This window comes from Leifsonia sp. NPDC058248, assembly GCF_042881905.1.
Lineage (GTDB): Bacteria > Actinomycetota > Actinomycetes > Actinomycetales > Microbacteriaceae > Leifsonia.
On sequence record NZ_JBHVXB010000011.1, the window covers coordinates 1 to 43,964 of the forward strand.

Annotated in this window: 40 protein-coding genes; 19 read left to right on the forward strand and 21 right to left on the reverse strand. The window is 69.0% G+C overall.

Annotation, left to right across the window (positions count from 1 at the left end):
• Positions 1-90: 90 nt before the first annotated feature.
• From ACFVV5_RS16515 to ACFVV5_RS16560, 10 genes are all read right to left on the reverse strand, one after another.
• Positions 91-1,257, reverse strand: a complete 1,167-nt coding sequence (locus ACFVV5_RS16515; protein WP_387246495.1) for a UDP-N-acetylmuramate dehydrogenase — start codon at positions 1,255-1,257, stop codon at positions 91-93.
• Between the two features lie 71 nt (positions 1,258-1,328).
• Positions 1,329-1,748, reverse strand: a complete 420-nt coding sequence (locus tag ACFVV5_RS16520; protein ID WP_387246267.1) for a MaoC family dehydratase — start codon at positions 1,746-1,748, stop codon at positions 1,329-1,331.
• The gene (locus ACFVV5_RS16525) at positions 1,748-2,194 is read right to left on the reverse strand and encodes a MaoC family dehydratase N-terminal domain-containing protein (protein ID WP_387246269.1); all 447 of its coding nucleotides are present in this window, start codon (positions 2,192-2,194) and stop codon (positions 1,748-1,750) included. The genes ACFVV5_RS16520 and ACFVV5_RS16525 overlap by 1 nt, the downstream gene beginning before the upstream one ends.
• 1,313 nt (positions 2,195-3,507) lie before the next feature.
• Positions 3,508-4,212 (reverse strand): response regulator, encoded by a 705-nt coding sequence (locus ACFVV5_RS16530; protein ID WP_387246271.1) that lies wholly within the window; start codon positions 4,210-4,212, stop codon positions 3,508-3,510.
• A gap of 1 nt (position 4,213) precedes the next feature.
• Positions 4,214-6,697: an ATP-binding protein gene (locus ACFVV5_RS16535; protein WP_387246273.1), complete on the reverse strand. Its 2,484-nt coding sequence runs from the start codon at positions 6,695-6,697 to the stop codon at positions 4,214-4,216.
• 11 nt (positions 6,698-6,708) lie between these two features.
• A complete protein-coding gene (gene kdpC / locus ACFVV5_RS16540) occupies positions 6,709-7,332 on the reverse strand; it encodes a K(+)-transporting ATPase subunit C (protein ID WP_387246275.1) in 624 nt (207 codons plus the stop codon).
• Positions 7,333-7,353: 21 nt separating this feature from the next.
• Positions 7,354-9,504, reverse strand: a complete 2,151-nt coding sequence (gene kdpB / locus ACFVV5_RS16545) for a potassium-transporting ATPase subunit KdpB (RefSeq protein WP_387246277.1) — start codon at positions 9,502-9,504, stop codon at positions 7,354-7,356.
• A gap of 5 nt (positions 9,505-9,509) precedes the next feature.
• Positions 9,510-11,183 (reverse strand): potassium-transporting ATPase subunit KdpA, encoded by a 1,674-nt coding sequence (gene kdpA, locus ACFVV5_RS16550; RefSeq protein ID WP_387246279.1) that lies wholly within the window; start codon positions 11,181-11,183, stop codon positions 9,510-9,512.
• A 2-nt stretch (positions 11,184-11,185) separates the two neighbouring features.
• Positions 11,186-11,275, reverse strand: a complete 90-nt coding sequence (kdpF, locus tag ACFVV5_RS16555; RefSeq protein ID WP_064110145.1) for a K(+)-transporting ATPase subunit F — start codon at positions 11,273-11,275, stop codon at positions 11,186-11,188.
• Between the two features lie 436 nt (positions 11,276-11,711).
• Positions 11,712-12,473: a DeoR/GlpR family DNA-binding transcription regulator gene (locus ACFVV5_RS16560; RefSeq protein WP_387246281.1), complete on the reverse strand. Its 762-nt coding sequence runs from the start codon at positions 12,471-12,473 to the stop codon at positions 11,712-11,714.
• A 220-nt stretch (positions 12,474-12,693) separates the two neighbouring features.
• On the opposite strand from ACFVV5_RS16560, the gene ACFVV5_RS16565 reads away from it, so the two are divergent.
• Genes ACFVV5_RS16565 through ACFVV5_RS16590 form a run of 6 tightly spaced genes read left to right on the forward strand, consistent with a single transcriptional unit; the run spans position 12,694 to position 18,306 of the window.
• A complete protein-coding gene (locus ACFVV5_RS16565; RefSeq protein WP_387246283.1) occupies positions 12,694-13,827 on the forward strand; it encodes an extracellular solute-binding protein in 1,134 nt (377 codons plus the stop codon).
• Positions 13,827-14,774 (forward strand): ABC transporter permease, encoded by a 948-nt coding sequence (locus tag ACFVV5_RS16570; protein ID WP_387246285.1) that lies wholly within the window; start codon positions 13,827-13,829, stop codon positions 14,772-14,774. Before ACFVV5_RS16565 ends, ACFVV5_RS16570 begins: the two co-directional genes overlap by 1 nt.
• A complete protein-coding gene (locus ACFVV5_RS16575; protein WP_387246287.1) occupies positions 14,774-15,688 on the forward strand; it encodes an ABC transporter permease in 915 nt (304 codons plus the stop codon). The genes ACFVV5_RS16570 and ACFVV5_RS16575 overlap by 1 nt, the downstream gene beginning before the upstream one ends.
• Before the next feature lie 10 nt (positions 15,689-15,698).
• Positions 15,699-16,739, forward strand: a complete 1,041-nt coding sequence (locus ACFVV5_RS16580) for an ABC transporter ATP-binding protein (RefSeq protein ID WP_387246289.1) — start codon at positions 15,699-15,701, stop codon at positions 16,737-16,739.
• Positions 16,736-17,425 (forward strand): glycerophosphodiester phosphodiesterase, encoded by a 690-nt coding sequence (locus ACFVV5_RS16585; RefSeq protein ID WP_387246291.1) that lies wholly within the window; start codon positions 16,736-16,738, stop codon positions 17,423-17,425. Before ACFVV5_RS16580 ends, ACFVV5_RS16585 begins: the two co-directional genes overlap by 4 nt.
• Positions 17,422-18,306 (forward strand): inositol monophosphatase family protein, encoded by an 885-nt coding sequence (locus ACFVV5_RS16590; protein ID WP_387246293.1) that lies wholly within the window; start codon positions 17,422-17,424, stop codon positions 18,304-18,306. The genes ACFVV5_RS16585 and ACFVV5_RS16590 overlap by 4 nt, the downstream gene beginning before the upstream one ends.
• 91 nt (positions 18,307-18,397) lie before the next feature.
• Here ACFVV5_RS16590 and hpaB read toward each other — a convergent pair whose 3' ends face one another.
• Both hpaB and ACFVV5_RS16600 read right to left on the reverse strand, forming a co-directional pair.
• Positions 18,398-19,852 (reverse strand): 4-hydroxyphenylacetate 3-monooxygenase, oxygenase component, encoded by a 1,455-nt coding sequence (gene hpaB, locus ACFVV5_RS16595; protein ID WP_387246295.1) that lies wholly within the window; start codon positions 19,850-19,852, stop codon positions 18,398-18,400.
• Positions 19,853-19,899: 47 nt separating this feature from the next.
• Positions 19,900-20,454: a flavin reductase family protein gene (locus ACFVV5_RS16600; RefSeq protein ID WP_387246297.1), complete on the reverse strand. Its 555-nt coding sequence runs from the start codon at positions 20,452-20,454 to the stop codon at positions 19,900-19,902.
• 113 nt (positions 20,455-20,567) lie between these two features.
• On the opposite strand from ACFVV5_RS16600, the gene ACFVV5_RS16605 reads away from it, so the two are divergent.
• The 7 genes from ACFVV5_RS16605 to hpaD all read left to right on the forward strand — a co-directional run bounded on the left by ACFVV5_RS16605 (position 20,568) and on the right by hpaD (position 27,757).
• Positions 20,568-21,308: an IclR family transcriptional regulator gene (locus ACFVV5_RS16605; RefSeq protein ID WP_387246299.1), complete on the forward strand. Its 741-nt coding sequence runs from the start codon at positions 20,568-20,570 to the stop codon at positions 21,306-21,308.
• A gap of 96 nt (positions 21,309-21,404) precedes the next feature.
• Complete coding sequence (gene hpaH, locus ACFVV5_RS16610) at positions 21,405-22,190, forward strand: 2-oxo-hept-4-ene-1,7-dioate hydratase (protein ID WP_387246301.1); 786 nt, start codon at positions 21,405-21,407, stop codon at positions 22,188-22,190.
• Positions 22,175-22,975, forward strand: coding sequence for an aldolase/citrate lyase family protein (locus ACFVV5_RS16615; protein WP_387246303.1), 801 nt, complete (start codon positions 22,175-22,177; stop codon positions 22,973-22,975). The genes hpaH and ACFVV5_RS16615 overlap by 16 nt, the downstream gene beginning before the upstream one ends.
• Positions 22,972-24,411 carry a fumarylacetoacetate hydrolase family protein gene (locus tag ACFVV5_RS16620; protein ID WP_387246305.1) on the forward strand — a complete coding sequence of 480 codons (1,440 nt, stop codon included), beginning with the start codon at positions 22,972-22,974 and terminating at the stop codon, positions 24,409-24,411. The genes ACFVV5_RS16615 and ACFVV5_RS16620 overlap by 4 nt, the downstream gene beginning before the upstream one ends.
• The gene (locus tag ACFVV5_RS16625; RefSeq protein ID WP_387246307.1) at positions 24,393-25,088 is read left to right on the forward strand and encodes a GntR family transcriptional regulator; all 696 of its coding nucleotides are present in this window, start codon (positions 24,393-24,395) and stop codon (positions 25,086-25,088) included. Before ACFVV5_RS16620 ends, ACFVV5_RS16625 begins: the two co-directional genes overlap by 19 nt.
• Before the next feature lie 36 nt (positions 25,089-25,124).
• Complete coding sequence (hpaE, locus tag ACFVV5_RS16630) at positions 25,125-26,627, forward strand: 5-carboxymethyl-2-hydroxymuconate semialdehyde dehydrogenase (protein ID WP_387246309.1); 1,503 nt, start codon at positions 25,125-25,127, stop codon at positions 26,625-26,627.
• A gap of 59 nt (positions 26,628-26,686) precedes the next feature.
• Positions 26,687-27,757, forward strand: a complete 1,071-nt coding sequence (gene hpaD, locus ACFVV5_RS16635; RefSeq protein ID WP_387246311.1) for a 3,4-dihydroxyphenylacetate 2,3-dioxygenase — start codon at positions 26,687-26,689, stop codon at positions 27,755-27,757.
• Between the two features lie 15 nt (positions 27,758-27,772).
• Here hpaD and ACFVV5_RS16640 read toward each other — a convergent pair whose 3' ends face one another.
• Genes ACFVV5_RS16640 through ACFVV5_RS16670 form a run of 7 tightly spaced genes read right to left on the reverse strand, consistent with a single transcriptional unit; the run spans position 27,773 to position 35,128 of the window.
• On the reverse strand, positions 27,773-28,303 hold the full coding sequence (locus ACFVV5_RS16640) for a hypothetical protein (RefSeq protein ID WP_387246313.1): 531 nt from the start codon (positions 28,301-28,303) through the stop codon (positions 27,773-27,775).
• Positions 28,304-28,331: 28 nt separating this feature from the next.
• Complete coding sequence (locus ACFVV5_RS16645) at positions 28,332-29,801, reverse strand: aminopeptidase P family protein (RefSeq protein WP_387246315.1); 1,470 nt, start codon at positions 29,799-29,801, stop codon at positions 28,332-28,334.
• The gene (locus ACFVV5_RS16650) at positions 29,798-30,667 is read right to left on the reverse strand and encodes an ATP-binding cassette domain-containing protein (protein WP_387246317.1); all 870 of its coding nucleotides are present in this window, start codon (positions 30,665-30,667) and stop codon (positions 29,798-29,800) included. The genes ACFVV5_RS16645 and ACFVV5_RS16650 overlap by 4 nt, the downstream gene beginning before the upstream one ends.
• Complete coding sequence (locus tag ACFVV5_RS16655; RefSeq protein WP_387246319.1) at positions 30,664-31,545, reverse strand: ABC transporter ATP-binding protein; 882 nt, start codon at positions 31,543-31,545, stop codon at positions 30,664-30,666. Before ACFVV5_RS16655 ends, ACFVV5_RS16650 begins: the two co-directional genes overlap by 4 nt.
• Positions 31,542-32,447, reverse strand: a complete 906-nt coding sequence (locus ACFVV5_RS16660) for an ABC transporter permease (protein WP_387246321.1) — start codon at positions 32,445-32,447, stop codon at positions 31,542-31,544. The genes ACFVV5_RS16655 and ACFVV5_RS16660 overlap by 4 nt, the downstream gene beginning before the upstream one ends.
• Entirely contained in the window at positions 32,444-33,538 is a 1,095-nt protein-coding gene (locus tag ACFVV5_RS16665; RefSeq protein WP_387246323.1) for an ABC transporter permease, read from the reverse strand. The genes ACFVV5_RS16660 and ACFVV5_RS16665 overlap by 4 nt, the downstream gene beginning before the upstream one ends.
• Positions 33,539-33,547: 9 nt before the next feature.
• Positions 33,548-35,128 (reverse strand): ABC transporter substrate-binding protein, encoded by a 1,581-nt coding sequence (locus ACFVV5_RS16670; RefSeq protein WP_387246325.1) that lies wholly within the window; start codon positions 35,126-35,128, stop codon positions 33,548-33,550.
• Positions 35,129-35,342: 214 nt separating this feature from the next.
• On the opposite strand from ACFVV5_RS16670, the gene ACFVV5_RS16675 reads away from it, so the two are divergent.
• The gene (locus tag ACFVV5_RS16675) at positions 35,343-35,930 is read left to right on the forward strand and encodes an Lrp/AsnC family transcriptional regulator (RefSeq protein ID WP_387246327.1); all 588 of its coding nucleotides are present in this window, start codon (positions 35,343-35,345) and stop codon (positions 35,928-35,930) included.
• Here the strand turns inward: ACFVV5_RS16675 and ACFVV5_RS16680 are convergent.
• Entirely contained in the window at positions 35,927-36,310 is a 384-nt protein-coding gene (locus tag ACFVV5_RS16680) for a hypothetical protein (RefSeq protein WP_387246329.1), read from the reverse strand. The genes ACFVV5_RS16675 and ACFVV5_RS16680 overlap by 4 nt on opposite strands.
• Before the next feature lie 248 nt (positions 36,311-36,558).
• Between ACFVV5_RS16680 and ACFVV5_RS16685 the strand changes: the two genes are divergently transcribed.
• The 5 genes from ACFVV5_RS16685 to ACFVV5_RS16705 all read left to right on the forward strand — a co-directional run bounded on the left by ACFVV5_RS16685 (position 36,559) and on the right by ACFVV5_RS16705 (position 42,744).
• Positions 36,559-37,614: a LacI family DNA-binding transcriptional regulator gene (locus tag ACFVV5_RS16685; protein WP_387246331.1), complete on the forward strand. Its 1,056-nt coding sequence runs from the start codon at positions 36,559-36,561 to the stop codon at positions 37,612-37,614.
• Between the two features lie 190 nt (positions 37,615-37,804).
• The gene (locus ACFVV5_RS16690; protein ID WP_387246333.1) at positions 37,805-39,160 is read left to right on the forward strand and encodes an ABC transporter substrate-binding protein; all 1,356 of its coding nucleotides are present in this window, start codon (positions 37,805-37,807) and stop codon (positions 39,158-39,160) included.
• Positions 39,161-39,285: 125 nt separating this feature from the next.
• Positions 39,286-40,242, forward strand: a complete 957-nt coding sequence (locus ACFVV5_RS16695) for a carbohydrate ABC transporter permease (RefSeq protein ID WP_387246336.1) — start codon at positions 39,286-39,288, stop codon at positions 40,240-40,242.
• A complete protein-coding gene (locus ACFVV5_RS16700) occupies positions 40,239-41,180 on the forward strand; it encodes a carbohydrate ABC transporter permease (protein WP_387246338.1) in 942 nt (313 codons plus the stop codon). The genes ACFVV5_RS16695 and ACFVV5_RS16700 overlap by 4 nt, the downstream gene beginning before the upstream one ends.
• Before the next feature lie 52 nt (positions 41,181-41,232).
• On the forward strand, positions 41,233-42,744 hold the full coding sequence (locus ACFVV5_RS16705) for an alpha-N-arabinofuranosidase (protein WP_387246340.1): 1,512 nt from the start codon (positions 41,233-41,235) through the stop codon (positions 42,742-42,744).
• A 113-nt stretch (positions 42,745-42,857) separates the two neighbouring features.
• Here the strand turns inward: ACFVV5_RS16705 and ACFVV5_RS16710 are convergent, their stop codons facing one another.
• Complete coding sequence (locus ACFVV5_RS16710; protein WP_387246342.1) at positions 42,858-43,760, reverse strand: LysR family transcriptional regulator; 903 nt, start codon at positions 43,758-43,760, stop codon at positions 42,858-42,860.
• Between the last annotated feature and the right edge of the window lie 204 nt (positions 43,761-43,964).

A 43,964-nucleotide genomic window follows, 5' to 3' on the forward strand; every position in this document is an offset into this window, starting at 1 on the left:
GATTCGACCCAGCAACTCCGGACTCGACGGCGGAGCGCGTGGCGCGCGCGCGCGGCGCGCGAGCGCGGCGCGAGAGCGCGTGGCGCGTCGCTAGAGGGTGAGCCCGACCAGGATCGGCTCCGGATGCAGCACCACGCCGAACTCCGCCTGCACGCGCGCCTGCACATACGAGGCCAGCTGCACAATCTCGGCGGCGGTCGCTCCCCCGCGGTTGGTGAGCGCCAGGGTGTGCTTGCTGGAGATCGCCGCCCGCGAGCCCGGCAGACCGAAACCGCGCCGGATGCCCGCCTGTTCGATCAACCACGCAGCGCTCAGCTTCACTTCGTACGGGCCGCTTGCGAGCTGCGGGATGTCCTGCGGGTAGACGCCGCCGTCCTGGATGCCCAGCACGACGTCCGGCTCCGGCGGAGTCACCGGCCAGCGGGGCGCAGCCGACGGCAGCGAGCGGGCGAAGTTCTCCGACACGATCGGGTTGGTGAAGAACGATCCGGCGCTCACCGAGTCCTGGTCGTCCGGGTCGAGCACCATGCCTTTGGAGGCGCGGAGCGCGAGCACCGAGCGCCGCAGCTCCGCCACCGACACCCGGGAGCCGAGCGCGACACCGAGCGTGTCGGCCAGCTGGGCGTAGGCGATGGGCGCACTGACGGGGGCGCCGAGGCCCGACGGGTCGTTGCCGTCGGCCAGCTCGAGGTCGACGGAGAGAACGACGCCGCGCATCCCGCGCTTGAGCACGGACGTGCGGTAGCCGAGCCCGAGGTCGTCGCGTGAGAGCATCCGGAGGTCGCCGGTCGCGTAGTCGAGGAACTCGACACCGCGCAGGCTGGTCTCGAGCTCCTGGCCGTAGGCGCCGATGTTCTGCACCGGGGCGGCGCCGGTCGAGCCCGGGATGCCCGAGAGCGCTTCGATGCCCGACCAGCCGTTGCGGACGGTGTGCGCCACGAGGGCGTCCCACGGCTCGCCGGCCTGCACGCGCAACCTGACCCGGCCCGCCGGAGCATCCAGTCGCTCGATGCCGCGCGTGATAACCCGGATGACCGTGCCGTCGAAGCCCTCATCGGCCGCGACCGTGTTCGATCCGCCGCCGAGCAGCAGCCACTCGCTGCCGTCAGCCCAGGTGTCGAGGGCGACCTGGACGAGCTCGTCCCGGGTCGACGGATCGACGAGGTGGGCGGGGACGCCGCCGACCCGCATCGTGGTGAGGGTCGACAGAGCCGGCGTCGCGTCGGCGCCGGCACCTGTCGTGCCGCCGCCTGTCATGCCGCCGCCTGTCGTGCCGCCACCTGTCATGCCGTCGCTTGTCATGCCGTCGCCGGGCTGGCCGTCGGTCATCAGGCGAGGGTGACGCGGACCTGCGCCTTGCCCAGTACGGTCGCGCCGTCGTACGTCACCGTGAGGTCGATGCGTGCGACGCGCGCTTCGGCGTCGAGCTGGCCGACCTTGGCGCTGACCTGCACGGCTGCGCCGTCGGCGGGGTCGACGACCACCGGGCGCGTGAACCGCACCTGGTAGTCGGCCACCCGCGACGGGTCGCCGGCCCAGTCGACGACCGGCTGGACGGCGAGGCCCATGGTGAGCATCCCGTGCGCGATGACACCGGGCAGCCCGACCGACGTGGCCACGTCGTCGCGGTAGTGGATGGGGTTGAAGTCTCCGGATGCTCCCGCATAGCGGACGAGCGTGTCCCGGCTGAGCTCGAACGTGCGCTCGGCGACCACGTCACCGACCGTCAGGGCGTCGAATTCGGGCATCACTCGTCTCCTCGCACGACCAGGGTGGATGTCGCCGTGACGACGTGCTCGCCGGCAGCGTCGACGATCACCGATTCGGCCGTGACCATCGAGTGGCCGCCCAGCGATTTGACGCTCGCGACGATGAGCGTGGCGGTGAGCTCGTCGCCGGCCACGACGGGGCGCGTGTAGGTGAACCGCTGGTCGCCGTGGACGACGCGGGTGAAGTCGATGCCCGCATCCGGTTCGGCGAGCAGTTGCGCGAGCGTCTGCTCCTGCACAACGACGGGGAAGGTCGGCGGGGCGACGAGGTCGGCGTGCCCGGCGGCGCGGGCGGCTTCGACGTCGAAGCTGATCGGGTTGGTGGCGAGTACGGCCCGCGCGAACTCGCGGACCTTCTCCCGGCCGACGAGGTAGGGGCTGGTCGGCGGGAACTGCCGCCCCTGGAGTTCTGGGTTCACTGGCACCCGACCATTCTACGGATGCCCTCCCGACCGCCTGCCCTGCGCGTTTGCGCTCCCCGGGCCGCCGTTTGCCACTTGGTGTCGTCAGCCCGGGCGTGTTGGCGACATCTTCTGGCAAACGACGGCGGGACGTTGCAGCCGGGCCCGGACGCGGAGAACCCCGGCCGGCCTGATGGCCGCCGGGGTTCTCGTGCTCGGTGCTAGTGCCTTACTGGCAGCTGTCGCACTGCAGCATGTCCATGGGGTCGACGGGAACCGAGTAGCCGCCAACACTGTCGCTTTCGTAGTCCATGATTGCCTCCCCTAGAAGTCTCTTTTTTCGCCGCTTCGTGCGGCGTGTACCCACTATATAACCCTAATGACACTCGTGTCATTCCACTACATGTAGTGTTTTCGAACTTTTTTCGACCTGTCCCCAGGATAGGTCACACCACCGACATTCCGAGCTTCGGCGACCATCGGGACCCGCGATGTCCACCCCCTGATATCTCGCGGAATCGCGGGGATCTGCGCGGTCATTACTCGGTCGACACCGATCCGGTGGACAGCGTCCTCGGGTTCGACGACGCGGGGCGAACGGTCGGCGCCCGACCGCCCATCGGCGTGTCGCGGACCGAGTACCCCTCCCGACGGTCGTGCACGGTCGCCGCGTGGCCCGTCCGCGGACGAGGAATCCGCAGGGCTGTTCGCCGTCTCGTGCGTCGCGGCGTACGTCGGGGTCGTCGGGACCGCCCTTCTCGGCGGACCCGACATCGTCGGACCGCTGCTGCCCGAGGCATTCGCCCCGCAGACGCACGCCTCGACGCATCGGCCCGACGCACCGACGATCTCGCCCTCCGGCCGGCCCTCGTCCGTCCCCGTCCCCGGCCTTGGGACGAGCGCCCGCCAGCATCCGCCGACAGCCGCGCCCGCCGTGCCGGCGCCGCCGAGCTCGTCGACCGACCCTGCTTCCGTCACGACAGCGCCCGGCTCACAGCCTCAAGCACCGACCAGCAGCCCGACGGCCGGGCACGGCCGGAGCGCGAAGGCGCCCGGCCGGACCAAGCCGCCAAAACCCTGACAGCTGAGAACGGCCCTGACAGCCGCGACGGACCGATCCGGACCGGGTCGTCGGTCGACGAGGCGCCCAGGCCTTCGCCACGGAACGATGCGCCGGTCCAGTCGACCGCCGTCGCGGTCATCGTGGGTGGCGGCTGCGAACGCGTCTTCGAGCGCAGCAGAACTCACGCGAGGACGCGCGGGTGAAGGAGGCGATCGAGCGCGCGCTGGGCACGCCGGGCGCTTCGGCGCCGAGCGCCGGCTGAGACGCCTCCGCGCTACTGGTCCAGCTCGGTGTCCGGCTGGAAGCGGTAGCCCATGCCCGGTTCCGTGAGGATGTAGCGGGGATGCGTGGGATCCGGCTCGAGCTTCTTGCGAAGTTGCGCGATGTAGAGCCGCAGATAGCCGGTGTCGCCGACATGCTGGGGGCCCCGGATGTCCGTCAGCATCGTGCGCTGCGTGATCAGCTTTCGCGGGTTGCGGAGCAGGAGTTCGAGGATCTGCCACTCGGTGGGTGTGAGCCTCACGGGAGTGTCCTCGCCATCCCTGTGGACGAGCGCGATCTTGTCGCCGAGGTCGACGGAGACGTCGCCGAACCGCACGACCGGCTGGTCGTCCGCCGTGCCGCCGCTCCTGCGCGTCAGGGCCCGGATGCGCGCCAGGAGCTCGTCCGCCGAGAACGGTTTGATGACGTAGTCGTCGGCTCCGGCGTCGAGCGCCCCGACCTTGTCGGCCGAGTCGGTGCGGCCGGAGACGACGAGGATCGGCACGGTGTTCCAGCCGCGGATCGCTTCGATCACCTGAACGCCGCTGAGCTGGGGCATCCCGAGGTCGAGGACGACGAGATCCGGATGCGCGTTCACGACCGCCGTGAGGGCCTCCTTCCCGTTGCGGGCGAGTGTGACGTCGTAGCCGTGCGCGCCGAGGATGATCCGGAGGGCTCCGAGCATCTGCGGGTCGTCGTCGGCGACAACGATCTTCATGTCAGGCGTCCATGGGCAGGGACAGGACCATCGTGAGGCCGCCGCCCGGGGTGTCCTCCGGGGTGAGTGTGCCTCCCATGCCCTCCACGAACCCCTTGGTGAGGGCGAGCCCGAGGCCGATACCGGCACTGTTGTCGGTGTCGCCCGTCCGCTGGAAGGGATGGAAGATCTCCTCCTTGCGCTCGTCGGGGACTCCGGGCCCCGAGTCCGAGACGCGGATCTCGATCTTCCCGCCGAACGCGCTCGCGCTGACCCGCGGCGGTTCGCCTTTCGGCGAGTAGCGCAGCGCGTTCGACAGCAGGTTCACGATCGCGCGTTGCAGGAGGATCGCGTCGGCCCTGACCTCCGGGAGGTCCGTCGGGACGTCGATGACGATGTCTCCCGGCTTGACGGCGAGTTCGTCGATGATCGGCGGCAGGATGTCGTCCAGGTCGACGGGCTCCAGCGAGACCGCCAGGACGCCGGCCTGCACGCGGCTGACGTCGAGCAGGTTCGTGAGGAGGCCGGCGAGCGACTGCAGGCTGAGGTCCGCGGTCTCGAGCAGTTCCGCCCGGTCGCGCGCCGAGAGCTTGCCGTCGGTCGAGCGGAGGCTCGTCACGGCCGCTGTCGCGGTGGCGAGCGGACGGCGGAGATCGTGCCCGACCGCTGCGAGAAGCGCGGTTCGCACCCGATCCGTCGCCTCAAGCGGACCGACCTCTTTCGCGGCCGTGCTCAGGTCGGCGTGCTCGACCGCCGCGTCGAGCTGGCTCACGATGACGGAGAGCAGCCGCCGGTCGGCGGCCTGCAGGTCGTTGCCGTAGAGCTCCAGCGTTCCCCGGGTTCCGACCGGCACCCGGGTGGGGACGTCGCCGTCGTCGATCTCGCCGTCGGTGGTCTGGACGTGGTCGTCGTCGGCGGTGAACCGGACGGCTTTGAGCCCGAACGCCTCGCGGGTGCGGGAGACCAGCGATTGCACGGCGTCGTCCCCGCGGATCACGCCGCCGGCGACCGTTGCCAGCAGTTCGGACTCCGCCGAGGCGCGCGCGGCGGAGCGCGTCCGTCTCGCCGCCTGATCCACGACGACGCTCACGAGCACCGCGATCACGACGTAGAGGCCGAGCGCGATGAGGTGGGTCGGCCTGCCGATCGTGAGCGTGTTGTACGGACTGACGAAGACGAAGTCGAGCGTCAGCCCCGACAGGATCGCGGCGAAGAGCGCCGGCCAGATCCCTCCGACGAGGGCGACGACGACGACGAGGAGCTGATAGGCGAGCGCTTCAGCGGTGAGCGAGTCGGGACTGCGCACCTGCAGGAGCAGCAGCGTGAGGAGCGGCCCGGCGATCAGCGCGAGCAGGAAGCCGTAGATCCTGCGTCGGACGCTGAGTGCCCCGGTCCGGCGGAATCGCGGCAGGGTGCGTCCGCCGGCCGCCGCGTGCGAGACGATGTGCACATCGATGTCGCCGGACTCGCGGACGACCGTCGCTCCGACACCGGAGCCGGTCAGGAGCGCCGTCAGCCGGCTGCGCCGCGAGACGCCGATGACCAGCTGCGTGGCATTGCTCGCCCGCGCGAAGGTGACCAGCGCCTCCGGCGTGTCGGTTCCCACGACCTGGTGGTAGGTGCCGCCGAGCTCTTCGACCAGCTTGCGCTGCGCGGCGAGCGCTGCCGGGTCCGTCTCGCGCAGGCCGTCCTGGCTCGTGACGTGCACGGCGAGGAGGTCCCCGCTGCCGGACCGCGCCGCGACGCGCGCACCGCGCCGGATGAGGGTCTCCCCCTCAGGACCGCCGGTCAGGGCGACGACGACACGCTCGCGGGCCTCCCACTTCTGGTCGATCCCGTGCTCGGCACGGTAACGCTGGAGCGAGCTGTCGACTTCGTCGGCGAGCCACAGGAGCGTCAGCTCCCGGAGCGCGGTGAGGTTTCCGAGGCGGAAGTAGTTGGAGAGTGCCGCGTCGATGCGCGTGGCCGGATACACCTGGCCCTCCGCCAGACGGTCGCGCAGGCTCTGGGGCGTGAGGTCGACGACCTCGATCTGGGTCGCGCTGCGCACGACGGAGTCGGGGACGGTCTCGCGCTGAGGAACACCGGTGATCTGTTCCACGACATCGTTGAGCGACTCGATGTGCTGGACGTTGACGGTCGAGATGACGTCGATGCCGGCGTCGAGAATTGTCTCGACATCCTGCCACCGCTTCTCGTGGGCGGAGCCGGGCGCGTTGGTGTGCGCGAGCTCATCGACCAGGGCGATGTCGGGATGGCGCTGGAGCACCGCATCGAGGTCCATCTCGGTGAGGGTGACGCCGCGGTGCTCGACGGTCTTCCGCGGGATGACTTCGAGCCCCTCGAGAAGTGCGGCCGTGGCCGCGCGGTCGTGGGTTTCCACGACCGCGACGGCCACGTCTTTGCCGGTGTCTCGCAGACGACGCCCCTCTTCGAGCATCATGTAGGTCTTGCCCACTCCGGGTGCTGCGCCGAGGAGCACCCGGAGGCGGCCGCGAGCTGTCATCGACGTCCGGCCTACTTGTTCCCGGCCGGGTCCATCGCGGCCAGCGCGATGTTGAGCTGGACGACGTTGACGGTCGGCTCTCCCAGGTAGCCGAGGTCGCGCGCCTGGGTGTGCGACTCGACCAGCTTCTTGACGTCGTCGGTGCTGATTCCGCGGGCCTGCGCCACGGCGTCGACCTGGAGGAGGGCGTAGGCGGGCGAGATGTGCGGGTCCAGCCCGGATCCGGATGCCGTCAGCGCGTCAGCGGGGATCTGGCTCGCGGCGACCCCGTCCGTCTTCTCGATGACCGACTTGCGGCCCTCGATCGCCTTCACCAGGTCGGGGTTGTTCGGTCCGAGGTTGCTGCCGCTGGACGCACCGCCGTCGTAGCCGTCGCCGGCCGCGGAGGGCCGCGACTGGAACCACTGCTGAAGCGGGTTGCCCTTCTTATCGGTGAAGGTCTGCCCGATCAGGCTGGAGCCGACGACCTTCCCCTGGTAGCTGACGGTCGACCCGTTGGACTGCGCCGGCATGACCAGCTGCCCGATCCCGGTGACGACGAGCGGGTAGACGACCCCGAGGACGACGGTGAAGATGATCAGCGCCCGGATGGCGACCCAGTACTGGCGCCCTGTTCCACGTAGTGAAGCATTCATGATGTCTTCCGTTCTGGCTTTCTAGAATCCGGGGATCAGGCTGACGATCAGGTCGATCAGCTTGATTCCGATGAAGGGGGCGATGATTCCACCGAGGCCGTAGATCAGCAGGTTGCTGCGCAACAGCAGGGATGCCGATGACGGACGGTAGCGCACACCACGGAGGGCGAGCGGGATCAGGACCACGATGATGAGCGCGTTGAAGATGATCGCCGACAGGATGGCCGACGACGGCGAGTGCAGCTGCATGATGTTGATCGCCTGGAGCCCCGGGAACACTCCCACGAACATCGCCGGGATGATCGCGAAGTATTTCGCGACGTCGTTGGCGATGGAGAACGTCGTGAGCGCGCCGCGAGTGATCAGCAACTGTTTGCCGATGGTCACGATGTCGATCAGCTTCGTCGGATCGGAGTCGAGGTCGACCATGTTGCCGGCCTCTTTCGCCGCCGACGTTCCCGTGTTCATCGCGACGCCGACATCCGCCTGCGCGAGGGCCGGGGCATCGTTCGTCCCGTCACCGGTCATGGCGACCAGGCTGCCGCCCTCCTGCTGTTTGCGGATCAGCTCCAGCTTGTCCTCGGGGGTGGCCTCGGCGAGGAAGTCGTCGACGCCGGCCTCGGTGGCGATCGCCTTCGCCGTGATCGGGTTGTCACCCGTGATCATGACGGTGCGGATGCCCATCCTGCGCATGTCCGCGAAGCGCGCCGCGAGGCCCGTCTTCACGATGTCCTTGAGGTAGATCACACCGAGGATCGTGGCTGCTCCGGTCGAGGATTTCGTCGCGACGGCCAGCGGGGTGCCGCCTGCCCTCGAGATCTCGTCCACCTTCTCGTCGAGGTCGCTGAGGGTCGACGAGGCGATGGGGCCCGACTCCTGCGCCCACTCGATGACCTTGGATGCGGCACCCTTGCGGACCTGACTGCCGTCGGCGAAGTCGACGCCGCTCATGCGGGTCTGGGCCGTGAACGGCACGACCTCGCCATCCAGTTCTCCGACTTGCGTGAAACCGAGCGTTCCGGCGAGGGTGACGACCGACGACCCTTCGGGTGTCGGGTCGCTCAGCGATGCCTGCGCTGCAGCCTTGACCACATCGGCCTTTTCGACTCCGGAGACCGGGGTGATCTCGGCAGCCTGCCGGTTGCCGTAGGTGATCGTTCCGGTCTTGTCGAGCAGCAGTGTGGTCACGTCGCCCGCCGCCTCGACCGCGCGGCCCGACATCGCGAGCACGTTGTGCTGCACGAGCCGGTCCATGCCGGCGATGCCGATCGCGGAGAGGAGCGCGCCGATCGTGGTGGGGATGAGGCAGACCAGCAGCGCGACGAGAACGGTCACGCCCGGAGCTGCGTTCGCGAACCCGGCCGTCGGCCCGAGAACCAGCACGACGACCACGAAGATGATCGTGAGTGCGGCCAGCAGGATGTTCAGCGCGATCTCGTTCGGCGTCTTCTGACGTGAAGCACCCTCGACCAGCTTGATCATCCGGTCGACGAACGTCTCGCCCGGCTTGCTCGTGATCCGTACGACGATTCGGTCGGAGAGGACCCGGGTGCCGCCGGTGACGGCGCTGCGGTCGCCTCCTGACTCTCGGACGACCGGCGCGGACTCTCCGGTGATCGCCGACTCGTCGACGGAGGCGATGCCCCAGATGATGTCGCCGTCGCCCGGAATCAGTTCGCCTGCCGTGACGATGACGACATCGCCGAGGCGAAGGTCTGCCGAGGGGACCTGGGCCGCCTGCGCCTTCGTCGCGCCGGCATCCGTCTTCTCGTCGTAGTCGGCGACCCGGTTGGCGACCGTGGTGGTGCGCGTCTTGCGCAGGCTGGCGGCCTGCGCCTTGCCGCGTCCTTCGGCGACCGACTCGGCGAGGGTCGCGAAGAGCACGGTCAGCCACAGCCAGATGGCGATCGCCCAGGTGAAGGCGAGGGTGACCGGCGATCCGCCCGACGTCTGCGGGCCGAGGAACGGCTGCGCGATCGCCAGGATCGTCGTGAGCGCAGCGCCGATCTCCACGATGAACATGACGGGGTTGTGCCACATGTCCTTCGGGTTGAGCTTGCGGAACGCTCCGGGTATGCCCGCGATCAGTTGCCGGGCGTTGAACGCGCCCTGAGGCGCCTTCTGGCCCGACGAGCGTCCCGCCGGTGAAGCAGTGTCAGTGAGTGTGGACATTTTGGTTAGTGAAGCCCTTCTGCCAGGGGACCCAGCGCGAGAACGGGGAAGTAGGTGAGTGCTGCGACGATGACGACCACGCCGACGACGAAGGTGACGAACAACGGGCGATGCGTCGGCAGCGTGCCGGCGGTGGCCGGAACCTTCTCCTGCCGAGCGAGGGAACCAGCCAGTGCGATCACGAACACGATCGGCACGAACCGGCCGAGGAACATCGCGGTGCCGAGAGCTGCGTTCAGCCAGGGCGTGTTCGCGGTCAGTCCCGCGAACGCCGAGCCGTTGTTGTTGGCCGCCGACGTGAACGCGTAGAGGACCTCCGAGAAGCCGTGCGGACCGGGGTTCCAGATCGACACCTTCTCGATGTTGTCCTTGATGGCCGGGATGGCGAAGCTGAGCCCGGTTCCGAGCAGCACGAGGGTCGGCGTGGTGAGGATGTAGAGGCTCGCGAGCTTGATCTCGCGCGACCCGATCTTCTTGCCGAGGTACTCAGGTGTGCGTCCGACCATAAGGCCGGCGAGGAACACTGAGATGATCGCGATCACCAGGATGCCGTAGAGACCCGCGCCGATGCCGCCGGGAGCGACCTCACCGGTCATCATGTTCAGCATCGTCATCATTCCGCCGAGCGGAGTGAAGCTGTCGTGCATCGAGTTGACCGCGCCTGTCGAGGTCAGCGTGCTCGTCGTGCCGAACAGCGTGGATCCGAGGATCCCGAACCGCTGCTCCTTGCCTTCGAGCGCGGCGCCTGCCGCCTGGGTGGCCGTTCCGCCGCCCTGCAGTTCGAACAGGGTGAGGGCGACGAGCGACACGACGAAGATCGTGGCCATCGCGCCGAGGATCGCATAGCCCTGACGGTTGTCGCCGACCATCTTGCCGAAGGTGCGCGGCAGCGAGAACGGGATCAGGAGCATCAGGAAGATCTCGACCATGTTCGTCCAGGCCGTCGGGTTCTCGAACGGATGCGCCGAGTTGACGTTGAAGAAGCCGCCGCCGTTGTTGCCGAGCAGCTTGATGGCCTCCTGCGAGGCGACAGGGCCGCCAGGGATCGTGACCGATCCGCCCGTCAGCGAGGTGACCTGCTCGAACCCGTTGAAGTTCTGAACGGCGCCGCCGATGATCAGGATGATCGCGAAGACGACGGACAGCGGCAGCAGGATGCGGAGGGTCGCGCGGGTGACGTCGACCCACAGGTTGCCGACGACGCCCGTGCGGTGGGCGGCGAAACCACGCACCAGCGCGATCGCGACGGCGATGCCGACGGCGGCCGAGAGGAAGTTCTGCACCGCGAGACCGGCGATCTGGACCGTGTAGCCCATCGTGAGTTCCGGCGAGTACGACTGCCAGTTGGTGTTCGTCACGAACGAGATCGCCGTGTTGAACGACAGACCTTCCGGCACGGCGGGAAGTCCGAGGGAGTACGGGAGCACTTCCTGGATGCGCTGCAACAGGTACACAAGCAGCACGCCGATGATCGAGAACGACAGCACGCTGCGCAGGTAGACGGGCCAGCTCTGGTCGACCGCGGAGTCGACGCCGATGAGCCGGTAGAACCCGCGCTCGACCTTCAGGTCCTTCTTCGACGTGAAGGTGGCGGCCATGTAGTCGCCCAGCGGCCTGTAGCAGAGGGCGAGGAGGAGAATGAGCGTGGCGAACATCGCCACGAAGAGCCAGAAAGTCATAGCTAGAATCTCTCCGGCTTCAGCAGGGCATACACGAGATACGCGATCGATGCGACAGCGAGGGCCGCCGCCAGCAGGTTGAAGAAGATCACAGCTTCTCCACCCCTCGTCCGATCAGGGCGACGATCGCGCCGAGCGCGAGGATGCCCACAACACAAATGATGTCCAACAACGGAACTTCTCCATCCGCGGTTTCACGCTCGCCGGCTGACGTGCGCTCGAACCTGGCGCTCTGCCAGGATCACGGACCTATGTAACTAGTCGTCTGAGGGCCCGAACGGCGTCCTAACGGAATCCATACGTCCTCGCGTCGAGTCCTAACGCTTTCCCTCCGCACGGTCCCGTTCGGTCGCCCCGCGGCGCTGCGCGCGAGCATCCGGGGCCGCTGCGGCGGCGTTATCCACAGGGGCCGGATGCTCCGACGCGGTGAGTCGTCGCAAAGTGTCGTTATGGGGCCGGAATCGAGGCCCATAACGACACTTTGGAACGACTCGCGGTGCGCGGGCGGGGGGCGAGCGAGAGGGCGGCTCAGGCGGCGACGATCAGGACCTCGCCGCCGGCCTTCTCGCAGAGCGCGAGCGTCGCCGGGTCCGCGCCCTCGGTCGCGATCACCATCGCCACGTCCGAGAGGTGGCCGATGCGGAGGGACCCGCTGCCCGGGAACTTGGCGGTGGTCGCCGTCAGCACCACGCGATCCGCCGACTGGAGGAGCCGCATCTTGATGGACGCCTCCTGCGACAGGTCGACCACGATGGACCCGTCGGGCCGCACGCCGGTGCTGCTGATGAAGGCGATGTTCGCGCGCACCATGCCGAGGGTCTCCTCGGTGAGGGGTCCGACCAGAGTGCGCGGCTTGCGCCCGACCATGCCGCCGAGGAGCACGAGTGACACCGACTCGTCGTCGCGCAGGGCATCCAGGACCGCGAGGCTGTTGGTGATCACCGTGATGTCGCGCCCGCGCAGATGCCGCGCGATCCGCATCGTGGTGATGCCGATGTCGAGGAGCACCACGTCTCCGTCGGCGACCAGCTCGGCCGCGCGGACCGCGATCGCCTCCTTCTCCCGCGTGTCGTCGTCGACGTCGGGGAGGACGTCCATCTCTTCGTTCATCGAGGGCGCGAGCGCGCCGCCGTGGACGCGGCGCAGCGAGCCGGACAGCTCCAGCCGTTCGAGGTCGCGACGGATCGTCGCGCCGCTGACGTCGAGCAGCCGGCTCAGCTCGACCACGGTCACGCTGCCGACGGCGCGGAGGCGTTCGAGGATCGCTGCCTCGCGTTGGTGCGTCATCATGCGGTGATCATATCTGCAAATACGATCACAGCGACGTTCGATTCTGGTGCGCGTTTGTGCGCACATGAATGATAAGTGAACGGAATCCATCCGCTGATCGAAAACATTCGCGCATGTATCGCCACAAATGCGCAGCGTTGTTAGCGTGATCTCGCTCGGCTCTCCCCGCCGAGAATCCCTCCCCCACGTCAACAGGAGACCATCCGTGAAACTATCTCGCATGCTCACGTCCGTCGCGGTCGTGGCTGCAGCCGGCCTGACTCTGGCCGGCTGCGCGCAGAGCAGTTCGGCCGCCGACGCCACCGGGTCCGACAAGAAGCTCACCGTGTTCATCAGCGCGGACACGAACATCCAGGACCTCTGGCAGAAGACCCTCATCCCCGCCTTCGAGAAGGCCAACCCGGGCTACGACGTGTCCGTCGACTTCGACCTGCACGGGCTGCACGACCAGCAGACGGTCGCGAAGCTGACCGCCGCCACCGTGCAGCACAAGGACCCGGGCTACGACCTGGTCGACGCCGGGTTCGTCGCGCAGCTCGCTGCGAGCGGTCTGCTCACGAAGGCCACCCCCACGGACATCCCCGGCCTCAAGGACGTCCCGTCGGACGTGCGCGCGGCCGGCGGCGTCGGCGGCATCCCGTATCGCGGGTCGAGCGTCGTGCTCGCCTACGACACCAAGACCGTCGCGACGCCGCCCAAGACCCTCGACGACCTCCTCGCCTGGATCAAGGCCAACCCGGGCAAGTTCACCTACAACTCGCCCGACTCCGGCGGCAGCGGCGGGGCGTTCGTCACCACCGTCCTCGACAAGTCGGTCTCGGCGTCCGACCGCACCAAGATGGTCACCGGTTACGCGCCGGAGACCGAGACCGCGTGGGACACCGGCTTCGCCACGCTCGCCGGACTCAACCCGTACGTGTACCAGAAGGGCGTCTACCCCAACGGCAACAACCAGGTGCTCGACCTGCTGAGCAGCGGGCAGATCTCGATGGCGCCGGTGTGGAGCGACCAGTTCGTCACCGGCAAGAAGACCGGCCAGATCCCGGCGAACATCGCCTACACCCAGATCTCCGACCCGTCGTTCACCGGTGGCGCCAGCTACCTGGGGATCCCGTCGGCCTCGCCGCGCCAGAAGGCCGCCGAGACGCTGGCCTCGTGGCTTCTGACCCCGGATGCTCAGGCGCTCGTCTCCGACAGCATCTCCGGTTACCCCGTCATCGCCCTCGCCAAGCTGCCGGCCCCGGTGCAGGCCCTCTTCAAGGACGCCGACATCGCGCACCTCCGGCCCGGATACTTCGCGACGATGTCGGCCGACATGAACAAGGCGTGGGCCCAGAAGGTTCCCGGCAAGTAATGTCCTCCGCCTCAGCCCGCCGCCGGCCAGGCGGTGAGAGCCGCGGCGCGCGCACCGCGTCGCGGCTCTCCCTCCCCGGCTTCTTCCTCGCCCTCCCCCCGGTGCTCGTCATCGCCCTCTTCATCGGGGTGCCGGTGGTGCTGGCCCTCGGTTTCAGCTTCGGCTTCACCGGCGGCCTCAACTCGGTCGTCGCGGCCGTCGGGCAGAACGTCCACCGGGCGACCGGCCTCGTCCCGACGTTCGGCGCCTACGGCGACGTGTTCGCCACCGACGTGTTCTGGCTCGACCTCGGCGTGACCCTCGTCGTCACCGTCGTCAGCACCGTGCTCGTGCTCGTGCTCGCCGGTGGGATCGGCCTCTACCTGCGGCTGACCGGCGGCTGGCTGGCACGCGTGCTCTCCGCCGTGGCGATCGTCCCGCTCTTCATCCCGGTGGTGATCGCGTCCTGGGCCATCCTCACGTTCTATTCGGGCGACGGCTTCGTCCGCAGCCTGCTCGCGCAGTTCGGCATCGAGGGTCCGACTTGGGCGTACACGACCACTGCCGTCATCATCGGCTCGGCTTGGACCTCGCTCCCGTTCGCCGTGCTGATGATCACCTCCGGACTGCAGTCCGTCCCGGACGCCCTGATCGAGGCGGCACGGGATGCGGGCGCCGGCACCGCGCGCATCGTCCGCACCATCCTGCTGCCGCTGTGCGCCGTGCCCGTGGTCATCGCGGCCACCTTCACGGCGATCGGCGTCATCGGGTCGTACACCGTGCCGTACTTCACCGGCCCCAACTCCCCGACCATGCTCGGAGTCGTCCTGACCAGCTACTTCACCTCGTACAACCAGCCGCAGCAGTCGATCGTGATGGCGTTCGTCGTGTTCGCCGCCGCGTCCGGCATCGGCGCTCTCTATGTGTGGGCCAACTTCCGCAGCGCCCGCAGGGAAGGACGGGTCTGATGAGTGCATCCCCCGCCATCGCCCCCGACCTCGTCGGAGAAGCGCACACCGCGCAGACCGCGACCACCTCCGGCGAGCGCCGCCGCGCCCGCAGCGCGATCACCGTCGCATCCGTCGCACGCCGGGTCGGCGTTACCGCGTTCGCGGTCCTGCTGCTCGTCTTCATCCTCGGTCCGCTGGTCTGGCTCGGCGTGCACGCGTTCGCCGGCTCCTGGACCTACCCGCATCTCGGACCGGACTCCTGGACCCTGCGCTGGTGGCAGACCGTCTTCTCCGACGAGTCGCTCGGCACGGCCATCCGGAACTCGCTGGTCATCTCGCCGATCGTCGTCGTCTGCTCCGCCCTGATCTGCCTGCCCGCCGCCTACGCCTTCGCGCGCTTCGACTTCGTCGGCCGCCGCACCTTCCTGATCGGCCTGTTCGCGACCAACGCCTTCCCGCGGATGGGCCTGTTCGCCACGCTGGCCTCCCTCTACTACGCGCTCGACCTGATGAACACGGTGACCGGCATCGTGATCGTGCAGCTGCTCGGCACGGTCGTCTTCATGACGTGGATCCCCGCTGCCGCGTTCGCCGCCGTGCCGCGCTCGCTCGAGGAGGCCGCCCGGGATGCGGGCGCGTCGCGCATCCGGGTCTTCTTCACCGTGACGGTCCGGCTGGCGCTGCCGGGCATCCTGGTCGGCGCCGTCATGGCGTTCCTGGCCTCGTTCGACGAGGCGCAGGGCACCTACCTGGTCGGCGCCCCCGACATCCTCACCATGCCGACCGAGATGTACACGCTGGTGCTCAACTACCCCAAGCAGGTGGCCGCCGTCTTCTCCATCCTGCTTTCCATCCCCTCGGTGGTGCTGCTCCTGGCCGTGCGCAAGCACGTCATGGGCGGGCAGCTCGCCGAAGGCTTCCAGATCAAGTGAAGGAACCCTCGTGAACACCCCCCACCCTCCCCGTCCCGGCGGGCTGCAGCTGCGCTCCCTGCACAAGGAGCTCGGCGGCCGCACGATCATCGATGAGCTCGACCTGACCGTCGAGCCGGGAGAGCTCGTCTCCCTGCTCGGCCCGTCCGGCTGCGGCAAGACGACAACGCTCCGGATGATCGCCGGATTCCTGCAGCCCGACAGCGGCAGCATCCGGATGGCCGGCGACGACGTCACCCACCTCGGCCCCGACAGGCGCCCGAGTGCGATGGTGTTCCAGAACTATGCGCTCTGGCCGCACATGACCGTCTTCAGGAACGTCGCCTTCCCGCTGCGCATCCGCCGCCGGCCGAAGGCGGAGATCGCCGAACGGGTCGACCGGATGCTCGGACTCGTCAACCTGCTGCACCACCGTGAATCGCGCCCGGCCCGCATCTCCGGCGGAGAGCAGCAGCGTACGGCCCTGGCCCGCGCCCTCGTGCAGGAGCCGTCGGTGCTGCTGCTCGACGAGCCGCTCAGCAACCTGGACGCGAAGCTCCGCGTGAAAGTGCGGGAGGACATCCGCGAGCTCCAGCAGCGCCTCGGCATCACCACCATCATCGTCACGCACGACCAGGAGGAGGCTCTCTCGATCTCCGACCGCGTCGCCGTGATGAACGCCGGGCGGATCGAGCAGTTCTCGACCCCGACGGAGTTGTACGCCCGGCCGGCGACCGAGTTCGTCGCCACGTTCATCGGCTCGCTGAACCGCTTCGACGGCTCGTTCGACGGCACGCGCGTCGTGCCGGGAACGGACGTGGTCGGCGTACGGCCCGAGGACGTCGTCTTCGCGCGCGGCCCGTTCGATCGCGCGATCAGCGCCACGGTCGAGCGTTCCGTTCCGCACGGGCACTTCACCGAAGTGCACCTCCGGCGCGCGGACGTCGTGCTTCGGGCGTTCGTCTCCGGTGAGGCTCCCGAGGTCGGGACCGCCGGCTACGCCGCGATCGCCAAGGCGCTCGTCTTCCGTGACGGCCGCCTGGTGGACGAGCCGGTGGGGGTGGCGGCATGACCACGCTGACCTCTGCGCACCGTGGGGACTCGAGCGAGTTCCGGGAGAACACCCTCCCCGCGATCCGGTCCGCGATCGAGAAGGGTGCGGACTTCGTCGAAATCGATGTGAGGCTCACGGCCGACGGCGACGTGGTGGCCCTCCACGACCCGACCCTCCGGCGCCTGTGGGGCATCGACGCGAGCATCGACACGGTGCCGACCGCCGACCTCCTCGCGATCGGCGACGCCGACCACCGGCCGCCGCTGCTGTCGGAGGTGGTGCCGCTGTTCGCCGCTGCCTCCAGCGTTCTCCTCATCGACATGGACGATGTGGCCTTCGCGGCGCCGGCTCTCGACGTCGCCCGCCGGTTCGACGTCCCCGTCGCGTGGTGCGGGCACATCGCCGCGATGCGGTTGCTGCGCGCGCTGGACCCTTCGGCCCAGGTCTGGCTGCCGTGGAGCGCGTTGCGCCCGCCGACGCCGGCCGAGCTCGCCGACCTCCGGCCGTCCACCGTCAACGCGCCGTTCGCGGCCGTGACGAGCCGGCTCGCCGATGCCGTCCACGAAGCGGGCTACACGGTCACCGCCTGGACGATCGACGACCCTGAACTGATGGAACGCGCCGTGCAGATCGGGGTGGACGCGATCACCACCAACCGGCTGTCCCTGCTGCAGGGCGTCCTCCGGACGGAGGCCGCGCGATGACCTCCGCCCCGAAGGTCCCGGAGCACGTCGACCCTGACCATGCCGACCGAGAATATGCCACCGCTCTCGAACTGGCCCGGTGGGCGGTCGCCACGACCGCGCAGCTCTCGCTGGGCGACATCGGCCGCAAGAGCAACCCCGCCGATCTGGTCACCGATGCCGACACCGCGATCGAACGGCACGTGCGCGCCGTCATCGGCGAGCGGTTCCCCGATCACGCCTTCGTCGGCGAGGAGTACGGCGGCTCCGCAGTGCCGGGTGTCCCCACCTGGTACCTCGACCCGGTCGACGGGACGACCAACCTCGCCAACGGGATGCCCTGGAGCTCGTTCTCCCTCGCGCTCGCGGTCGACGACCGTCCCCTCCTCGGTGTCGTCGCCGACCCGTGGCGCCGCGAGATCTTCGATGCGCGGGCGGGCGGCGGCACGCGGCTCGACGGGCGCGAACTGCGGGTCCGCGCCGACGCCGCTCTCGAAGGCGGGATCGTCAGCACCGAGCTGAACGGGCATCGTCCGTGGCCGGGGATGCTCGACTTCTGCGACGGCCTCAGCCGGCGCTACTGCACCGTGCGCGTCATGGGCTCCGGCACGATGACCCTCGCCGGGGTCGCCGCCGGTCGCGGCGCGGGAGCCGTCGTCGGCGGGTTCGGCGCCGAGGACCATCTCGCCGCCGCGCTGATCGCCCACGAGGCGGGCGCCGTCGTGCTCGATGAGAGCGGCATCCGGACACTGTTCCCGGACAGCGGCGGGATGCTCATCGCGGCGCCCGCCGTCGCCGACGAGCTCTTCGCGCTGTGGTCGGCGTCGCTGTCGGGGTCGGCGTCGGCGCCGGCGCCGGCGCACGTCAGTTCTCCACAGGGGCCGGGAACGCTGGCACCGTGAGTCGTGGCAAAGTGTCGTTTAGCGGCCGGAATCGGGGCCGATAACGACACTTTGCCACAACTGAGTGCGTCGACGTCGGCGGCCTCCGCGCTCAGTCCGCGCGCTGCAGGAACTCCCTGACCCGCTCGCGCACCGGCTCCCGGTCGTAGCTGTTGACCAGGGCGCCGGCCATCCGCACCGGGTCGCCGAAGAAGAAGTACTCGTAGAGCGCCTGGCGGCTGGAGAACCCGCTGATCGACGCGTCGTACGCGAGCTTGAACAGGCGCACGCGCTCGGGTCCGGTGAGCGACTTGCCCTGGAGGTACAGCTCGATGTCGGGCAGCGCGTCGCTCGCGAGGTCCGCTTCGCCCGGGAGCGCCATGAGCCCGCTGGCGCAGAAGGTGCGGATGATCTGCGGGAAACGCTGCGCCGTCTTCGGGTACCAGTTGCGTGCCGCGTTCAGCGTCGACCACTTGGGCTGCATCATCCCCCACTCGTTGAGGGCGGCGTCGGCCTCGGATGCCCGCATCAGAGCCTTGCCGATCTCGACGTCGACCACCAGTTCGGCCAGCTGCTCCTGGATGTGGTTGAAGCCGTCGATCCCGATCGTCGCCGCGATCTCGCTGGCCAGGCCGAGGAAGAACTCGCTCTTCGCGATCGTGCGCGTGACGACCTGGTGGGTCATCAGCGCCGCGGCTCCGGTCTCGGCGTAGAAGTTGTTGCAGAGCTCCGGATGCCCGAGCAGGAAGATGCGCTCGTTGGGCACGAAGACGTCGTCGAAGACGACGACCGCGTCCATCTCTTCGAAGCGGGAGGCGAGCGGCTCGTCGAAGGTGCTTCCGCCGTTGTACAGCGAGGTGCGGCACAGGTAGCGGAGCCCCGGCGCGTCGTTCTGGATGGCGAAGGCGTACGAGTACGGCGCGTCCTCCGGCGTGCCGCGGAGCACCGTCGAGGGGAACACGAGGAGTTCGTCGGCGATCGGCGCGATGGTCGCGAGCATCCGGGCGCCTCGGATGACGATGCCGTCCTCGCGCTCCTCCACGATGCGCGCCGCGAGCTGGCCGCCGAGCTGTTCGCTGCCGGAGACCGAGCGGTTCACCTGCGGCGGGATCAGCGTGTGCGTGGCGAGCAGGTCGTTCTCGCGGGCGTACTCGTAGTAGTTCCGGATGTTCTCGCCGTACTTCGGGTCGGCCTGCGAGAACCACTTCTCGGCGGCGGCGAGCGCGGTCAGCGCACTGTTCATGTAGTCGCCGGTGCGGCCGAGGAAGCCGTTGGTGTATTCGGCCCAGGTCTGGATGGCCGCGCGACGGTGCTCGAGGTCCTCGATGCTCTGCGGGATGATGAATGAGGCGCTGACCCGGTCGCCGGTGGTCGGCGAGATGTAGGTGAGCGCATCCTGGTGGGCGGGGTCGTGCTGCATGTCGAAGAGCTTCGCGTAGGTGTGCGCGACGCCGCGGAACGCGGGATGCTCGGTGACGTTCTCGCTGACCACCTCGCCGTCGATCGTGAGGTGCGGGCGCATCGCGTTGAGCTTGTCGAGGTACTGCTGGCCGGTGCGGATTCCCATGCGGGCTGACTCCTTCGTCGGTGAGGGGTGGGAGGGGTGGTGGACGGCTAAAGGAGGTCTTCGACGCCGAGGAGGTATTCGGGGATGGCGGTGAACCGTCCGTTGACGAAGCCGAGGGCGTCGCCGGTGCGGTAGTCGAAGCTCTCGACCTTGCCGAGGTAGAGGGTGTGGTCGCCGCCGTCGTAGGCCGCCCACGGCGTGCATTCGAAGTAGGACAGCACGCCGGACAGGCGCGGCGCGGTTTTCCCTTCCACCCAGACGGGCGCGTCGTTCGGGCGCCCGGCGAAGTGCGAGGCGAGGCGTTCCTGCTCCGCGCCGAGGACGTTGACGGTGAAGGGACGGTCGGCCAGCTCGTCGTGCGCCTTCGTCGTGCGGGCGATGCTGACGAGCACGAGCGGCGGCTCCATCGAGACGGACGTGAACGAGTTCACCGTGATGCCGTGGCGCGTGCTCCGGCCGCCGTCGGCCGGCGCGCTGTCGAACGTCACGATGGCGACGCCGGTGGCGAAGCGACCGAGGCTGCCGCGGAAGAAGTGCTGGGGCGGGCGGTAGAGCTTGGATTCGGGGCCGAAGCCGCCGCGCTGGGGTGCGGTCGCGATCATCGGAAGACCTCCATTCGGCGACACTGCCGATTGTTCTATATTAGAACTACACGTTCTGAATCAGAACACTAGTCCGATATCGGGGGTCCCACAAGATGCGACAGAATGGCAGCATGGCGACCGCACCCGGCTCCGGCCCCACCACCCCGGGCGTCGCGCCGAACGGCTCCCCGCACTCGCAGACGCTCTCGCGGGGCATCCGGGTGCTCGAGATCCTCGCGGAGTCGGACGAGCCGATGAGCATCGCAGCCCTGTCGGCCGCACTCGGCGTGCACCGGTCGATCGCGTACCGCATCCTGCGGACCCTCGAGGACCACGGGCTGGTCGTGCGCGACGGCGGCGGATCGGTTCAGCTCGGACCGCGGATGGCCGCCCTGGCCCGCTCGGTGTCGCGCGATCTGCAGTCCGCCGCGCTCCCCGCACTGACGGCGGCGGCGAACGACCTCAGCATGACGGCGTTCCTGGCCGTGCTCGACCGGCACGAGGTCGTCACGCTGGTCAGCGTGGAGCCGGCACTCGCTCACGCGTCGGTGGCGCAGCGGCCGGGCACCCGTCATCCGCTGGCCTCCGGCGCCCCCGGGATCGCGATCCAGTCGGCGCTGACCGAGGCCCAGTGGCAGCAGCTTCCCGGCGAGCATCCGCGGGTCGAAGCGGCGCAGGCGCAGGAGCGCGGCTTCGCGACCAGTCATGACGAGGTCATCCGGGGGCTGGCCTCGGTGGCGGTGCCGCTGACGCTTCCCGGCCAGCCGCCCGCCGCGATCGCCGTCGTCTACGTGGCCGGCGACACCGACGTCGTCGTGCTCGCCGCCCGGCTGAGTGAGGCCGTGCGCGCAGTGACCCGCAGTCTCGCCTGAGCCCGGCATCCGGCGAACCGGACCTCGCCACGATGTACGGAATGATATACGATCTCACTCATTCGACAGCCGCCTACGACGAAGAAGGTGCCACCGTTGCTCGACGAACCGATCATCCGGTCCATCGCGGATGAGCTGGCCGATGCCGAACGGGACCGCACGACCGTCCCCCTGCTCACCACCCGCCACCCCGGCATGACCATCGAAGACGCCTACGCGGTGCAGAACGTCTGGAAAGAGCGCGGTCTCGCCGACGGGCGCAAGCCCGCAGGCCACAAGATCGGCCTGACGTCGAGGGCGATGCAGCAGGCGACCGGCATCACCGAGCCCGACTACGGGTTCATCTTCGACGACATGATCTTCGAGACGGGGTCGGTCATCCCGTTCGACGCCTACTCGAACGTGCGCATCGAGGTCGAGCTGGCCTTCGTGCTCGCCCGGCCGCTCAACGGGCCGGACTGCTCGCTGTTCGACGTGCTCGACGCGACCGCGTACGTCGTGCCGGCGCTCGAGATCCTCAGCTCCCGGATCGAGCTGAGCGGCCGCACCGTCGTCGACACCATCTCGGACAACGCCGCGATGGGGGGCATGGTCGTCGGACGGACCCCGGTGCAGCCTGATGCGGTCGACCTGCGCTGGGTGTCCGCCCTCCTCTACCGCAACGAGACGATCGAGGAGTCCGGCGTCGCGGCCGCCGTGCTGAACCATCCGGCGGCGGGCGTCGCCTGGCTCGCGAACAAGCTCGCGCATCACGGGACGGGCCTCGAAGCCGGTGAGATCATCCTCGCCGGCTCGTTCACCCGTCCCGTCTGGATCGAGCGCGGAGACACCGTGCACGCCGACTACGGACCCCTGGGAGCGATCACATGCCGATTCGTCTAGAACCGACCCCCACCTTCGCGGATGCTCTGCGGAGCGCCGCCCGCCCGCTGACCGGGATGTGGGTGTGCTCGGGGAGCGCGCTCATCGCCGAGATCTGCGCCGGGAGCGGCGTGGACTGCCTTCTGATCGACGGAGAGCACAGTGCGAACGGGCTCGAGTCGATCCTCGCCCAACTGCAGGCCGTGGCCGCCTACCCGGTCACTCCCCTGGTGCGCGCGCCCATCGGCGACACCGTGATCGTCAAGCAGCTGCTCGATATCGGGGCGCAGAACCTCCTCATCCCCATGGTCAACGACGCCGATCAGGCCCGCGCCATGGCGGCCGCCGTGCGGTACCCGCCGGCCGGCGTGCGCGGAGTCGGCAGCGCCCTCGCGCGCTCGACCCGCTGGAACCGCATCGACGACTACCTCGAGCGGGCGGACGGCCTCGTGTCGCTGACCGTGCAGATCGAGTCGGCCGAGGCGGTCGCGGCGGTGGACGAGATCCTCGCCGTCGACGGGGTGGACGCGGTCTTCGTCGGACCGGCCGACCTCGCCGCGTCGATGGGCGTGCGCGGGCACCAGGACCATCCGGATGTCGTCGCCGCGGTCGGGCGCACCATCGCGGCCGCGGCCCGCGCCGGCAAGCCCGCCGGGGTGAACGCCTTCGACCCGGCGATGGCCCAGCACTACCTGGACGCCGGCGCGAGCTTCGTGTTCGTCGGCGCCGACGTCGCCCTGCTGGCGCGCGCCTCCGAAGCCCTGGCGGAGAGGTTCGCCGGCGAGCGCGGGGGCGACCGGCCATGAGCGGGCTCGGCGTTCCCGGCAAGATCGTCGCCGTGCACCTGAACTACCGCTCGCGGGCGGCGCAACGCGGCCGCACCCCGGAGAGTCCCTCGTACTTCTTCAAGCCGGCCTCCTCGCTCGGCGTCTCGGGCGGCAGCATCGAGCGGCCCGCGGGCACCGAGCTGCTCGCCTTCGAGGGCGAGATCGCCCTCGTCATCGGCCGCACGACCCGGCGGGTCGGGCCCGAGGAGGGCTGGGCGGCCGTCTCCGGCGTCACCGCCTCCAACGACTTCGGGCTCTACGATCTGCGCGCCGCCGACCGGGGCTCGAACGTCCGCTCCAAAGGCGGCGACGGGTTCACCCCGGTCGGCCCCGCGGTCATCCCGGCGTCCGCGATCGATCCGGCTGCGCTGCGCGTGCGCACCTGGGTCAACGGCGAACTGGTGCAGGAGGGGACGACAGACGACCTGCTGTTCCCGTTCGGCCGGCTGGTCGCCGACCTCTCGCAGCTGATGACGCTCGAGCCCGGCGACCTCATCCTGACCGGCACCCCGGCCGGATCCTCGGTCACGGTCCCGGGCGACACGGTCGAGGTCGAGGTCGACGCGCCCACCGCGCCGGGCGCCCCCAGCTCGGGCCGGCTCGTCACGCACGTCACCGCCGGCACTGTCCCGTTCGGCGACTTCGGCGCCAAGCCGAGCGTCGACGATCTGCAGCGCGCGGAAGCGTACGGCGTGCCTCCCGAGCACCGGGATGCGTTCGAGCTCACGGACGACCTGCGCGCCAAGCTCGCCTCCGTCTCGACGGCGACCCTCAGCTCCCAGCTGCGCAAGCGCGGACTCGACAACGTCTCGATCGACGGACTCCAGTCGACCCGGCCCGGCGCCTCGCTGGTCGGCCGCGCAACGACGCTGCGCTACCTCCCGCACCGCGAAGACCTCTTCGCGAGTCACGGCGGCGGCTACAACGCGCAGAAGCGGGCGTTCGACGCACTCGGCCCGGGCGACGTGCTCGTGATCGAGGCCCGCGGCGAGCGCGGCAGCGGAACGGTCGGCGACGTCCTCGCCCTGCGGGCGCAGGTGGCGGGCGCGGCCGGAATCGTCACCGACGGCGGCGTGCGCGACCTCGCCGTCGTCTCCGCCCTCGACATCCCGACCTACCATGCGGGGGGCCACCCGGCCGTGCTCGGCCGGCGCCACGTCCCGTGGGACACCGGCATCACTGTGGCGTGCGGCGGCGCAGCGGTGCAGCCCGGCGACGTGATCGTCGGGGACGCCGACGGGCTGCTGGTCATCCCGCCCGCCCTCGTCGAGTCGGTGGTGACCGATGCGATCGAGCAGGAGCGCGAAGAGGAGTTCATCGCCGAGCGTGTCGCCGAGGGCGAGCGGATCGAGGGCCTGTTCCCGATGAACGCGCAATGGAAGGAACGGTACCGGGCGTGGCTGACACAGCGCTAGGGACCGCGAAGGCGGCGACGCCCAGCAAGTCCCAGCTCGCCTACGACTGGATCCGCGAGCGCATCGACGACGGACGCTACGTCTCGGGGTTCCGGCTGGTGCTCGGCCAGATCGCCGGAGAGCTCGAGGTGAGCGTCGTCCCGGTGCGGGAGGCCATCCGCCGGCTCGAGGCGGAGGGGCTCGTGACGTTCGAGAAGAACGTCGGCGCGCAGGTCGCGCTGCTCCACGACACCGAGTACACCTACACGATGCAGACCCTCGCCCTCGTCGAGGGAGCCGCGACCCAGCTGTCCGCTCCCCTGCTGACCAGCGACCACCTCCGGCGGGCACGCGCGATCAATCGCGAGCTGATCGCGTGCCTCGACGACTTCATCCCGAACCGTTTCACCCAGCTCAACCGGGAGTTCCACGCCGCCCTGTTCGAGGAGTGCCCCAACCCGCACATCCTCGACCTCGTCCACCGCGGCTGGAACCGGCTGAAGGTGCTCCGCGACTCCACCTTCAGCTTCGTGCCCGGCCGGGCCCGCGAGTCCGTCGACGAGCACGAACAGCTCCTCCGACTCATCGAAGACCGCGCCGACCCGCTCGAGATCGAGCTCGCCGCGCGCCGGCACCGCCTCGCCACCCTCGACGCGTTCCTCGCCTACCAGAGCGAGCACAAGCATCCGCAGCCCTGACCCCGCACCACCCACCGCCGAAGGAGGCGTGCGTCCATGACGCAGCACTACATTCCGGATGATCTCCCGAACACGATCCAGCACTTCATCGACGGCGCTTTCGTCGACAGCGTCTCCGGCGCGACGTTCGACGTGCTCGACCCGGTGTCGAACGAGACCTACGTCACGGCCGCCGCCGGCCGCGCGGAGGACGTCGACCTCGCCGTCGCCGCCGCGACCCGCGCCTTCACGAGCGGTCCCTGGCCGCGGCTCAAGCCGCGCGAGCGCGCCCGGGTGCTGAACCGCATCGCCGACGCCGTCGAAGCACAGGATGCACGCCTCGCCGAGCTCGAGACGTTCGACACCGGCCTCCCCATCACCCAGGCGCTCGGACAGGCCCAGCGCGCCGCCGAGAACTTCCGGTTCTTCGCCGACCTGATCGTCGCCCAGTCGGACGACGCCTACAAGGTCCCCGGCAGCCAGCTCAACTACGTCAACCGCAAGCCGATCGGGGTCGCCGGGCTCATCACGCCCTGGAACACGCCGTTCATGCTGGAGAGCTGGAAGCTGGCGCCCGCGCTCGCTACCGGCTGCACGGTGGTGCTCAAGCCGGCCGAGTTCACCCCCCTCTCCGCGAGCCTGTGGGCGGGAATCTTCCGCGACGCCGGGGTGCCGGACGGCGTCTTCAACCTGGTCAACGGCCTCGGCGAGGAGGCGGGTGACGCGCTGGTGAAGCATCCGGATGTCCCGCTCATCTCGTTCACCGGCGAGAGCAGCACGGGCCGGCTGATCTTCGCGAACGCCGCTCCGTTCCTGAAAGGACTGTCGATGGAGCTCGGCGGCAAATCCCCCGCCGTCGTGTTCGCCGACGCCGACCTCGACGCCGCGATCGACTCCACCCTGTTCGGAGTGTTCTCGCTCAACGGCGAACGCTGCACGGCAGGTAGCCGCATCCTCGTCGAGCGCAGCGTCTACGAGGACTTCTGCGCCCGCTACGCCGCCCGCGCGAAGAGCATCGTCGTCGGCGACCCCCACGACCCGTCGACCGAGGTCGGTGCGCTCGTGCATCCGGAGCACTACGACAAGGTCATGGGCTACATCGGGATCGGCCGGTCGGAGGGGCGCCTGCTCGCCGGCGGCGGACGCCCGGAGGGCCTCGACCGAGGAAACTACGTCGCACCGACCGTGTTCGCGGACGTGGCCCCCGACGCCCGGATCTTCCAGGAGGAGATCTTCGGACCGGTCGTCTGCATCACGCCGTTCGACACCGACGAGGAGGCCCTCGCGCTCGCCAACGGTGTGCGCTACGGCCTCGCCGCCTACCTCTGGACCAACGACCTGACCCGCGCCCACACCTTCGCGCAGCGCGTCGAGGCGGGGATGGTCTGGCTGAACTCGCACAACGTGCGCGACCTTCGCACCCCGTTCGGCGGCGTCAAGGCGTCCGGCCTCGGCCATGAGGGCGGGTACCGGTCGATCGACTTCTACACCCACCAGCAGGCCGTGCACGTCACGCTCGGCCCGGTGCACACGCCGCGCTTCGGCGCCGCCGCGCACTGAGCATCCGCAGCATCCGCGACACCAGCAGCATCCGAACCGTCTCACCGAGGAGAAAGACCATGGCGCACCTGCCGACCCCGACCGTCGCCCCGCCCGACATCATCCGCGCCGCCTACGCCGAGCTGATCGTCTCCGACATCCCGGCGTCCCGCGCGTTCTACGTCGGAGTCCTCGGGCTCGTCGTCACGTACGAGGACGAGAGCACGCTCTACCTCCGCGCGTTCGAGGAGTACCTGCACCACTCACTCATCCTCCGTGCGGGCCCGGTGCCCGCTCTCGCCGCCCTCGCCTACCGGGTGCGCAGCGCAGCCGAGGTGGATGCCGCGGCCGAGTACTACACGCAGCTCGGCGTGCGCGTCGAGCGCCGGGCGGCCGGAGCGACCCGCGGCATCGGCGAGGCCGTGCGCATCGAGGACCCGCTGGGCTTCCCGATCGAGTTCTTCTCCGAGGCCGAGCACGTCGAGCGCTTCACCCGGCGCTACGACGTGCAGGGCGCCGGCGCGATCTCCCGCCTCGACCACTTCAACGTGGTCACGCCCGACGTGCCGTTCGCGCGCGACTACTACGAGGGCCTCGGCTTCCGGGTGTCCGAAGACATCAAAGACGACCACGACGTGGTCTACGCCGCCTGGATGTTCCGCAAGTCGACAGTGCACGACGTCGCACTCACCGGCGGCGACGGGCCCCGGATGCACCACATCGCCTTCGCCACCCACGAGCGCAGCCAGATCCTGCACCTCTGCGACCACCTGGGCGCCCTGCGGCAGTCCGACCGGATCGAGCGCGGCCCGGGCCGTCACGGCGTCTCCAACGCCTTCTACCTCTACCTGCTCGACCCCGACGGCCACCGCATCGAGATCTACACGCACGACTACTACACCGGCGACCCCGACAACCCCGTCGTCACCTGGGACGTGCACGACAACCAGCGCCGCGACTGGTGGGGCAACCCCGTGGTGCCGAGCTGGTACGCGAACGCGTCCACCGTGCTCGATCTCGACGGCACCCCGGTCACCCTGACCGAGCGCACCGAGGCGCGCGAATCCGACGTCACCATCGGCGCCGACGGCTTCTCCTACACCCGCAAGGACGACGACGAGGTCGGGTTCAAGCTCGGCGCGCAGGTGTAGCGCCGGCGGGTGCCGTCAGCGGCGCAAGGCCGGGGGCCTCGGGAGGCCGAGCTCCTCGAGGAGGTCGCCGAGCATCCGGTCGAGTTCGTAACCGGTCTGCGCGATCTTGTTTTTCCCCAGGCTCACCAGCTGCGAGCTGGGCTGGTCGACGGTGAGCACCGTGAGGCCGCGACGGTTGACGTGCAGCTCCACCCGCAATGGCGTGTACAGCATGACGCCGGGGTCGTGCCGGAACATCCGCGCCGCCGTCGCGTAGTCGCCGATCAGGTAGCTCGCGCTGGGCGCATCCGAGCCGCCCACCCGCATGATCGCGCTCGGATGGCTCTGCCAGAACGTCACGAAACTGTGGATGCCGCTGCCGCTCGCCGCCTGGACGAACCGCCGCCACTCCGCGCCGTCGGCGACCAGCTGCTGGAATCCCGCCTCGTCGACCGGAGGGACCTCGGCCTCGAACGCCGCCCGAAGCGTCTCGAACGGCACCTCGGCCTCGATCTCGATCCGGTTCACCGAGACGGGCACGATCCGGTCGGTAGCGCGAATGGTCATCGCACCATTCTCGGCCCTCGTCGCGGACTCAGGCCGCCAGCCGCCCCATCCAGTCCTCGATCTCGGACGGCTCGCGGGGAAGGCCGGCGGAGAGGTTGACCGACGACGTCTCGGTGACCACCAGGTCGTCTTCGATCCGGATGCCCAGACCGCGCAGCTCCTCGGGAACGCTGAGGTCGTTCTGCTGGAAGTACAGGCCGGGCTCGACCGTGAGCACGTTCCCGGCCGCGAGCTGTCCGCTGAGGTACGCCTCGGTGGGCGCGTGGTTGCAGTCGTGCATGTCCATGCCGAGCATGTGCCCGGCGCGCGAGATGGTCCAGCGCCGGTGGAACAGCGAACCGGGCTCCATCGCCTCGTCCACCGAGCAGTGCAGCACGCCGAGGTCGATGAGGCTCGCGCTGAGCGACCGGCCGCAGGCGTCCTGGTAGTCCTGGAACGCGATCCCGGCGCGGAGGGTGTCGATGCCCGCCTGCTGCGCTGCGAGCACGGCCGAGTACACGTCGCGCTGCAGCCCGCTGAACGACCCGGAGACCGGCAGGGTGCGCGTGAGGTCGGCCGAGTAGAGGGTGGGGAGCTCGACGCCCATGTCCATGAGCACCAGCTCGCCCTCGCGGAGGCGGCCGGTGTTCTGGGTCCAGTGCAGGGTGGTCGCGTGCCGGCCGCTCCCGACGATCGACGGGTACGCCGTCGACTCGGCGTCGAGCCGGGCGCGGCGGGCGAAGGTCCCCTCGATGTACCGCTCGCCGCGATCGGAGGCCACGGCTGCGGCCCACTCCCGCACGCAGTCCTCGAACCCGAGCACCGACACGTCGACCGCCTGCTGCAGCTGGCCGATCTCCCAGTCGTTCTTGATCAGGCGCAGGTGGTCGAGGGCCGACTTGAGGGCGAAATGCGGCTCGAACACCGGCCCGCAGATCGCCTGCACCAGGCCGTCGACCGTGTCGTCGAGGGTCGGCAGCACCCGGATGCGCCGGGCGCGCCGGGCACTCAGCTCCAGGTCTCCTTCGAGCTGCGTGAGCGGACGGCATTCGATGCCGAGGGCGTTCTGGGACTCCCGCAGCGACGGGCGCGGACCCACCCACAGGTCGCCCAGCGCGTCGTTCTGCCAGAACTCGTCGCCGTCGCGTCCGGACGGCGCGCGGAGATACAGCACCGAGTCGGGCTCTCCGCCCGTGGTGTCCATGACGAGCACGCTCCCGGCGACGGCGTTGCCGGTCAGCCAGACGTGGTCGGTCCCGGGGCGGAAGACGTAGTCGCTGTCGTTCGACCGCACCCGCGGCTGCCCGGCCGGGATGATCAGGAGCTCGGCGGGGAGCGCTTCCGCCAGGCGGGCGCGGCGGTCGGCCGTGTACGCCACGACCGGGCTCTCCGGGCCGAGCACGTTGCCGGGATCACCCCAGGCCGCCAGCATGAACGCGCCGTCGGCTGCCAGGGGCGCACGATTGCCTGCCCGGGGCATCCGCCAGAGAGCCGACGGGATGTGCGCCTCGACCGTCACTCGGCTGTCCTCTCGAGGGCCTCGGGCACCGCGTCCGTCCACCGGTCGCGTTCCGCCTCGGCGGGTGCGGCCGGGAGCCGCCCCGAGCCGTCCGGGACGGGGATCGCGCCCAACAGCGCCTGCGTGTACGGGTGCCGCGGGGACTGCCAGATCGTCTCGGTGTGACCCGACTCCACGATGCGCCCGTTGTACATGACGAGCGTGCGGTCGGCGATCCGGCGCACCACCGACAGGTCGTGCGAGATGAAGAGCATGCCGGCACCGGCCTCGACGCTCAGGGTGCGCATCAGGGCGGCGACGCTGCTCTGGGTGGAGGCGTCGAGAGCGGAGATGGGCTCGTCGGCGACGAGCATCCTGGGCCGTGCGGCGAGCGCCCGCGCGATGGCGATGCGCTGCTTCTGGCCGCCGGAGAACTCGTGCGGATACCGCTTCACCGAGCCCCGGTCGAGTCCGACCCGTTCGAGCCAGTCGGCCGGATCGGACCCCCCGTCGCCGCGGGCGACCGCAGCGCGGACTCCGTCGCCGATCTGTTCGCCGATGCGACGGCGCGGGTTGAGCGACGAGTTGGGGTCCTGGAACACCATCTGCATGCTGGTCAGCTCGGGCGTCCGGCGGTGGAGCCCCAGCACGGGGACCGGGGAGTCGCCGAGTGCGACGGTGCCGGAGCGGAGCCGCTCGATGCCGATGACGGCGCGCGCGAGGCTCGACTTGCCGCAGCCGCTCTCGCCGACCAGGGCGACGACCTCTCCCGACGCGACGGTGAGCGAGACACCGTCGACCGCGCGCACGGGCGGCCGCCCGCGGTACTCGACGACGACCTCGCTCGCGGTGAGCACGGGCGCTGTGGCTCGCGTCTGCTCGGTCATCGCTCGTCCTCCCGGTCGGCGGGCGCTTCGGGCTCTGCGACCGGCTCGTCGGCGTCGAGCAGCTCCTCGACGAGCACCTCGGGCGACGCCTCCAGGACCGAGCCGGGCAGAGCCGCCAGCAGCGTCTTCGTGTACTCGTGCTTCGGGCTGGTGAACAGCTGCTCGCGCGGCGCCGACTCGACCACTACTCCGGCGCGCATCACCGTCACCTCGTCGGCGACAGCGCTCATCACGCCCAGGTCGTGGGTGACGAGGAGCACGCTGAGCCCGGTGTCGTCGACCAGCTGCCGCAGCAGGTGCAGCACGCCCGCCTGCACCGTCACGTCGAGCGCCGTGGTCGGCTCGTCGGCGAGCAGCACATCCGGATCGCAGGCCAGCGCCACCGCGACGGCGATGCGCTGTCTCTGGCCGCCCGAGAACTGGTGAGGGTACTTCTTGAGCGCGCCCGCGGCATCCGGGACGCGCACGCGTTCGATGAGCTCGATCGCACGCGCCCGGGCGTCCTGCTTGTTCAGGCCCAGGTGATGGCGCACGTGGTCGGTGAGCTGCTTGCCGATCGCGATCTGCGGGTGCAGGCTCGTCGACGGGTCCTGGAACACCATCGCCACGCGCCGGCCGCGCACGGCCTCGAGCTCACGGCGCGAGGCGCCCAGCAGTTCGGTGTCGTCGCCCAGGATGACGCTCCCCGACGCGGTCATCCCGGTGGGCAGCAGGCCGAGCACCGCCAGCGCGGTCATCGTCTTGCCCGAGCCGGACTCGCCGGCGAGGCCGTGGATGCGTCCCGGCTCGAGCACGAGGTCGATGCCGTTCACGATCGGGCGCGGACCCTCATCCGTCTTGAGGGCGATGCGCAGGTCGCGGATCTGCAGGGCGCTCACAGCGTGGTCCCTCCCCCGCGCAACGTGTTCGACTTCGGGTCGAGCGCGTCGCGCAGCGCGTCGCCGACGAGGTTGAACGCCACCACGACGGTCAGGATGGCGAGACCGGGGAAGACCCCGAGCCACCACGAGTCGAAGTTGTGGATGGCGTCGGAGACCATCGAGCCCCATTCCGGAGTCGGCGGCTTGGCGCCCAGCCCGAGGAAGGACAGCCCGGAGAGCAGCAGGATCGCGGTTCCGATGTCGAGGCTCGCCAGCACGAGCACCGGGCCGACGATGTTGGGGGCGACGTCGCGCGACATCGATCGCAGCGGCGAGAAACCGAGCAGCTGGCCGGAGACGACGTAGTTCGACGAGCGGAGGCCGAGCACCAGACCGCGGGTGAGGCGGGCGTAGGCCGGCCACGACACGATCAGCGCTGCCAGCACGGCGTTGAGCAACGACGCGCCGAGGGCTGCCGCGATGACCATCGCCAGGATGACCGTGGGGAACGCCATCACGAGGTCGGTGACGCGCATGACCACTTCGTCGACGCCACGTCCGAAGAATCCGGCGATCGAGCCGAGCATCGCGCCGATGAGCACGGAGAGTCCGACCAGGAGCAGCGCGAGCGGGACGGTGACGGAGGCGCCCACGAGGAGGCGGGAGAAGACGTCACGGCCGAGGGCATCCGTGCCCATCAGGGTTCCCTCGCCCGGCGGCTGGAGGATCGGGAGGTCCTGCGCCAGCGGGTCGTGCGGCACGATCCAGGGTGCGATGATGGCGATGATGATCCAGGCGAGCGCGACGACGGCGCCGGCGATGCCGAGCGGCGCGGACCAGCGGCCCAGCCGGAAGCGGCGCCGGCGGGTCCCGATGAGGGAGGTGGGCTCGATCGTCTCGTCGACGCTGCGGGAGGTCATGCGAGCCTCACCCTCGGGTCGATGACGCCGTACAGGAGATCGACGATGAGGTTCACGAGCAGGTACATCACTCCGATGAGAAGTCCGACGCCCATGACGCCGGGAAGGTCGAGGTGCGAGGCGGCCTGGTAGGCGTAGCTGCCGATGCCGGGCCACGCGAACACCGACTCGACGAGCACGGTCCCGCTGAGCAGGCTTCCGAACGCCAGGCCGACGACGGTGAGCACCGGGATGCTCGCGCCCCGCAGCACGTAGCTCCAGACCACCCGGCGGGTCGGCAGCCCTTTGGCCTTGGCGGCGCGCACGTAGTCCTGGTCGAGGATCTCGAGCACGGCGGTGCGCACGAAACGGGTCAGCAGGCCGACCGTGTAGAGGGTGAGCACGAGCACCGGGAGGAACAGGTGGGAGGCCGCGTCGAGGAACGTGTCGAGCTGACCGGCCAGCAACGCGTCGACCGTGTAGAGGCCGGTGACGGTGGGAGGCGGGTTGAAGTCCGAGCTCAGCCGCCCCGATCCGGGAGCGATGTGCAGCTTGAAGTAGAAGACGTAGTAGAGCACCAGCGCGAGCCAGAACGTCGGCACGCTGAGGCCGGTCAGGGAGACCACGCGCAGCGCGTGGTCGGTGACCTTGCCGCGGCGGTACGCCGCGAGGGTGCCCAGCACCACGCCGATGATGACGCTGAGCACGATCGCGCCGATCGCGATCTCCAGCGTGGCCGGGAGCGCCTTCGCCAGGTCTTCGGTGACCGGGTTGTGCGTGGTGGTCGATATGCCGAGGTCGCCCCGCAGCAGGTTGCCGAGGTAGGTGAAGTACTGCACCCACAGGGGCTTGTCTAGCCCGTACTCCGCACGGAAGCGCTCGACGATCGCCGGGTCCTCCGCCGCACGCTGACCGAGCGAGGCGGCGACCGGATCGCCGGGGACCAGGTTGGTCAGCACGAACGTCACCAGGGTCACGCCGAGCACCAGGAGGAGCGACGTGCCGATGCGACGAAGCGAGTAACGCAGGTAGGGATGGCCGACCCGGCCCTCGCGACGGCCCGCAGGAGGGCGGGTGCGCGAGGGCCGGGAGGCCGGTTCGGTGACTGCCAATGGAGTGTGTTACTTGTGGCCGAGCGTGGCGATGTCCAGTGTCCACACCGCGTTGTAGACGACGTTGGAGACGGTCGACTTGGCAGCGATGTTGTTGCCGGGCTGGAGCAGCGGGATGAACGGGCCGGACTCATTCAGGGCCTTCTGGAGGTCCTGGAACTGCGTCGTGCGCTCCTCGTCCGTTCCGCCGGCGGCGGCGGTGTCGGCCAGCTTCGTGATGTCCGGCGCGGCGCCGGCAGCCCAGCCGGCGCGGAGGCCGACGACGTCACCCGGCGTGAACACCAGGTAGTCGCTGGGGTCCGGGTAGTCCGGTCCCCAGTACCAGAGACCCATGACCTCGGTGCCGTTGCGGTACGCGTCGAGCTCGGTGGCGACCGGGGCCGGAGCGAGGTCGATCGTGATGCCGGTCGCCTTCAGCTGCGACTGGATGCGCTGGGCGATCGTCGGGAACTCGATGCCGTTGAGCGTGAGGTCGCTCGGGAAGCTCAGCGTCACCGTCTCGCCCTTGTAGCCGCTCTTCGCGAGGCTCGCCTTGGCCGCCGTCGTGTCGACCTTCAGACCGTCACCGGGCTCGAGCGCGCCGAGCAGCATGCTCGGCACGACGCCCGCAGCCTGCTCGGTGCCCTTGCCGGCGATGGAGACGAGGTCGTTGTAGTCGATCGACTGCTTGACCGCCTTGACGAAGTCGGGGTTGCTGGTGATCGGCGAGATCGCCTTCGACTGGTTGAGCAGCAGGAAGATCACGTTTGCGGAGGGACCGCTTGTCACGGACACCTTGTCGCCGAGGTCGGCCGCCTGCGTTCCCGACAGGTCGAGAGCGACATCGGTGTTCCCGCCCTGCACGTTGATCTTCTGGGTGGCGCCCTCGACGTTACGGATGACCACGCGGCTGTAGGCCGGCTTGGTTCCGTCGTACTTCGGGTTGGCCGTGAGCACGACCTGCGACGCGAGATCGAGCGACGACAGGATGTACGGGCCGGAGCCGGCGGAGTGCGTGTTGAGGTACTTCTCGGCCGCGTCGGTCGAGGTGGTCGATCCGCCGTTGGCCTTGACGACCTTCGAGTTCAGGATGCCCAGGGCCGGGTTCGCGAGGATCGCGGGAAGCGCCGGCGTGGACGTCTTCGCGGTCAGCACGACGGTCTTGTCGTCCTTCTTGGCGACGGTCACGCCGTCGAGAAGGAACGACGGGTTGCCCTTCAGGCCGATCACGCGATCGAGCGAGAAGACGACATCGTCCGCCGTCAGCTTCGTGCCGTCGGAGAAGGTGTGCGTGCCGTTCAGCGTCAGTGTGAAGGTCTTCGCGTCGGCCGACTGCTCGAGCGAGGCGAGACCAGGGACGACCTTCGAGACGTCGCCGCCCTTGAAGGTCAGGAGGGTCTCGTAGAGCGCCTTGTCGACCATCTCGCCGGTCGGCTCGTACATCCGGCCCGGGTCGGCGGTCTTGAGGTCGAACGCCTTGTCGATCGTGATGGTCTTCGAGGCCGAATCTGCTCCGGTCGTCTTGCCGGATGCGCATCCGGCGACGACCAGGGTGAGCGCCACGGCTGTGGCCGCGAGCGCTACTCGTTTGCTGGTGGAACGGAAAACCATGGAGGCCTCCAGGGACTGGGGTCGACGGTGCTGAGCCGACCAGGACGGAATGGATCGAGGGGTGGGGGACGACTCGACGTGGTGCCGAACTGCCGCCCAGCGGTCGCGCTGTGCTAGACGGTGTGTAGAAAGATTGGCATGATCGTTCTCGTTTCTTCTCCGGTGCACTAAGAATGTAGACAGATATCCACCCGAACCCGAATTGAGGCGGTCAATGTACAACCCTGGACAATCGGACTCGCCGCCGGTTAGACAAAAAGCACGCAGCCTCGACGAGGCCAACGTCCGGATCCTCGAAGTCCTCCGCGACAACGGCCGCATTTCGATGGCCGCTCTCGCCGAGCGCGTCAATCTGTCCAGAGCCAGCGTCTACAACCGCGTGGAGCAGATGACGGCCGCCGGGATCATCACCGGCTTCTCGGCGAAGATCGACCCGGAGCTGGTCGATCTCGGCGTCTGCGCTCTGGTCTTCGTGACCGTGCATCCGCAGAGCTGGCACCGCTTCCGCGAGGGCATCCTGCAGATGCCCGACGTCGAGTACTGCTGCATCACCACCGGCGAGCACGACGCGATGATGCTCGTGCGCTCGCTCGACATCGGCGGCGTGCACGACTTCGTGACCGGTGTCGTCGCGGCCCGCCCCGAGGTGAAGTCGGTCGTCAGCGTCGTCGTCCTCGACGAGGTCGTGCGCAAGCCGTTCGTGCTGCCGTCGGACATCCCGGACCGCTCACGCGACTCGAGCAGGCTCGGCATGACCCGCTTCACCACGGCCGGCAACGGCCGGGACGAGATGCGGGTCTAGTCGGCCTCGACGCAGATGCTGACGTGGTCGACATCGCCGATCCGGAAGTTCTCGACCAGCCGCACACCGCTCTCGGTGCTCTCGACGACGCTGCCGCTGGTGCCCGTGACGACCGCGCCGTCGCGCACCATCACGTGGGCGAACGAGACGGACAGCGCGTCGCCCACCCGGGTGCCGACGAACTGCCCGAAGGTCACGGTGTCACCGTCGTAGTCGCCCCAGATGACGCCGTCCCGCTCGTGGTAGCGGAATCGTGAGGGCGACGCCGGGTTCACCTCGCTGTTGGTCGACGACTCCATGACGAAACGGCGGCCGTCGAGGCTCGGTGCGACGGGGGCCGGATGCGCGGCCGGGGACGGTGCGGCGTTGGGATGATTCACGGGTACGAGTATGCAGGTCATCCGCGTTCGTCTCGACGGCATCGCTCGAACGTCCAGCTTCACCTCCGCTTGGGCATCCGGAGCTGGACTTTCTGAACATCGGACGGCTGTGCACCGCGACTCCATCCAGCACGGCGGGCACCCGGCGGTGACACGACCACCGCCAGGGCGCCGGAGGGTGTGCAACGTTGTAGTCTGCGTATCAGCGGAGGCCATCGGGCGGAGCCGCCGAGACGAAGGAGGCCTCCGTGGCGGTCACGTTGCATCATGTCGCGCAGGCCGCCGGCGTCTCCATCAAGACGGTCTCCAACGTCATCAACGACTACCCGCACATCCGCGAAGAGACCCGCGAGCGCGTGCTTGCCGCGATCGACGAGCTGGGCTACCAGCCCAACCTCTCGGCGCGCGGCCTGCGCTCCGGTCGCACGGGAGCGATCAGCCTGATCATCCCCGACCTGAAGAACGCGTACTTCGCCGAGCTGGCGGACTCCGTGATGCGAGCCGCGGCGGAGCACGACCTCGTCGTGATGATCCAGCAGAGCGCGGGCATCCGGGAGCGCGAGCTCGAAGTCCTGCACGGCCCCCGCATGCGGATGGTCGACGGCATCCTGTTCAGCGTCCTGGCGCTCGGGCAGGAGGATGCTCCCCTCGTCGACATCCCGACCCCGCTGGTGCTGCTCGGCGAGCGGATCTTCAACGGACCCGCCGACCACGTGACGATGCAGAACGTCGCGGCGTCCCGGGCCGCGACCGAGCACCTGATCGCCCTGGGGCACCGCCGCATCCTCGCGTTCGGCGCGCACGAGAACGAGGTGATCGGCTCGGCGGGACTGCGCCTGACCGGTTACAAGGAGGCGCTCGCGGCAGCGGGCATCCCGTACCGCGACGAGCTGGTGGTCGACGTCGGAAACTGGCACCGGTCGGACGGCGCGGATGCGATGCGCGGCGCGCTGGCGACCGGCCTCTCGTTCGACGGCGTCGTCGCCTTCAACGACTCGATCGCTCTCGGCGCCGTGCGCGTGCTGCAGGAGCGCGGCATCCGGATTCCCGAGGACGTCTCGGTGATCGGCTTCGACGACATCGACGAGACGCGGTATTCGCTGCCGTCGCTCTCGACGGTCGATCCGGGCCGCGAAGAGATCGCCGAGACGGCCGTCCGCGTGCTGCTCGAGCGCATCGTGAACCCCGACCGCACCATTCCGCCGCGCGAGTTCGAGGCGTCGTTCCGCATCGTGGAGCGCGAATCGACCGCCGTTATGCGTTCGCAATCCTCCGCGGACCCCCGGATATCGTCGAAGGCTTGACACTGCCGATCCTCGTCGGCATCATTACCTTTACAACGTTTACCTATAACGTTGTAAACGGCGCTTCCGGCCTCTCCGGATGACCGGCGCACAAGTGATCCATGTGAATCGACGAGGATTCGGAAGCCCCTTCCGGCTCCCTTTCACATCGTCAGACGACGAAGTCCACGAGAAGTACGAAGGGAACACAGTGAGGAAGAAAGCATTGGTGGCGGCGATGTCCGCCGTCGCGTTGGCCGTGACGCTCGCGGCATGCAGCTCCGGCGGCGCCACCGCCGACAAGGCCAGCAACCCCAAGCTCACGAACTGCAGCAACAAGATGGTGAACGATGCGCCCCAGGTCTCGGTCTGGGCGTGGTACCCGAACATGGCCAAGGTGGTCGACAACTTCAACAAGGCGCACACAGACGTCCAGGTCTGCTGGACGGTCGCCGGCCAGGGAGCCCCGGAGTACGCGAAGTTCCAGACGGCGATCTCGGCTGGCAAGGGTGCACCCGACGTCATCATGCTCGAGGCCGACCAGCTCACCGGATTCGAGATCCAGAAGGCGCTCGTCGACCTCGCCCCGTACGGCGCAAGCGACGTGAAGAAGAACTTCAGCGACGGCGCCTGGAAGGACGTGTCGCAGGGCACGTCGGTCTACGCGATCCCGGTCGACGGCGGCCCGATGGCGATGATCTACCGCAAGGACATCTTCGACAAGTACGGCATCAAGCCGCCGACCACCTGGGCCGAGTACGAGCAGGCCGCCCAGAAGGTCAAGGACGCCGGCGGGCCGAAGTTCGGCGACCTCGGCAGCAACGTGCCCGCAGCCATCACCGCTCTGATGGCGCAGAAGGGCGCGAAGCCGTTCACCTACGACCTGTCCGACCCGAAGAACATCTCGATCAACCTCGACGACCAGGCCACCAAGGACGTGCTGAACTACTGGGCCGGACTGGTCAAGAAGGGTCTCGTCGGAACGCAGGACCAGTTTACGACCGACTACATCGCCGGCGTGGTCGGCGGCAAGTACGCCACCTACGTGTCGGCGGCATGGGCGCCGGGCTACCTCACCGGCGCCGGCGTCGGCAAAGGCACCGAGAAGGGACAGTTCGCCGTCGCGCCGCTCCCGCAGTGGAACGCCGGCGACAGCGTCTCGGTCAACTGGGGCGGCTCGACCTTCGCCGTGACCTCGCAGGCGACGAACACGAAGCTGGCGGCCGAAGTGGCCAAGGGCCTCTACGCCGACGACGCCTCGCTCACCGACGGCTGGAAGACCCAGACGATCTTCCCGCTGAACCAGGGTGTGCTCACCTCGGACGCCTTCGTGAACAACCCGGTGGACTTCTTCAACGGGCAGCTCGCGAACAAAGAGGTGTACGTGCCGGCGGAGAACGCCTACAAGGGCTTCAACTACAGCCCGTTCTCGGTCTACTACTACGCGCAGCTCCAGGCGCAGATCGTGAAGATCAACGCGGGCAAGACGACGGGAGACCAGGCCGCCAGCGACCTGCAGGACACCATCGTCAAGTACGCGAAGAGCCAGGGCTTCACCGTCAAGTGAGGCCGCCCGCGATGCGGTCGGGTCCGCGAGGCCCGGCCGCACCGCGGCACCACCGCCATGGGGGCTCCAACCCCATCGCGGCACCAACGCACCAGCAGCAGCACCAGCAACGAAGCAGGGAGATCATGTCAGCAACGACCACGGCGCCACCGGCCGAGGCGATCGGCCGCCGCACTCGCCGGCAGGCCTCCGGCAGCGAACGGATGCTCGCGCGGCGCGGCAGGACCGGCTGGGTCTTCATCGCCCCCTTCGCCGTCGTCTTCCTGCTCTTCCTGGTCGCCCCGCTCGCGTACGCGTTCTACCTCAGCCTCTACACGAAGGGGCTCGCGACCGGCACGACCTTCGCCGGGATCGACAACTACGTCAAGGCGTTCACCGACCCGTCGTTCCTCAAAGGCGTCTGGTTCGTCGTGCGGTTCTCGATCGTGCTCATCCCGGTGCAGATGGTCGTCTCCCTGGTCGCCGCGCTCCTCCTCGACGCTCTCACGACCCGGCTCGCCAAGTTCTCCCGGCTGATGATCTTCCTGCCGTACGCCATCCCCGCCGTCATCGGCGCACTGATGTGGGGCTTCCTGTACAGCCCCACCTTCGGGCCGCTCCAGCAGTTCTTCTCCCTGTTCCACGCCCAGGCGCCGTTCCTGCTCAGCCAGGACAACGTGTTCTACGGCCTGCTCAACGTGGTCACCTGGCAGTGGGCGGGCTACTACATGATCATCATCTTCGCGGCCCTGCAGGGCATCGACCCCTCGATCTACGAGGCGGCCAAGATCGACGGCGCCAACTCCTGGCAGGTCGCGCTGCGCATCAAGGTGCCGCTCGTCTCGTCGGCCCTGGTGCTCATCCTGGTCTTCGCCCTGATCGGCACGCTGCAGTTCTTCACCGAGCCGCAAGTGCTCGCACCGGTGGCCAACGGCACGATCACCCCCGACTTCACCCCCAACATCTACGCGTTCAACCTGGCATTCTCGTACGCCCAGTTCAACTACGCGTCCGCGATCTCGTTCGCGCTCGGCATCGTCGTGTTCATCGCGGTCTACATCTTCATGTTCGCCACCCGCAAGCGAGGGAGCCTGCTCAAATGACCACCACACGCCTGGATGCTCCTGGCATCGCCGCCGGCACGCACCGCCCGGAGAACGGCGAGCGCCGTCCGGAGAAGGGCGAGCGCCGCCGCCCCCGCCGCAACGTGGTGGCGCACCTGTTCCTGCTCGTCCTCGTCGTCTACTTCCTGATCCCGATCTGGTGGCTGTTCGTAGCGAGCACCAAGGATGCGCCCGGGCTGTTCTCCGGCTCCGGAGCACTCTGGTTCGGCAAGGACTTCAACCTCTTCGCGAACCTCCAGGACCTGTTCACCTACAACGGCGGCGAATACCTGCAGTGGCTGGGCAACTCCGTGCTCTACGCCGTCTGCGGCGGCGTCGGCGCGACCGTTATCGCCGTGCTCGCCGGCTACGGGTTCGCCAAGTACCGGTTCCGCGGCCGCAACTTCACCTTCGCGCTGCTGCTCGGTTCGGTCATGGTGCCGCTCACGGCGCTGGTGATCCCGACCTTCGTGCTGCTGTCGAACCTCGGCCTGACCGACACGGTGTGGGCGGTCATCCTGCCCTCGCTGCTGAGCCCGTTCGGCGTGTACCTGATGCGCGTCTACACGGCCGACGCGGTGCCGGACGAACTGCTCGACGCCGCGCGCGTCGACGGCGCCGGCGAGTACCGCACCTTCTTCACGGTCGCGCTGCCCCTGATGCGCCCGGCCGTGATCACGGTGCTGCTGCTCTCCGTGGTCGGAACCTGGAACAACTACTTCCTTCCCCTCGCGATGCTCTCCACGTCCAAGCTGTTCCCGATCACGGTCGGGCTCGGCCTGTGGTCGCAGCTCGCGAACTCGAACAACGGCGGCGGCCACTCGCTGTGGAGCCTGATCATCGTCGGCGCGCTCGTGTCGATCATCCCGTTGATCATCGCCTTCCTCACACTCCAGAAGTACTGGCAGGGCGGCCTCTCGCTCGGCAGCCTCAAGTAGCACCCCTCTCCACCCGCACACGATCTCGAATCTCGACTCTCGAAAGAAGAACATGGTCACCGCACGCCTCACGATCGATCCCTACTTCACGGTCGGCCCCGTCAACCCGCGACTCTTCGGGTCGTTCGTCGAACACCTCGGCCGGTGCGTGTACGACGGGATCTACGAACCGGGGCACCCCACGGCCGATGCCGAAGGCTTCCGCGGCGACGTCATCGAACTGGTGAAGGAGCTCGGCGTCTCGACCATCCGGTACCCCGGCGGCAACTTCGTGTCCGGCTTCCGCTGGGAGGACAGCGTCGGCCCGCGCGAGAGCCGGCCGCGGCGCCTCGACCTGGCCTGGCACTCCACCGAGACCAACGAGGTCGGGCTGCACGAGTTCTCGTCGTGGCTCGACAAAGTCGGCAGCGAGCTCATGCTCGCGGTGAACCTCGGGACCCGGGGCACGCTCGAAGCGCTCGACCTCCTCGAATACACGAACATCGCATCCGGAACCGCCCTCAGCGACCAGCGCGTCGCCAACGGCCGCACCGACGCGTTCGGCATCGGGATGTGGTGCCTCGGCAACGAGATGGACGGGCCGTGGCAGCTGGGTCACCGTTCCGCCGACGACTACGGCAAGCTCGCGTCGCAGACCGCGAAGGCGATGCGGCAGCTCGACCCGTCGGTCGAGCTCGTGGTCTGCGGGTCGTCGAGCGCGCACATGCCCACCTTCGGCGAGTGGGAGCGCGTGGTGCTCACCCACACGTACGACGACGTCGACTACATCTCGTGCCACGCCTACTACGAGGAGAAGAACGGCGACCTGGGCAGCTTCCTGGCCTCGGCCGTCGACATGGACCACTTCATCGAGTCGGTCGTCGCGACCGCCGACCACGTGAAGGCGGTCAACGGCAGCGACAAGACGATCAACATCTCGTTCGACGAATGGAACGTCTGGTACCTCGACCGCTACCACGAGGTCGACAAGATCGAGGGCCTGGACAACTGGCCGGTCGCGCCTCGACTGCTGGAGGACTCGTACTCGGTGGCGGACGCCGTGGTCTTCGGCAACCTGCTCATCTCGCTGCTGAAGCATGCGGACCGGGTGACCAGCGCATCCCTCGCCCAGCTGGTGAACGTGATCGCCCCGATCATGACCGAGCCGGGCGGTCCGGCCTGGCGTCAGACGACCTTCTTCCCGTTCGCGCTCACGTCGCGGCTGGCGAAGGGGTCGACCCTCGAGGTCAAGCTCAGCAGCGACACCTACACGACCGACGTCTACGGGGAGGTCCCGCTCGTCGACGCGGTGGCGACCCACGACGAGACGACGGGCCGCACCTCGGTCTTCCTGGTGAACCGCAGCCAGACCGAGGAGGCGACGGTCACGATCGACCTGACGGCACTCGACGGCGTGACCGTGCTCGACGCCCAGACCCTGTCGGATTCGGACTTCACGGCGAAGAACACGCTCGACAACCAGGAGCGCGTCGGCCTCTCGCCGAACGCGAACGTGGTCACCGGGGAGGCGTCGGTCACGGTCACGGTGCCGCCCGTGTCGTGGACGGCGCTCGAACTGGGCTGACCTCCGTCGTTCCCGGTTCGCCCCGTAATCGAGTCCGGGGAGAATTCGCATTCCGCAGGGCGGAACCGCGATTCTTCCCGGACTCGATTGCGGGGCGGATGCGCGGGGCGGGGCTACGAGGACTGGGCGGGGTCGGAAGACGGGCCGGGGTCGGAGGACTCCTCGATCACGAAGCGGGCGAACTGGGCGGCAGCGGCCGAGCGGCTGCGCGCGCGGTTGGTCGCGAGTCCGATGATCCTCGTCGCCTCCTCGGCCAGCGGGACGAGCGTCAGCCCCTCCCCCGCCGCCGAGACCGGCAGGAGCGCGATCCCGATCCCCGCCCGCACCAGCGCACGCAGCGTCGCGAGCTCGGTGACCTCCATCACGACCCGCGGCACCACGCCCCTCATCGAGAAGTACGCGTCGGCGATCTGCCGCAGCCCGGAGTCCCGGGTGAGCGCCACGAACTCGAAGTCCTCCAGCTCCGCCGCTGTCAGTCGCTCCCGGTCGGCGAGCGGATGCCCGGAGGACACCGCGATCGCGAGCCTCTCGGAGGTCAGCGGCCGCCACTCGATGTCGGGGTCCCGCGGCTCCGGGCTCAGGAACGCCACGTCGGCCGAGCCCGCTCGCAGCGCGTTGAGCACCTTGTCGGCGGTGCCCCCCTCGAACACGAACCCGATCTCGGGGAAGAGCTGTCGGTACTCGCCGACGATCCGCGGGATCAGCCAGGTCCCGAGCGACGAGACGTAGGCGATCGAGACGGTGCCCGCCGACGGGTCGCGGAGCGCGTCGATGCGCGCCTGGGCCTTGTCGAGCTCGGTGACCGCGCGGTTGGCGTGTGCGAGCAGGATCTCGCCGTAGCGGTTCAGCTCCAGCCGACCCGGCCGGCGGTCGAACAGCTCGACGCCGACCTCGGATTCGAGCCGCCCGATCGCCCGGGACAGCATCGACTGAGACACGTTGAGCGCCTCCGCCGTGTGACTCAGGTGCCCTTCGGCGGCCAGCTCGCGAAAATAGGCGATCTCGTCGATCCTCATGAACCCATGATGCTCCCCTGGGGCTCGCGCCCCTTGGCCCCGCGCCCCCGCGCCCCTGCGCCCTGCGCCTCCGCGCCCCGGGCGCTCGCGCCCCTCCAGCCCGTGACTTGTGGCAAATTTTGGTATGTACTCCCCAAAGAGCGCCCCAAAGGACCAAGTGGCACAACTAATCAGCCAGCACACAACGGGGGGTGGGGTGAACAA

Coding starts and splice junctions, on each gene's coding strand:
- ACFVV5_RS16675 (WP_387246327.1), top strand. CDS start 35,343: ATGTACAACCCTGGACAATCGGACTCGCCGCCGGTTAGACAAAAAGCA.
- ACFVV5_RS16535 (WP_387246273.1), bottom strand. CDS start 6,697: ATGACAGCTCGCGGCCGCCTCCGGGTGCTCCTCGGCGCAGCACCCGGA.
- hpaB (WP_387246295.1), bottom strand. CDS start 19,852: ATGGGAATCCGCACCGGCCAGCAGTACCTCGACAAGCTCAACGCGATG.
- ACFVV5_RS16560 (WP_387246281.1), bottom strand. CDS start 12,473: ATGATGACGCACCAACGCGAGGCAGCGATCCTCGAACGCCTCCGCGCC.
- ACFVV5_RS16565 (WP_387246283.1), top strand. CDS start 12,694: ATGCTCACGTCCGTCGCGGTCGTGGCTGCAGCCGGCCTGACTCTGGCC.
- ACFVV5_RS16575 (WP_387246287.1), top strand. CDS start 14,774: ATGAGTGCATCCCCCGCCATCGCCCCCGACCTCGTCGGAGAAGCGCAC.
- ACFVV5_RS16650 (WP_387246317.1), bottom strand. CDS start 30,667: ATGACCGAGCAGACGCGAGCCACAGCGCCCGTGCTCACCGCGAGCGAG.
- ACFVV5_RS16600 (WP_387246297.1), bottom strand. CDS start 20,454: ATGATCGCGACCGCACCCCAGCGCGGCGGCTTCGGCCCCGAATCCAAG.
- ACFVV5_RS16515 (WP_387246495.1), bottom strand. CDS start 1,257: ATGACAGGCGGCGGCACGACAGGTGCCGGCGCCGACGCGACGCCGGCT.
- ACFVV5_RS16695 (WP_387246336.1), top strand. CDS start 39,286: ATGTCAGCAACGACCACGGCGCCACCGGCCGAGGCGATCGGCCGCCGC.
- ACFVV5_RS16530 (WP_387246271.1), bottom strand. CDS start 4,212: ATGAAGATCGTTGTCGCCGACGACGACCCGCAGATGCTCGGAGCCCTC.
- ACFVV5_RS16640 (WP_387246313.1), bottom strand. CDS start 28,303: ATGACCATTCGCGCTACCGACCGGATCGTGCCCGTCTCGGTGAACCGG.
- ACFVV5_RS16615 (WP_387246303.1), top strand. CDS start 22,175: ATGCCGATTCGTCTAGAACCGACCCCCACCTTCGCGGATGCTCTGCGG.
- kdpA (WP_387246279.1), bottom strand. CDS start 11,183: ATGACTTTCTGGCTCTTCGTGGCGATGTTCGCCACGCTCATTCTCCTC.
- ACFVV5_RS16710 (WP_387246342.1), bottom strand. CDS start 43,760: ATGAGGATCGACGAGATCGCCTATTTTCGCGAGCTGGCCGCCGAAGGG.
- ACFVV5_RS16590 (WP_387246293.1), top strand. CDS start 17,422: ATGACCTCCGCCCCGAAGGTCCCGGAGCACGTCGACCCTGACCATGCC.
- ACFVV5_RS16520 (WP_387246267.1), bottom strand. CDS start 1,748: ATGCCCGAATTCGACGCCCTGACGGTCGGTGACGTGGTCGCCGAGCGC.
- ACFVV5_RS16605 (WP_387246299.1), top strand. CDS start 20,568: ATGGCGACCGCACCCGGCTCCGGCCCCACCACCCCGGGCGTCGCGCCG.
- ACFVV5_RS16585 (WP_387246291.1), top strand. CDS start 16,736: ATGACCACGCTGACCTCTGCGCACCGTGGGGACTCGAGCGAGTTCCGG.
- kdpB (WP_387246277.1), bottom strand. CDS start 9,504: ATGTCCACACTCACTGACACTGCTTCACCGGCGGGACGCTCGTCGGGC.
- kdpC (WP_387246275.1), bottom strand. CDS start 7,332: ATGAATGCTTCACTACGTGGAACAGGGCGCCAGTACTGGGTCGCCATC.
- ACFVV5_RS16705 (WP_387246340.1), top strand. CDS start 41,233: ATGGTCACCGCACGCCTCACGATCGATCCCTACTTCACGGTCGGCCCC.
- hpaE (WP_387246309.1), top strand. CDS start 25,125: ATGACGCAGCACTACATTCCGGATGATCTCCCGAACACGATCCAGCAC.
- ACFVV5_RS16570 (WP_387246285.1), top strand. CDS start 13,827: ATGTCCTCCGCCTCAGCCCGCCGCCGGCCAGGCGGTGAGAGCCGCGGC.
- ACFVV5_RS16620 (WP_387246305.1), top strand. CDS start 22,972: ATGAGCGGGCTCGGCGTTCCCGGCAAGATCGTCGCCGTGCACCTGAAC.
- ACFVV5_RS16660 (WP_387246321.1), bottom strand. CDS start 32,447: ATGACCTCCCGCAGCGTCGACGAGACGATCGAGCCCACCTCCCTCATC.
- ACFVV5_RS16670 (WP_387246325.1), bottom strand. CDS start 35,128: ATGGTTTTCCGTTCCACCAGCAAACGAGTAGCGCTCGCGGCCACAGCC.
- ACFVV5_RS16700 (WP_387246338.1), top strand. CDS start 40,239: ATGACCACCACACGCCTGGATGCTCCTGGCATCGCCGCCGGCACGCAC.
- hpaD (WP_387246311.1), top strand. CDS start 26,687: ATGGCGCACCTGCCGACCCCGACCGTCGCCCCGCCCGACATCATCCGC.